This is a genomic window from bacterium (genome assembly GCA_030646995.1).
Lineage (GTDB): Bacteria > Patescibacteriota > Minisyncoccia > UBA6257 > WO2-44-18 > JAUSKF01.
In genome coordinates, this window is the sequence record JAUSKF010000005.1 from 1 (window position 1) to 54,402 (window position 54,402).

66 protein-coding genes, 1 tRNA gene and 1 other RNA gene (1 of these 68 only partly in view) are annotated in these 54,402 nt (G+C 45.0%); 47 read left to right on the forward strand and 21 right to left on the reverse strand.

Going from position 1 to position 54,402, the window contains the following annotated elements; genetic code table 11:
* The 5 genes from Q7S83_02495 to Q7S83_02515 form a co-directional block, all read left to right on the forward strand.
* The coding region (locus tag Q7S83_02495) for an ATP-binding protein (GenBank protein ID MDO8466988.1) at positions 1 to 2,157 on the forward strand (2,157 nt) is incomplete at its 5' end.
* A gap of 70 nt (positions 2,158 to 2,227) precedes the next feature.
* A complete protein-coding gene (locus Q7S83_02500) occupies positions 2,228 to 2,764 on the forward strand; it encodes a hypothetical protein (GenBank protein ID MDO8466989.1) in 537 nt (178 codons plus the stop codon).
* A gap of 23 nt (positions 2,765 to 2,787) precedes the next feature.
* Entirely contained in the window at positions 2,788 to 3,435 is a 648-nt protein-coding gene (locus Q7S83_02505) for a hypothetical protein (GenBank protein ID MDO8466990.1), read from the forward strand.
* A complete protein-coding gene (locus Q7S83_02510) occupies positions 3,432 to 4,247 on the forward strand; it encodes a pilin (GenBank protein MDO8466991.1) in 816 nt (271 codons plus the stop codon). Before Q7S83_02505 ends, Q7S83_02510 begins: the two co-directional genes overlap by 4 nt.
* A 10-nt stretch (positions 4,248 to 4,257) precedes the next feature.
* A complete protein-coding gene (locus Q7S83_02515) occupies positions 4,258 to 5,352 on the forward strand; it encodes a hypothetical protein (protein MDO8466992.1) in 1,095 nt (364 codons plus the stop codon).
* Positions 5,353 to 5,489: 137 nt separating this feature from the next.
* Here the strand turns inward: Q7S83_02515 and Q7S83_02520 are convergent, their stop codons facing one another.
* From Q7S83_02520 to rpmH, 4 genes are all read right to left on the reverse strand, one after another.
* Positions 5,490 to 5,924 carry a R3H domain-containing nucleic acid-binding protein gene (locus Q7S83_02520; protein MDO8466993.1) on the reverse strand — a complete coding sequence of 145 codons (435 nt, stop codon included), beginning with the start codon at positions 5,922 to 5,924 and terminating at the stop codon, positions 5,490 to 5,492.
* A complete protein-coding gene (locus Q7S83_02525) occupies positions 5,869 to 6,618 on the reverse strand; it encodes a YidC/Oxa1 family membrane protein insertase (GenBank protein ID MDO8466994.1) in 750 nt (249 codons plus the stop codon). The genes Q7S83_02520 and Q7S83_02525 overlap by 56 nt, the downstream gene beginning before the upstream one ends.
* Before the next feature lie 61 nt (positions 6,619 to 6,679).
* Entirely contained in the window at positions 6,680 to 7,003 is a 324-nt protein-coding gene (locus Q7S83_02530) for a ribonuclease P protein component (GenBank protein MDO8466995.1), read from the reverse strand.
* A 92-nt stretch (positions 7,004 to 7,095) separates the two neighbouring features.
* A complete protein-coding gene (gene rpmH / locus Q7S83_02535; GenBank protein ID MDO8466996.1) occupies positions 7,096 to 7,230 on the reverse strand; it encodes a 50S ribosomal protein L34 in 135 nt (44 codons plus the stop codon).
* Positions 7,231 to 7,371: 141 nt separating this feature from the next.
* Here rpmH and dnaA point away from each other — a divergent pair, with 141 nt between their 5' ends.
* Together dnaA and dnaN are read left to right on the forward strand one after the other, a co-directional pair.
* Positions 7,372 to 8,736, forward strand: a complete 1,365-nt coding sequence (gene dnaA, locus Q7S83_02540) for a chromosomal replication initiator protein DnaA (GenBank protein MDO8466997.1) — start codon at positions 7,372 to 7,374, stop codon at positions 8,734 to 8,736.
* 134 nt (positions 8,737 to 8,870) lie between these two features.
* Complete coding sequence (gene dnaN / locus Q7S83_02545) at positions 8,871 to 9,986, forward strand: DNA polymerase III subunit beta (protein MDO8466998.1); 1,116 nt, start codon at positions 8,871 to 8,873, stop codon at positions 9,984 to 9,986.
* 119 nt (positions 9,987 to 10,105) lie between these two features.
* Here the strand turns inward: dnaN and Q7S83_02550 are convergent, their stop codons facing one another.
* The 6 genes from Q7S83_02550 to Q7S83_02575 form a co-directional block, all read right to left on the reverse strand.
* On the reverse strand, positions 10,106 to 12,535 hold the full coding sequence (locus tag Q7S83_02550) for a transglycosylase domain-containing protein (protein ID MDO8466999.1): 2,430 nt from the start codon (positions 12,533 to 12,535) through the stop codon (positions 10,106 to 10,108).
* Between the two features lie 73 nt (positions 12,536 to 12,608).
* Positions 12,609 to 12,812, reverse strand: coding sequence for a hypothetical protein (locus Q7S83_02555; protein MDO8467000.1), 204 nt, complete (start codon positions 12,810 to 12,812; stop codon positions 12,609 to 12,611).
* Positions 12,813 to 12,866: 54 nt separating this feature from the next.
* The gene (gene ruvC, locus Q7S83_02560) at positions 12,867 to 13,355 is read right to left on the reverse strand and encodes a crossover junction endodeoxyribonuclease RuvC (GenBank protein ID MDO8467001.1); all 489 of its coding nucleotides are present in this window, start codon (positions 13,353 to 13,355) and stop codon (positions 12,867 to 12,869) included.
* Positions 13,356 to 13,365: 10 nt separating this feature from the next.
* Positions 13,366 to 13,902, reverse strand: a complete 537-nt coding sequence (locus tag Q7S83_02565) for a YebC/PmpR family DNA-binding transcriptional regulator (GenBank protein MDO8467002.1) — start codon at positions 13,900 to 13,902, stop codon at positions 13,366 to 13,368.
* Positions 13,903 to 14,099: 197 nt separating this feature from the next.
* A complete protein-coding gene (locus Q7S83_02570; GenBank protein MDO8467003.1) occupies positions 14,100 to 14,606 on the reverse strand; it encodes a hypothetical protein in 507 nt (168 codons plus the stop codon).
* Positions 14,607 to 14,725: 119 nt separating this feature from the next.
* Positions 14,726 to 15,133: a hypothetical protein gene (locus Q7S83_02575; protein MDO8467004.1), complete on the reverse strand. Its 408-nt coding sequence runs from the start codon at positions 15,131 to 15,133 to the stop codon at positions 14,726 to 14,728.
* A gap of 143 nt (positions 15,134 to 15,276) precedes the next feature.
* On the opposite strand from Q7S83_02575, the gene Q7S83_02580 reads away from it, so the two are divergent.
* From Q7S83_02580 to Q7S83_02620, 9 genes are all read left to right on the forward strand, one after another.
* The gene (locus Q7S83_02580) at positions 15,277 to 16,950 is read left to right on the forward strand and encodes a GspE/PulE family protein (GenBank protein ID MDO8467005.1); all 1,674 of its coding nucleotides are present in this window, start codon (positions 15,277 to 15,279) and stop codon (positions 16,948 to 16,950) included.
* 306 nt (positions 16,951 to 17,256) lie between these two features.
* Positions 17,257 to 18,255, forward strand: coding sequence for a Holliday junction branch migration DNA helicase RuvB (ruvB, locus tag Q7S83_02585; protein MDO8467006.1), 999 nt, complete (start codon positions 17,257 to 17,259; stop codon positions 18,253 to 18,255).
* Positions 18,252 to 18,704, forward strand: coding sequence for a tRNA (adenosine(37)-N6)-threonylcarbamoyltransferase complex ATPase subunit type 1 TsaE (tsaE, locus tag Q7S83_02590; protein MDO8467007.1), 453 nt, complete (start codon positions 18,252 to 18,254; stop codon positions 18,702 to 18,704). The genes ruvB and tsaE overlap by 4 nt, the downstream gene beginning before the upstream one ends.
* 37 nt (positions 18,705 to 18,741) lie before the next feature.
* A complete protein-coding gene (locus tag Q7S83_02595; protein MDO8467008.1) occupies positions 18,742 to 19,155 on the forward strand; it encodes a hypothetical protein in 414 nt (137 codons plus the stop codon).
* Positions 19,156 to 19,196: 41 nt separating this feature from the next.
* Complete coding sequence (locus Q7S83_02600) at positions 19,197 to 20,063, forward strand: 5'-3' exonuclease H3TH domain-containing protein (protein ID MDO8467009.1); 867 nt, start codon at positions 19,197 to 19,199, stop codon at positions 20,061 to 20,063.
* Positions 20,060 to 21,406 (forward strand): DNA polymerase, encoded by a 1,347-nt coding sequence (locus tag Q7S83_02605; GenBank protein MDO8467010.1) that lies wholly within the window; start codon positions 20,060 to 20,062, stop codon positions 21,404 to 21,406. The genes Q7S83_02600 and Q7S83_02605 overlap by 4 nt, the downstream gene beginning before the upstream one ends.
* Before the next feature lie 9 nt (positions 21,407 to 21,415).
* A complete protein-coding gene (locus Q7S83_02610) occupies positions 21,416 to 22,285 on the forward strand; it encodes a hypothetical protein (protein MDO8467011.1) in 870 nt (289 codons plus the stop codon).
* Positions 22,286 to 22,288: 3 nt separating this feature from the next.
* Positions 22,289 to 23,200 (forward strand): DNA-formamidopyrimidine glycosylase, encoded by a 912-nt coding sequence (mutM, locus tag Q7S83_02615; GenBank protein MDO8467012.1) that lies wholly within the window; start codon positions 22,289 to 22,291, stop codon positions 23,198 to 23,200.
* Between the two features lies 1 nt (position 23,201).
* Positions 23,202 to 23,957, forward strand: a complete 756-nt coding sequence (locus tag Q7S83_02620) for a hypothetical protein (GenBank protein ID MDO8467013.1) — start codon at positions 23,202 to 23,204, stop codon at positions 23,955 to 23,957.
* Here the strand turns inward: Q7S83_02620 and rpsT are convergent.
* Entirely contained in the window at positions 23,940 to 24,182 is a 243-nt protein-coding gene (gene rpsT / locus Q7S83_02625) for a 30S ribosomal protein S20 (GenBank protein MDO8467014.1), read from the reverse strand. The two genes, Q7S83_02620 and rpsT, sit on opposite strands and share 18 nt — an antisense overlap.
* Before the next feature lie 63 nt (positions 24,183 to 24,245).
* A complete protein-coding gene (locus Q7S83_02630) occupies positions 24,246 to 24,866 on the reverse strand; it encodes a GtrA family protein (GenBank protein ID MDO8467015.1) in 621 nt (206 codons plus the stop codon).
* Positions 24,867 to 24,975: 109 nt separating this feature from the next.
* Between Q7S83_02630 and Q7S83_02635 the strand changes: the two genes are divergently transcribed.
* On the forward strand, positions 24,976 to 25,281 hold the full coding sequence (locus Q7S83_02635) for a hypothetical protein (GenBank protein ID MDO8467016.1): 306 nt from the start codon (positions 24,976 to 24,978) through the stop codon (positions 25,279 to 25,281).
* Positions 25,282 to 25,454: 173 nt separating this feature from the next.
* Entirely contained in the window at positions 25,455 to 25,847 is a 393-nt protein-coding gene (locus Q7S83_02640) for a hypothetical protein (GenBank protein MDO8467017.1), read from the forward strand.
* A 337-nt stretch (positions 25,848 to 26,184) separates the two neighbouring features.
* Here the strand turns inward: Q7S83_02640 and uvrB are convergent, their stop codons facing one another.
* Both uvrB and Q7S83_02650 read right to left on the reverse strand, forming a co-directional pair.
* Positions 26,185 to 27,984, reverse strand: a complete 1,800-nt coding sequence (gene uvrB, locus Q7S83_02645; protein ID MDO8467018.1) for an excinuclease ABC subunit UvrB — start codon at positions 27,982 to 27,984, stop codon at positions 26,185 to 26,187.
* A gap of 17 nt (positions 27,985 to 28,001) precedes the next feature.
* Positions 28,002 to 28,394, reverse strand: a complete 393-nt coding sequence (locus tag Q7S83_02650) for a four helix bundle protein (GenBank protein ID MDO8467019.1) — start codon at positions 28,392 to 28,394, stop codon at positions 28,002 to 28,004.
* A 52-nt stretch (positions 28,395 to 28,446) separates the two neighbouring features.
* Here Q7S83_02650 and ruvA point away from each other — a divergent pair, with 52 nt between their 5' ends.
* The 23 genes from ruvA to Q7S83_02765 all read left to right on the forward strand — a co-directional run bounded on the left by ruvA (position 28,447) and on the right by Q7S83_02765 (position 45,425).
* Complete coding sequence (gene ruvA / locus Q7S83_02655) at positions 28,447 to 29,034, forward strand: Holliday junction branch migration protein RuvA (GenBank protein MDO8467020.1); 588 nt, start codon at positions 28,447 to 28,449, stop codon at positions 29,032 to 29,034.
* Complete coding sequence (gene murE, locus Q7S83_02660) at positions 29,031 to 30,251, forward strand: UDP-N-acetylmuramyl-tripeptide synthetase (GenBank protein ID MDO8467021.1); 1,221 nt, start codon at positions 29,031 to 29,033, stop codon at positions 30,249 to 30,251. Before ruvA ends, murE begins: the two co-directional genes overlap by 4 nt.
* A gap of 106 nt (positions 30,252 to 30,357) precedes the next feature.
* A complete protein-coding gene (locus tag Q7S83_02665) occupies positions 30,358 to 30,618 on the forward strand; it encodes a hypothetical protein (protein ID MDO8467022.1) in 261 nt (86 codons plus the stop codon).
* 104 nt (positions 30,619 to 30,722) lie between these two features.
* Complete coding sequence (locus Q7S83_02670) at positions 30,723 to 31,280, forward strand: class I SAM-dependent methyltransferase (GenBank protein ID MDO8467023.1); 558 nt, start codon at positions 30,723 to 30,725, stop codon at positions 31,278 to 31,280.
* Positions 31,277 to 32,626 (forward strand): MBL fold metallo-hydrolase, encoded by a 1,350-nt coding sequence (locus Q7S83_02675; GenBank protein MDO8467024.1) that lies wholly within the window; start codon positions 31,277 to 31,279, stop codon positions 32,624 to 32,626. Before Q7S83_02670 ends, Q7S83_02675 begins: the two co-directional genes overlap by 4 nt.
* A 12-nt stretch (positions 32,627 to 32,638) precedes the next feature.
* Positions 32,639 to 33,226 carry an LOG family protein gene (locus Q7S83_02680; GenBank protein ID MDO8467025.1) on the forward strand — a complete coding sequence of 196 codons (588 nt, stop codon included), beginning with the start codon at positions 32,639 to 32,641 and terminating at the stop codon, positions 33,224 to 33,226.
* Positions 33,227 to 33,228: 2 nt separating this feature from the next.
* Entirely contained in the window at positions 33,229 to 33,543 is a 315-nt protein-coding gene (locus tag Q7S83_02685) for a translation elongation factor-like protein (GenBank protein MDO8467026.1), read from the forward strand.
* Complete coding sequence (locus Q7S83_02690; GenBank protein MDO8467027.1) at positions 33,543 to 34,025, forward strand: MgtC/SapB family protein; 483 nt, start codon at positions 33,543 to 33,545, stop codon at positions 34,023 to 34,025. The genes Q7S83_02685 and Q7S83_02690 overlap by 1 nt, the downstream gene beginning before the upstream one ends.
* Positions 34,006 to 35,106 carry a hypothetical protein gene (locus Q7S83_02695; GenBank protein ID MDO8467028.1) on the forward strand — a complete coding sequence of 367 codons (1,101 nt, stop codon included), beginning with the start codon at positions 34,006 to 34,008 and terminating at the stop codon, positions 35,104 to 35,106. The genes Q7S83_02690 and Q7S83_02695 overlap by 20 nt, the downstream gene beginning before the upstream one ends.
* Positions 35,107 to 35,108: 2 nt before the next feature.
* A complete protein-coding gene (locus tag Q7S83_02700; GenBank protein ID MDO8467029.1) occupies positions 35,109 to 35,627 on the forward strand; it encodes a hypothetical protein in 519 nt (172 codons plus the stop codon).
* The gene (locus tag Q7S83_02705; GenBank protein ID MDO8467030.1) at positions 35,578 to 37,020 is read left to right on the forward strand and encodes an O-antigen ligase family protein; all 1,443 of its coding nucleotides are present in this window, start codon (positions 35,578 to 35,580) and stop codon (positions 37,018 to 37,020) included. Before Q7S83_02700 ends, Q7S83_02705 begins: the two co-directional genes overlap by 50 nt.
* A tRNA-Arg gene (locus Q7S83_02710) sits at positions 37,011 to 37,082 on the forward strand. The genes Q7S83_02705 and Q7S83_02710 overlap by 10 nt, the downstream gene beginning before the upstream one ends.
* A 43-nt stretch (positions 37,083 to 37,125) precedes the next feature.
* Positions 37,126 to 37,500 (forward strand): hypothetical protein, encoded by a 375-nt coding sequence (locus tag Q7S83_02715; protein MDO8467031.1) that lies wholly within the window; start codon positions 37,126 to 37,128, stop codon positions 37,498 to 37,500.
* Between the two features lie 144 nt (positions 37,501 to 37,644).
* On the forward strand, positions 37,645 to 38,211 hold the full coding sequence (locus Q7S83_02720; protein MDO8467032.1) for a cation transporter: 567 nt from the start codon (positions 37,645 to 37,647) through the stop codon (positions 38,209 to 38,211).
* 55 nt (positions 38,212 to 38,266) lie between these two features.
* Complete coding sequence (locus Q7S83_02725; protein ID MDO8467033.1) at positions 38,267 to 38,896, forward strand: uracil-DNA glycosylase; 630 nt, start codon at positions 38,267 to 38,269, stop codon at positions 38,894 to 38,896.
* Positions 38,897 to 38,945: 49 nt separating this feature from the next.
* The gene (locus tag Q7S83_02730) at positions 38,946 to 39,863 is read left to right on the forward strand and encodes a polyphenol oxidase family protein (GenBank protein ID MDO8467034.1); all 918 of its coding nucleotides are present in this window, start codon (positions 38,946 to 38,948) and stop codon (positions 39,861 to 39,863) included.
* 69 nt (positions 39,864 to 39,932) lie between these two features.
* Positions 39,933 to 40,406 carry a hypothetical protein gene (locus Q7S83_02735; GenBank protein MDO8467035.1) on the forward strand — a complete coding sequence of 158 codons (474 nt, stop codon included), beginning with the start codon at positions 39,933 to 39,935 and terminating at the stop codon, positions 40,404 to 40,406.
* A 64-nt stretch (positions 40,407 to 40,470) separates the two neighbouring features.
* Entirely contained in the window at positions 40,471 to 40,818 is a 348-nt protein-coding gene (locus Q7S83_02740; protein ID MDO8467036.1) for a hypothetical protein, read from the forward strand.
* Complete coding sequence (locus tag Q7S83_02745) at positions 40,818 to 43,325, forward strand: ATP-dependent Clp protease ATP-binding subunit (GenBank protein ID MDO8467037.1); 2,508 nt, start codon at positions 40,818 to 40,820, stop codon at positions 43,323 to 43,325. Before Q7S83_02740 ends, Q7S83_02745 begins: the two co-directional genes overlap by 1 nt.
* A 13-nt stretch (positions 43,326 to 43,338) precedes the next feature.
* Positions 43,339 to 43,971, forward strand: coding sequence for an MFS transporter (locus Q7S83_02750; GenBank protein MDO8467038.1), 633 nt, complete (start codon positions 43,339 to 43,341; stop codon positions 43,969 to 43,971).
* Positions 43,958 to 44,602 carry a DedA family protein gene (locus Q7S83_02755; GenBank protein ID MDO8467039.1) on the forward strand — a complete coding sequence of 215 codons (645 nt, stop codon included), beginning with the start codon at positions 43,958 to 43,960 and terminating at the stop codon, positions 44,600 to 44,602. Before Q7S83_02750 ends, Q7S83_02755 begins: the two co-directional genes overlap by 14 nt.
* Complete coding sequence (locus Q7S83_02760) at positions 44,574 to 45,107, forward strand: NUDIX domain-containing protein (protein ID MDO8467040.1); 534 nt, start codon at positions 44,574 to 44,576, stop codon at positions 45,105 to 45,107. The genes Q7S83_02755 and Q7S83_02760 overlap by 29 nt, the downstream gene beginning before the upstream one ends.
* 36 nt (positions 45,108 to 45,143) lie before the next feature.
* The gene (locus Q7S83_02765) at positions 45,144 to 45,425 is read left to right on the forward strand and encodes a hypothetical protein (GenBank protein ID MDO8467041.1); all 282 of its coding nucleotides are present in this window, start codon (positions 45,144 to 45,146) and stop codon (positions 45,423 to 45,425) included.
* Between the two features lie 54 nt (positions 45,426 to 45,479).
* Here the strand turns inward: Q7S83_02765 and rplT are convergent, their stop codons facing one another.
* The 3 genes from rplT to infC are packed head-to-tail and all read right to left on the reverse strand — an operon-like array spanning position 45,480 to position 46,768.
* Positions 45,480 to 45,824, reverse strand: coding sequence for a 50S ribosomal protein L20 (gene rplT, locus Q7S83_02770; protein MDO8467042.1), 345 nt, complete (start codon positions 45,822 to 45,824; stop codon positions 45,480 to 45,482).
* A 36-nt stretch (positions 45,825 to 45,860) separates the two neighbouring features.
* Entirely contained in the window at positions 45,861 to 46,031 is a 171-nt protein-coding gene (locus Q7S83_02775) for a 50S ribosomal protein L35 (protein ID MDO8467043.1), read from the reverse strand.
* A gap of 8 nt (positions 46,032 to 46,039) precedes the next feature.
* Positions 46,040 to 46,768 carry a translation initiation factor IF-3 gene (gene infC, locus Q7S83_02780; protein MDO8467044.1) on the reverse strand — a complete coding sequence of 243 codons (729 nt, stop codon included), beginning with the start codon at positions 46,766 to 46,768 and terminating at the stop codon, positions 46,040 to 46,042.
* Between the two features lie 28 nt (positions 46,769 to 46,796).
* Here infC and Q7S83_02785 point away from each other — a divergent pair, with 28 nt between their 5' ends.
* The gene (locus Q7S83_02785) at positions 46,797 to 47,477 is read left to right on the forward strand and encodes a histidine phosphatase family protein (GenBank protein MDO8467045.1); all 681 of its coding nucleotides are present in this window, start codon (positions 46,797 to 46,799) and stop codon (positions 47,475 to 47,477) included.
* Between the two features lie 166 nt (positions 47,478 to 47,643).
* Here the strand turns inward: Q7S83_02785 and arfB are convergent, their stop codons facing one another.
* Entirely contained in the window at positions 47,644 to 48,048 is a 405-nt protein-coding gene (arfB, locus tag Q7S83_02790) for an alternative ribosome rescue aminoacyl-tRNA hydrolase ArfB (GenBank protein ID MDO8467046.1), read from the reverse strand.
* Positions 48,049 to 48,162: 114 nt separating this feature from the next.
* Between arfB and ssrA the strand changes: the two genes are divergently transcribed.
* Together ssrA and Q7S83_02800 are read left to right on the forward strand one after the other, a co-directional pair.
* Positions 48,163 to 48,478: a transfer-messenger RNA gene (gene ssrA, locus Q7S83_02795) on the forward strand.
* Between the two features lie 232 nt (positions 48,479 to 48,710).
* Entirely contained in the window at positions 48,711 to 49,784 is a 1,074-nt protein-coding gene (locus tag Q7S83_02800; GenBank protein MDO8467047.1) for a HindVP family restriction endonuclease, read from the forward strand.
* 5 nt (positions 49,785 to 49,789) lie between these two features.
* On the opposite strand, the gene Q7S83_02805 is transcribed toward Q7S83_02800, so the two are convergent.
* A complete protein-coding gene (locus tag Q7S83_02805) occupies positions 49,790 to 50,758 on the reverse strand; it encodes a DNA cytosine methyltransferase (protein ID MDO8467048.1) in 969 nt (322 codons plus the stop codon).
* 22 nt (positions 50,759 to 50,780) lie between these two features.
* Positions 50,781 to 51,416, reverse strand: coding sequence for a S24 family peptidase (locus tag Q7S83_02810; GenBank protein MDO8467049.1), 636 nt, complete (start codon positions 51,414 to 51,416; stop codon positions 50,781 to 50,783).
* A gap of 350 nt (positions 51,417 to 51,766) precedes the next feature.
* On the opposite strand from Q7S83_02810, the gene Q7S83_02815 reads away from it, so the two are divergent.
* Positions 51,767 to 52,003, forward strand: coding sequence for a DUF2188 domain-containing protein (locus tag Q7S83_02815; GenBank protein ID MDO8467050.1), 237 nt, complete (start codon positions 51,767 to 51,769; stop codon positions 52,001 to 52,003).
* Positions 52,004 to 52,053: 50 nt separating this feature from the next.
* Here the strand turns inward: Q7S83_02815 and smpB are convergent, their stop codons facing one another.
* Entirely contained in the window at positions 52,054 to 52,497 is a 444-nt protein-coding gene (smpB, locus tag Q7S83_02820; GenBank protein MDO8467051.1) for an SsrA-binding protein SmpB, read from the reverse strand.
* Between the two features lie 47 nt (positions 52,498 to 52,544).
* On the opposite strand from smpB, the gene argS reads away from it, so the two are divergent.
* Together argS and Q7S83_02830 are read left to right on the forward strand one after the other, a co-directional pair.
* A complete protein-coding gene (argS, locus tag Q7S83_02825; GenBank protein ID MDO8467052.1) occupies positions 52,545 to 54,143 on the forward strand; it encodes an arginine--tRNA ligase in 1,599 nt (532 codons plus the stop codon).
* Between the two features lie 33 nt (positions 54,144 to 54,176).
* Positions 54,177 to 54,402, forward strand: partial view of a hypothetical protein gene (locus Q7S83_02830; GenBank protein MDO8467053.1) — the 5' portion only. It continues 59 nt past the right edge of the window; the window shows 226 of its 285 coding nt (coding positions 1–226); the start codon lies at positions 54,177 to 54,179; the stop codon falls past the right edge of the window.

Below are 54,402 nucleotides of genomic sequence, written 5' to 3' on the forward strand. Positions count from 1 at the left end.
CTGAATATCGAAGCCTACCTTCAACGCCTCCAAGAAAGAGAGGAGAAGGAGGAGTCTAATGAACTCTTAAAAGCCCAGCTAGCTGGCTACCGTGAATTCATCCATTCTTTCGTGAGCCAAAATCCGATCATGAACAAAACGTTTTTCATGGTGGTTTCTTTCGACCCCGCTCCGGTACAAATTGGTGGCGCCTCCGGGTTAATAGAAAAGATTTTGAGCCCTTTCAAAAAAAAGAAGTTGGATCAAGAAGCGCTTCAAGCCGAAGATATAGAAAAAAACTTCCAGCACAATCTCGACCAACTCAACCAAAGAGTGGAGCGGGTAGCCGGAGGATTAAGCTCTATAGGGTTGCAGACTTTGACTTTGGACAATGAAGCCCTAATTGAGCTCTTCTATAATTTATATAATCCCGAATCTTTTGAAAAAAGAACTCTAGAAATTGCTAAGACTGAATTCAGCGGAAAAACTATCGCTGACGTGATCGCCCCCGCGGCAGCCGAAGTTAATAGTAACTATGTAAAAATTGGAGGGAAATTCGCAAAAACCCTTTTCATTTTTACTTATCCAAGATTCTTGGCGACCGGTTGGTTCGCTCCGATTATTAATATGCCCGACTTGCTGGATATTTCTATCTTCGTACACCCCGTAGACACCGCCCTCGCTTTAAAAAATCTACGCAAAAAAACGGCCCAAATCCAAGCCGAGCTTCAGGAGCAGGAATCCAAAGGAATGGTGCGCAACCCGATGCTGGAAACTGCCTTCCAAGACATTGAATCCTTGCGCGACTCCCTCCAACAAGGCCAAGAACACCTCTTTAATGTAGGCGTGTATATGACTCTTTATGGCGACACCATTGAAGACTTGAATAAACTTGAGTCTAAAATCAGCTATCAACTTGAAAGTAAGCTTATTTATGCCAAACCGGCGACTTTCCAGCAGATTGACGGCATCACCTCTACCTTCCCGCTCGGCACCGACCATCTTCTAATCCACACACCCTTAAACTCCGGGCCAGTTTCTTCATTTTTCCCGTTTGTATCCGCGAACCTGACTTCAGATGAAGGTCTGCTTTACGGCGTGAACCGGAACAATAATACGCTAATTATCTTCGACCGCTTCTCTTTGGAAAACGCCAACCTAGTGGTCTTCGCTAAGTCCGGCGCCGGCAAATCTTATGCCACCAAACTTGAGGCTTTGCGTCTACTGATGACCGGCACCGATGTATTGATTATCGACCCCGAAAACGAGTATGAATCCATGGCAAAAACAGTGGGCGGAAGCTTCTTTAAAATTTCCCTTGCTTCCGACAACCACATCAATCCTTTTGACATCCCGATTGTGCCGGAAGGAGAAAACCCAGCTGATGTATTAAAATCCCACATCGTGAATTTGGCGGGTCTTTTGAAAATTATGTTGGGTGAGATAAATACCGAAGAAGAATCCCTACTCGACCAAGCAATCTCTGAAACCTATGCCGCTTTTGATATCGTAGCCGGAAAAGATTTCTCCAAAGCCACCCCGCCACTTTTGGAAAACCTGCAAACGGTTCTCGAAAATATGCAGGGTGGGCGGAAAATAGCCGAAAGACTGTATCGCTTCACGAAAGGAAGCTACGCCGGCTTTACCAACCACGCCACCAACATTGATATCCGCAACCGATTGATTGTCTTCTCTATCCGCGATTTAGAAGATGAGCTCCGGCCAATTGCTATCTATATTATTTTAAATTTCATCTGGAACCTTATCAGAGCTGAATTAAAGAAGCGGGTAATGATTATTGATGAGGCGTGGTGGATGATGAAATACAAAGATGGCGCGTCATTCTTATTCGGCTTGGTAAAACGCGCCCGTAAATATTTCCTGGGCATCACCACTATTACTCAAGACGTGGAAGATTTCGTGAATTCTCCTTATGGCCGCCCGATTGTGACCAACTCTTCGCTCCAGCTTCTGCTTAAGCAATCTCCCGCTATGATTGACTTGGTCGCCAAAACCTTCAGCCTCACCGAAACCGAAAAGAGCCTCCTTCTGGAAGCCAATGTCGGCCAAGGATTGTTCTTCGCTGGGCCGAATCATGTCGCCATTCAGATTATCGCCTCCTACACCGAAGACCAAGTCATCACCACCAAGCCGGAACAGCTCTTGGAGCAGAGGTAAAAAAGCGACTAGCGACTAGAGTTTAGCGACTAGTTGAAAACAGGCAAAACAGAAATGGTAAAATACAGGGATGGAACATGAGCCCAAAATATCTCTCGCGGAAGCCTTCCTGCTGGTTGCTTACATTGGCCTAACCGACATTATCGGAATAATATTGGTTTTCTTTGCATTAGACGATTTTTTCATTCTGGATATCTTAACGTTTCCTGTTACCCAGATTTACTTTAGAATTAAAGGGGTATCTAAGGCCGGGTATGACATAGCAATGAATATGGCCGAGTTGATACCCTACGTCGGGGCGCTTCCCTTGAGAACAATCGGGGTGCTAATGGTAATCTCGGCCGACCGAAATCCCAGCGGCGCGACGGCTCAAATTACCAATGTTGCTTCGAAAATTAACATCAGAAATCCGAAAGGGTCTCTATCAGGCGCGGCGGTTGCAGGCAAATCAACCTCAACGATTCCGATGGCCCAATTCCCGAAGGGGCAGACAGGAATCCCGATGGCTGAAGTCCGGCCGGGGGCGGAGGAGGCGGTCCCAATGGCTCGCTTTCCGAAGGACTCAAAAGACGTTCCGATGGCTTCCGATCCGAATGCCGCACGATAGAGCAAATGAACAAATTTTTTAAAATGTCGAAATACCCTCTAGTGCTGTTGGCTTTGGGCTATGCTTTATTGGCTATTCCCGGAGCTGCTCAAATCGTCCCTGAATTCATCGTCACTTGGAGGGCTGATAGTTATGTGCCTCCCCAATATCTAGGCAAGGCCTTACCTGGTAACGAAACGAATATCGATTTGGCATTAGAGATTCTTGATGGTGGCCGGCTGGCTAATTTATCCGACAAAGAAATTCGCTGGCTCATCAACGGCGACGCTTTAAAATCGGGAACAGGGCTAAAAAATATTTCATTCATCGCCGAGGGCGTAATGGGGGACCAGGAGGTTGAAGTGACTGTTATCGGATATAAAGGCGGTGAGCCAATCGCCAAGTCACTGATTATTCCAATGACAGACCCGGAGGCGGCTATCTACAGTGGCGAAAATACTTTCCGCGCCCTTCTATATTTTTTCAACATCAAAAACCTCCAACAAGCCCTTATCAATTGGTCTGCTAACGGCTTAGCGCCCGAACAATCCAACCCCGCTCAACCCGACATTCTCAATTTAGATACCTCCGGCTTCCCTGTGGGAGAAGATATTGAAATCCAATTACAAGCTACTAACAGCAAAGATCCCCTAGAAACAGCCGGCGCCTCCATTACCGTAACGAAAAAATGAACAAAGGAATTTTAATTACCTTCTTGATCTTTATCGCATTAACCGGCGTTGTTTTTGCGGAAGAAGACCAACCATACCGCCTAATCGTACCTTTCGACGGCACATCCAACCAAGAGGTGGCCAATCCGGTCGAATACATATTCGCATTTTATAATTTTGCCTTAGGCGCAGGTGGGTTAGCGGCAGTGGCTATTATCGTTTTTGCCGGATTGAAATGGACTACCTCCGCAGGTAACGTCTCCGCTCAAAGCGAAGCCAAAGATATGATTTTAAATGCAATTCTTGGAATAGTGATGCTTTTGGGATCAATTTTGATATTACGGACGATCGACCCGAAGCTGACAACTTTGGAATTAGAAACGCTTAAGCCGGTTCTGGATCCTGCATTTAACTTCTCTGCTTACAACGAAGATATGCGAAAAGCTTGGACCGCGGCTAACCAAAGCAAGACCATACAAAACGCGGAGCGGGACCGGCTTGCAGAAGAATGTAAGAATGGATGCCCGATAGACAAACAAATTGCTCTCTATCGGGCGATAGTCGCCGGCCAAAAAGATGTGGTCACTAAGGCCGCCATAGACGTGCAAGCGGAGGAGCGGGCGGTAGCTGATAAACAAAAGGCCTACGACAAACAAATAGGGAGTTTTTACAACCCCTACAGTCAGGGCGATGTTGATGCCAAAAATAATTTAGAATATGAAAAACAACAACTCGCTGCGGCTCGGGCGAAATTAACATATGAACAAAACGCCCTCTCCGGTTATCAGGCCCAATTAGCTGCTCTCGAAAAACAAAAGGCAACTGCGAAATAACATAACAGGAATGAATAAGAAATTAAAAATAACACTCGTGGCGGCAATAGCTCTTACAATGATAATCGGCGCTTATTTTGCCTGGCAATATTTCGCCTCCGACTCTTTCGCTCCTCTGCCTCCCAGTCCAGCCGACAGCGGGTCAGAGGAACCAAGTAAGCCAGCCGCCCCGATTGCCGTTTCTAAAAATGAAGTTTTTGATTTTTGGATCAATAAACTGACCTCCGAGATTTATTACATCAATCCTCAAGGCCAAATATTCAAAATCGGCAGCGATGGAATTGAGCAGCAAATTACACCCCAATCTTTCAGTGATCTGGCCTATATCAAACCTTCTTTTGATGGCTCCGCGGTATTGATTGCCATAGGGCACTCTAAAAACCCGACCTTCTCCATCTTTAAAAGTGGCACTAAATCTTTTTCGCCACTCCCGTCGGGCACAACGGCCGCCGCCTGGGATCCAAGTTCAAATAATCGAATTGTTTACCTGAAGAATAGCGGCGCGAACAGCAGATTAAACATCTTTACTCTTAATGGGCAGAAGTCCGTTGAGATATTAAAGATTGCGCAATATGACCTTGATTTGGACTGGGTTAGGCAGGACGTTGTGTATCTAAAAACTCGCCCTTCTAATCAATATGCGGGATTTATTTTGTCATACAACATTAAGAGTGGGGCTGTGAAAAACATTGCCACTGGAGACGGTTTGCTGGTCCGTTGGTTCCCGGAATATAAGGTTGGAATTGAATGGCTCGGCAAACAGCTAAGCGTGGTGGATCTGGACAATAAAACCCTGGCCACAATTAATCTAAAAACCATCCCTTCTAAGTGCGCGTTTGAGCAACCACTTTTATTCTGCGCCGCAGTAAAAAATCAAAACTCGCTACCTCTCCGCTTTTTACCGGATAATTTCCTTAAAAAATCTCTGCGTCGCGATGAGGAAGTCTATGCTCTTTTATCTACGGATTTAGAAACTCGGCAGCGCCTCGATATTTTCAGTAAACTGCCGGCCGACAACTTCTTAGCCGATCGACTAACCATCCATGGAAACGAATTGCTGTTCTTGAATGACCTCGACCACAAACTCTACTCCCTCCCCCTCTAAACAAAACCCCGCCGTTGGCGGGGAGGTTCTTTATTCGCAATATTACCTCTTTAATTCGTTCCGGCTTTGCCGAGAATCCTCGATGAAATCGGGGCGTTATTCCCTCCCATTACTAGTCGCTAGTGGCTAATCACTATTTATATCGGCCTTACGACCACGAATCTCTCTTTTCCTTCGCCACTACTTTCGCTTTTCACGTCCGGACGGGTAGCGAGCTCCATATGGATAAGCCTGCGCTCATAAGAGTTCATCGCCGGCAACTTAACCTCCGCCTTGGTGATGAGAACCTTCCTCGCGGCTGCCTTAGCCAACTCCACAATCAGGTTTTCCCGCTCTTTGCGGTAGTTGTTGATATCCACAAACAAGTTCTCCACAATGCCGTGCTTTTTCGCGAGCAAATTAGCCAATCGCTCAAAATCGGCAACTAAGTACGGGAGGTGCTCTTTAATCCACTCACCCTCATTTACAAACACAATAACCTTGCGAGCCTCCGCGTTGAAGTCTACGCTCGGCTCTTTAAGCCCGAGCAGATCCAGAATTGTTTTTATTTTCGTTTTGAATTCTTCCGTCATTTTTTCTTAAAGATTTATTAATTAATAACTGCTGAAATATAGAGAAAGCGGAAGAGGTCAGCCAATAAAGGCCGATGGCCGATGGCAGACTACTTAAGATAACTATCGAAAGCACCGGCCCAATGAAAATCATATTCCGCGACATTCTCGCCATCGGCGAGTCGTCGTTGCCGGACTTCTTTGGCAGGCTCAACTTCCCTTGGAAATACTGTAAAACGGCGGCTAAAACTACAATCAATATACTTCGGCTCTTCAAATCAATCAAGCCCAAAGAGATGTTATGTATGGTGTCCGGGGCGGAAATGAATGAGTAGAGGTTAGAAAAGGACTCGGGGGACAAACCGGCTAGAAATAGCCGATAAAGCACTATCAATATCGGCAACTGGACCAATATCAGGAAAAATCCCGAAAAAGGGTTAACTTGGTGCTGTTTATAGAGAGCCATCAAGGCCTGCGCTTGTTTTTCCCTATCATTTTTGTGGTCGTGTTGAATTCTCTGAATATCCGGCTGAATCTTCTGCATCAGCGTCTGATTTTTGAAGCTATGATAGAAGAGAGGATAAAGGACGCCACGAATCAGAACAGTCAGTAAAATAATCGCCACTCCAAGATCTTCGAAAGCTACATACTTATAAAGAAAAACCAGCGCGTTAAACATCGGCTGGTATAAAATTATATTGAAGAAATTACCCATAGAACTTCAAGTATTAAGTATATAGTAGTCGGTATTAAGTATGGAACAGCTGGGTCGGCTACTACTCTGAGGCTACATTTAAGAGCCGTTTGAGCTCTTCCACGAAAGCGCCATTCGCCAACCCAACGGCTGGAGCAAGAATGGTGATCCAATAATCGGCGACGGGTAAATCCTTTCCATGAATCCGAAAGTCATTAAAGAGGGTACGTTTGAGCAAGTTGCGTTTAGCCGCTTTGGGGGCGGTTTTGGCGCTAATAGTAACCCCAAACCGGCTGAAGGGCAGGTCTGCGGGAAACACCTTAAGAGTGAAATTAGGGCTTTTAAACAACTTTCCCCGTTTACCGGGGAAAAGTTGTATAGGAAGCTTGAATTTCTTAGCAATCATTGCTCAAAAATAGTATTAAGTATTATGTGTTCAGTATTCTGTATAAAATCCTATACTGACTACTTAATACTAGATACTTAATACTGGCTAACCTAAACGGTTAGCCTCTTGCGGCCCTTTCTGCGTCTAGCTTGAAGAGTTCGGCGGCCTCCATGAGTGCGGCTCCGCTTTCGGAAACCGTGCGTACGCGCTCGCTTTCTCTTTTTGGGTTGATACGTTCTCGACATAGTTCACTTATTTAATCTCAAAAGGAGAAAAAAAGCAAGTTTTTAAAAAATCGTTGTATAAAAATAGTTATCCACATATAATTAACATATTACTAAATCAATCGCTTTCTTCTTTATTAAAAATTTCTCTAAACTGTAATCATGGAACTAGAAGAACTCTGGAAGTCAGCGTTAGGAGAAATAGAAGTTCAACTTTCTAAACCAAATTTTCTTACCTGGTTTAAAAATAGCCGCTTGATAGATAAAAAAGACGGAGCCGCTTTAGTTGGTCTCCAAAGTAACTTCGCCAAAGACTGGGTGCAGGATAAATATTACAAAATCGTCTTGGGAGCCTTGCGCAATATCGACGACAGCACTAAAAAAATAGATTTTATAGTCCACAACAACCTCGAGGCCGCGGTTAAGATAGCTGAGTCCAAAGCCAAGTCCTCCAACCAGAACAACCAGCAAATATTCAATGAATTAAGAATCGATCCCGAGACAAATCTTAATCCTAAGTATTCTCTAAACTCTTTCGTAGTTGGATCATCAAACGAAATGGCTTATGCGGCCGCGCAGGCGATTATTAAAGACGTGGGAAGAAAATATAATCCTTTATTTATACACGGCGGCGTTGGCGTGGGGAAAACCCATTTAATTCAAGCCATCGGCAACGAAGCAAAAAGCACCTACCAAAATAAAATAAAAGTGAAATACGTGCCGTCTGAAAAATTCACCAACGAAGTGATTTGGGCGATGCGCAACAAGCGGATGGAAACGATTAAAGAAAAATATCGGTTGATTGATATTTTAATTATCGACGACATTCAGTTTATCGGCGGCAAAACCCGGACCGAGGAGGAGTTCTTCCACACATTCAATGCTTTATATGAAAACAACAAGCAAATAATCATCTCCTCCGACCGCCCCCCAAGCTTCATTCCGACCCTAGAAGAGCGCCTACGCTCGCGTTTTGAGGGCGGAATGATTATTGATATCGGCCAACCTGATTATGAGCTTAGGGTGGCAGTTTTGAAGGCAAAAGCTCAAGAAAAAGGGATTAACGTGTCTCCGGAGGTTCTTGATTTGATCGCCAATAAGGTAAAAAAGAATCTTCGAGAGTTGGAGGGTGTATTAAATCGGATCCTTTTCTATCAACAAACAAAGAATCAGGACATCACTTTGAAAATTGCCGAGCAAATTGTGAGTGAAAACGTGCAATCTCCCATCCAACAAAATCTGAATCCTGCTCAAGTTATAAAAGTCGTCGCTGAATTCTTCGACGTGCCGACAGCCGACCTGATAGGGCGCGGCCGGAAGAAAGAAATCGTGGAACCACGGCAAATTGCAATGTACTTACTGCGTGACGTTTTAGATCTTTCGTTTCCTTTTATTGGGGAGAAGGTGGGGAAAAGAGACCATACTACAGCGATGTACGCTTTCGAGAAAATCTCACAAGATGTGAATAAAAATCAAAATTTAAACCATAAAATCATGATGATTAAAGAGAAGTTAACAAAGGGTTAAGAGAATATTGGCAGTTAATCCACAGTCGGTTTCGAAAAGAGAAAGTTAAAGTGTCAGGTTCCATCGGCTAAAAATTCAAATAAAGAAAAGTTGTACACAAATCCACAGTCCCTATTACTACTACTAATTATCTTATGAAAATAATAATACTAAAAGAAAACTTGAAAGAATCACTGTCGGCAGTGGAGAAGGCTGTATCAGAAAATAGTAGTTTGCCGATATTGAAAAATGTATTGTTAAAAACTTACAATAATCGAATTAAAATTGCCGCCACTAATCTTAATTTAGCGATTACTAAAATGACTTCCGGGAAAATAATAGAAGAAGGAGGTTTAACTGTGCCTTTTTCAACTTTTTATAGCCTTGTGAATAATAGTGATAATGAAAGAATTACTCTAGAAACTGAAGGGAATAATTTAATTTTTAAAACCGATAATTACAGCGCTAAGATTCAAGGGGTTAATCAGGAAGAATTTCCGATAATTCCTAAAATGGAGAATGAGGATAGTTTTATTGAGATTGATAACACTTTCTTTAAAGATTCTATATATAAAGTTTTAAATGCCGCTCAAATATCAGAAATTCGTCCGGAGATTAGCGGGGTTTTGATGGATTTTCAGATAACACAAATAAAATTAGTGGCAACAGATGCTTTTCGGTTAGCTCAAAAAGTGATTAATAATAATCAATTTAAAACTAATTTTAACCAAGGGTTTAAAGTTACTGTTCCTTTAAAGACTATCAGCGAGGTAATCAAGATATTTCCGGAAAATCAACCGATTAAAATATATGTAGACTCTAATCAAATACTTTTCCGGAATGAAGATATTGAATTGATTTCCAGAGTGATTGATGGGGAATACCCGGACTATGAGCAAATCATTCCTAAGTCTATTGATAACGAAATTACTATTAATAAAGATCAATTAGTGAATGCGGTGAAGTTGGCCAGTAATTTTTCCGGTAAGACAAACGATGTGAAACTAAAAATTAATGAAAATAAGAAAGTTCTGGAAGTCTATTCCGCTAGTCAATATTTAGGGGAGAATAATTATATGATTCCGGTTAAGTTAAAAGGAGTAGGGTTCGATGAGATATCTTTTAACTGGCGTTATTTCTTGGATGGTTTGAAAACTATCGACAACGAGAATTTGGTTTTCGGTGTTAATGACACTAATAAACCGTCAGTAATAAAACCGGTTGAGGATGCATCTTATTTCTATATTTTGATGCCCATCAAGACGGTATAGATAAAGTAGAAAGTAGACAGTAGTAAGCAAGGAAAAAAGAAATAAAAAAATCGGGTTGTAAGGCCCGGTTTTTTGTTCTTATGTTTTTCTACTTACTACTTACTACCGGCTACTCGCTACTACTTGTACAGTATTAATTCCCGGGAGGTTTTATTGTTGAGATCATCGGTAATGGTCAATTTAAAGAAATTTTGAAGCTCTATGTCGGATAAATTTAAGTTTTTTACGTAAACAAATTCTTTTCCTTGGCTGACTTGTTGGTCTATTAATTTATCGTTGAAGAATACTTCTACCTTTTTTATATTATTGGCGGATTTAATATTCGCCACGATATTTAAAGGATTTCTGATAAAGCTGCCGTTTAATGGGGTTACGAGGTCTAAAGTAAGATTACTTTCTGATTCGCTTTTAATATAAGCTCCGGCAGGAATCGGTTTGTTGTATATCTGATCAAAATTAGGAATATTAATTTTTGCCCAAGCGATAGTTGGGTCTTCCCAGTTTAAGAATTGGGCATCGTTTTCCGGTTCGCTCGGATAAGGTCCGAGGGGATTATTTTTACTGACATAATATAAAATATCGTGGATTTGCGGAATCTTTTCACTGCCAAACCAATAATTGACAACATATTCTCCTTTTAAAATTGGTTTCTCCACATAAATAGGATCTGGTTGAGCGAAGGAATCAGTTGGCATTTCTCTTAAAGCCTCTCTCATAAAAGAACTCCACATCGGAATAGCGGCCAGAAGACTACTACCTCTTTTTTGCATCGGAGTATTATCGTTGTTGCCTGCCCAAACTCCGACTACGAGAGATTTTGTGTAGCCGATAGTCCAAGCGTCCCGATAGTCGTTGGTTGTGCCGGTTTTCAAAGCAACTTCTTGGTTAGGGAAAAGCGTCAAACCTAGGCTGTTTTGGAAAAGTACAGAGCGGCTTTCTATATCGGAGAGGATGTTGTTAATCATTCTAGCGTATTGCGCCTCGATGACATTTTCCGGTTGGTCAGAATATTCCTCCAAAATTCTCTCTTTGTCGGAAACCTTAAGAACTAGGCTTTGTGTATGTTTGATTCCATCTTGGGCGAAAACAGAATAGGCATTTACTAAGTCAATTAATTTAGCTTCGCCTCCTCCTAAAACCAGTGATAGTCCGTAACGACTTCTTTCGGTTAAAGTGGTGATTCCGAAAGCCTTAGTCAGTTTTAAAAAATTATCTATTCCGGCCAGGTATAAGGTTTTGATAGATGGAATGTTTATAGATTGGCTTAATCCCTGGCGTAAAGTTACCGGGCCGCGGAATATTTCGTCAAAGTTTTGAGGTTTGTAGCTTTTCTCCGGGTTTCCGGTGTTGTCGAATTCCGTTTCTACGTCAAAAACGATCGTATCGGGCGTGTAGCCCTTTTTAAAAGCCGCTACGTAAGCGAAGGGTTTGATAGTAGAACCCGGCTGTCGCAAGCCCTGAGCCGCGACGTTGAAATTCCCCTGCGCCTTGGTATCAAAATAATTTCTCGAGCCTACCAAGGCCAGAATTTGGCCGGTGTTGGCATCCTGGGCAATCAAGGCTGCATTTTTTCCGGCGTACAACTCCTCATTCCTTTGTGCTCCCTCCTCGACGGCCTTTTCTGCCTGTTCCTGTAATTTCCAATCCAAAGAGGTAATCACTTCTAATCCGGCCGTTCGGACAAAGTCTTCACCATATTTATTATTCAGATAATCCTGGACCATAATCACGAAATGAGGAGCTTTGATTGTCGTGAAGTTTGGTGAAAATTTAAATTTGAATTTTTGGGCCTTTTCTTTTTCCTCCTCGGTGATGAATCCGGACTCGACCATTTTTTCCAGAACCGTATTTTTGCGCGCCAATAGTTCTTTTTCGTGGCTTCCATATGGAGAAAAATAAGAAGGCGCCTTCGGTAAACTCGCCAAAAGAGCCGCCTCTGCCAGGTTCAGATCTTTGGCGTTTTTATCAAAAAAAGCTTTACTAGCCGCTTCGATGCCATAGGCATTTGATCCATAAGGAATTTGATTTAAATAAAGACTTAAAATTTCATCTTTAGTGTATTCTTTCTCAAGTTTAATAGACAAAAAAAGCTCTTTTATTTTTCTAGTGACCGTGCGGTCGTCGGTTAAGAAGGCTTTTTTTACGAGCTGTTGGGTAATAGTGGAGCCGCCTTGGTCTATGCGCCCCTTGAGTAAATTTACCCCGAAGGCACGCAGGATTCCTTTCCAGTCTACTGCTCCGTGGTTGTAGAAGTTGTCATCCTCGATGGAGATGGCTGCCTGCTTTGCATAGGCGGGGATCTCTTCGAATGGAATGATGGTGCGCTTCTCTTCTCCGTGTATTTCATAAAGCAATGTTTCTCCGGTACGGTCATATATCTTCGTAGATTCAGAAACCTGACGGCTGACTAGAATGTCCGTATCGGGTAAGTCTTTTATAAGCAAAAAGAAATAAGCTAGGCCGACAAACAGCAGGCCGCCTATTACTGTCAATATATATCGGTAGTGTTTAAGAGGAAATTTGACTAAAAACTTTAAAAACTTCTTCATACTAGAGTATTTGAGCATTGCCTATATTATAACGTAAAACCCCCGAGTTCAACTCGAGGGCTTTACGTTAGGTTTAGAATTCGTCTTCTTTGGACAATTCTTCTTCCTTAAGCTTTTCCACACTTTCCGTTTTCTCTTCTCCTTCTTCGTCGTCATCAACTAACAAATCGTCTTTATCTCCATCGGCATCGGCATCCTCTTCTTCATCCATCGGGTCGAGATCGTCCCCGGCCATATTTAAAAGATATTTTTCCTCTTCCATTGTTGATTTTTTCATAGAGCGACCTTTGATATTTTTTTTACTAAATAATAAAAAAGATTATATATCGGTTTATTTTGCTGTCAACCCCCGCTCCAGCTTTTGATGACTGGCGGCAGTCAGGGCGATGGCGATAGCATCTACCGCATCATCATAGCCTTTTAGCTCCGGTATTTTTAATATACTTTTCACCATTTTAGCCACACCCTGTTTGTCTATGAGGCCATTGCCGGCGACATTTGATTTAACTTCAGTCGGGCCATACTCAACAATCGGGATGTTTTTTGCTATTAAAGCCGCCAGTAATACTCCACGGGCCTGCGCTACTGCCATAGCGGTTTTTTGATTTTTAGCAAAGAAGATTTTTTCAATCGCCGCCAATTCCGGATTTGAGTCTTTGAGTAGTTTTTCGAATTTTTTTGAAAAATTGGCTATTTTTTCTGTAAGAGTTTTTTCTCGGGCCTCGATTACTCCATAGTCAATCAGGCGAAGTCCGCCGGCCGTTTCGATCAAGCCGAACCCGATTCTGGAAGTTCCCGGGTCTATTCCTAATATGCGCATTAGTTTTTAACTATAGCTGTTCGTTGGTCATAACGTTTTGAACGTCGTTATGTTCTCCGAGCGCTTCTTTAATAGATAGCAGTTTTGTTTTTCCCTCCGGAGTCATGGCTTGGGTGAATTTCGCCTTCCATTCTCCGTTTCCGCCAGCTGGCGGATCAAACGACCACATCACGCTTCCTTGGGTAGCCATTTTCGCTCCCTTCTCGTCGAGTAGGTGGCGGATTTCTGAAACAGTTCGATTGCTGTTATCGGTAATCGCCTCGATGATTATTCCGACTCCTTCCGGACCATAAGCTTCAATTGTTACCTCGGTGAGATCTTTAGCCTCCGATGCTTTATTAATTGCTCTGTTGATATTGTCTAATGGCACATTTCCGGCTCTGGCTCGCTCAATAGCAGAACGAAGTTTGAGGTTGGTATCCGGATTCGGATCTAATTTAGCGTGCAGAGCAATCACTGCTAGCAGTTTAGAGTAGGAAAGACTTCTCTTCGCGTCTTGCTCCCCCTTTCTATCTTTTATCTGACTCCATTTATTATGGCCGGACATGTCTTGATTCTAAAGATTAGCAGCCCGTTGGGCAAGGTTAAAGTAATCCTACGCTACGCCCGGTGCCAAAATATTTTGGCACCGGGCTACGCTCAGGATTGCTACTGCTAACCAAATTTTCTGCTTCTTTGAATTGAAAATTTGGAGCAGTAGGTAAAAAAAGCCCCACGCTTTCGCGTGGGGGGCTGTGTTTTCTGTTAGGTCGGGATCGGCCCTTCGGAGCGTACCCTCGGAACGCTCGAGGCCCTGGTAGGCAGAGCAGTGGGAGCGATTGGTATCTCCACTAGTTCTGCAATCAGCACTCCCAAGCTCTGTTGGGCCTGAACGTCTGGCTGACGTACCGCCGGTGGCCGGGTGGCGAACTTCGACGTCTCTCGCTCGCCGGGTTTCTTCGAATCGGACTCGGAGATTTTCTTTGGCTCGAACTTCTGACTCGGCCGTTCGATGTGACTCCCCACGAAAGAAAAGGCAATCGTGATGGTCACATCTACCCGAGATTTTTCCGGGTTGTAGCACTGACTCTGTGCGAGGGAGAGGATCCGGAATCCATCCTTTTTCGTGACCTCGCCGGCCATGAACTGTTCCATAGCGTCCTGAATCGTACCAGAGAGCTGACTCTTCACGATACTCGCTCCCTTTCCGGAAATGGCCAACTCCGAGATGCCGACCAACGTGACGATGTCGTGAACGATGACGTCTTGCATAAGCTACTCCTTGACTGGGGGGGGGTGTTTTTTCCGGAAGCGTTGTGCTTCCGGAAGATGGCCGAGGTGGGAGTTGAACTTGCTTACCGCAGGCAGGCCCACAAAGGCTTAAGTCTCCGTCATTTTCTTGCCTGCAAGTCGCGGGTATTAATCACCCACGTCTCACAGTCCGCCTGGTATTTTTCCAGAGAGAATGAAGATTCGGTCACACCGATCATTTTGTCGTCGACGTCGTACGCCTTAACGACCGCACAGTATTCTTTCCGGTTATCCGAAAAATTGCGGGCACTGAAGGAAAAATCCTGTCCCGGAAGCACGTAGACATAATCTCCAGCTTCATTCTTTCTGTTGATGATTTTTCCGTTCAACAGAATGACGAAGCGGGCGTCTGCCGTGTTGTTCACGACGGTCCAATTGGTGGCCGTCGCCGAGAAGATTGACCATCCACCAATCTTTCCGGTGATGGTTCCACAGCCACACAAAAAGTAGGGCACAATCATCAGTAGAACCGAGAGAATCTTTCCCACGTGACACCTCTTAAAATTGGGTTGTTTTTGCCTCTTTTTCAAAGACCTAATAACTGCGTTAATATAGCATATATTAACCGGCATGTCAATAAGGGCAGAACCCCTAGTTTACAGGGACTTATTTTGAGAATATTCTGAAATTAATGGTGGAGGCGTTAAAAACTTTGGATGAACAGCTTTTAAAAATACGGCGGGAAGCCGAAGAAAGAGACGCGCAAAATCGGGCCTCATCTGTGGGGTTGCCATATCTTAATTTAGCCACCGCTCCCGTACAAATAGACGCCCTTAAAATAGTTAAAGAAGAAGAGGCGCGCCGCTTATTAGTGGCCCCTTTTCAATTAAAAGAGGGAGAGGTGGCTTTGGCGGTTTTTGACCCGAAGGCGGCAGGAGTGGCGGATTTATTAAAAAGACTGGAGGATGCCGGCAGGAAGGCGAAGCTGTTTTTGGCATCAGCGAGCGGGTTGAATCACGTTTGGAGTTTTTATAAATTTCTTCCTCCGGAAACTGATGAAATTACCGGCAAAGTTGCTATTGAGGCGAGTAGGGTTGCCGAACTGAAGCAGAAATTGACCGACCTTGAAAAGATTAAAACAGAGATTGCGACTTTTGATTTTAAAACTTTTCCGACCGGGCTCATTTTGGAAGTAGTGCTCGCCGGAGCTCTAAATAACCGAGTCTCTGATATTCACTTTGAGTCCGAAGAGAAGGGGGTGCGCCTCCGTTTCCGAATCGACGGACTTTTGCATGATGTCATCCCGGATCTCCCCACCAGCATTTACAAATTTTTAGTTTCCCGAATTAAACTGCTTTCCAATTTAAAACTTAACGTGACGAATACTCCGCAAGACGGCCGCTTTACTATCGGGTTAGAAAGCGTGGATGTTGAAATGCGTGTTTCCATTATTCCTTCAGAATTTGGCGAAACGATTGTAATGCGTATTTTAGACCCTTCGGCCATCAGGCTTACGCTCGCTCAATTGGGTTTGCGTAAAGATGATTTGGTAATCATTCAGGAAGAGTTAAAGAAACCCAATGGAATGGTGCTTAATACCGGACCGACCGGTTCAGGCAAAACCACGACTCTCTACGCCTTCTTGCTTAGCAAGCTTTCCAGCGGGACAAAGATGATTACTATCGAAGATCCTATCGAATACCACCTGCAGGGAGTGGAACAGACCCAAGTGGACGCGGACGCCGGTTATGACTTCGCCTCCGGCTTGCGCTCCATTATGCGCCAAGACCCGGACGTCATTTTAGTTGGTGAGGTGCGCGACAAAGAAACCGGTGACATTGCCGTCCAAGCCGCTCTGACCGGTCACTTAGTTTTCTCGACTCTGCATGCCAACTCTGCCGCCGGCGCCATCCCTCGGTTTCTAGATCTTGGCGTAAAAACAGCCAGCTTAGGCCCTGCTCTGTCCTTAGTAATCGCTCAACGGTTAGTCCGGCAGCTTTGTGAGTTCTGTAAGATAGCGGAAAAACCATCTGCCGAAATAGAGAGCAAACTAAAGCACTTTTTTACGTCCTTGCCGAAAAGAGTAGATAGGAAGGACTACGAAAAAATAAAGATATTTAAACCGAAAGGCTGCCTGAAGTGTGTAGGAATCGGCTATAAAGGCCGCGTGGCGGTCATGGAGTTGCTTTTGGTGGACGAGGGCTTGGAGGAAATAATCAATCCGGAGATCGGCGAGGCCGCAATCCAGCATTACGCAATCAAACAGGGAATGGTAACAATGCAACAGGATGGAGTTCTAAAAACTATCTCTGGAATCACGACTTTCGATGAAGTGGAGGGTGTTACCGGACCGATTAAGTGGTAGCGCGCATATTAACAAAAACCAGCGGCTATTCCGCTGGTTAATGAGTTGAAGACATTGATCTGTGGGCAAATCCCGAGGTAAGTCGGGAGATATATAAAGGCTTTTCTGAATAAATTCAGGAAAGGTTAGAATCCTCTCGAGGAGAAGTTCAGCCGAAGCCAAACCATCCAATATGCTAAAGAAAATTCCCGCCCACAGATCAATATTTTCAACTCCAGCCATTCTAGCACAAAGAAATCCGTTTGTCAATGGCTTAGTAGCGTACAGGGAGAAATAGTATAATATAGTAGAAATTGGTCAAGCCCTATGGAAAACAAATTGCCGACTGAAGAATTTACAGTTGATTCTATTTTACGCCCGACCAGCTGGGGGGATTATGTTGGGCAGGAAAAAACGAAGCAAAACTTAAGAATTATCCTTGAGGCCGCTAAAAAACGCGACGAAGCCTGCGACCACCTTCTTTTTTATGGGCAGGCCGGACTAGGGAAAACCACGCTGGCGCATCTGGTTGCGAAAGAGTTGGGAGCGAATATAAAAATCACCTCCGGGCCGGCTTTGGAGAAAATGGGAGACTTGGCGGCCGTGCTTACTAACCTCGAAAGGAACGATGTTCTATTTATCGATGAAGCGCATCGGCTGAATAAATCTATTGAGGAGGTTTTGTATCCGGCGATGGAGGCCCGCAAGCTTCATTTAATAGTCGGTAAAGGGCCGGCCGCGAGGATGCTTAGTTTGGACCTTCCTCCGTTCACTTTGATTGCCGCTACCACCAGACCTAGTCTGCTTTCGGGGCCTCTCCGCTCCCGTTTCGGCGCGTCCTTCAAGTTGGACTATTACGAAATGCCGGATATAGAAGAAATTATTAAACGTTCGGCAAAGGTTCTGAATTTGAATATCGATGCGGAGGCGGTTCGGATGATTGCCGTTGCTTCTCGTTTCACCCCACGCGTAGCCAATCGGTTATTGAAGCGTGTCCGGGATTATTCCGAAGTGCACTCCGTGCCGGTGATCGATAAGGAGGTAGCAAAGAAAACTTTAAATATGCTGGAGATTGATGAACTGGGCTTGGAGCCGCAAGACCGCCGTCTTTTGGAAACAATTATCAAAAAATTCAATGGCGGTCCCGTTGGCGCGGCAACTTTGGCGGCGGCTCTTAATGATGACCGCGGCAACGTAGAAGATGTTTACGAGCCTTACTTAATGAGTGTGGGATTATTGGCGCGCACTCCCGCTGGCCGCGTAGTCACCGCCGAGGCCTATAAGCATTTGGGTATTTCTGTGCCGGCTTCTTTACTTGAGTCATGAGAATTGTTTCTAAAAAATTATCCGACACTCATCAGCTGGCCGAGAAGATTGCTAAGGATATATTGAAATCTGGCCCGCACAAAGACCATGCTCGCGTGGTGGCATTAGTTGGAGATTTGGGCGCGGGTAAGACGGCCTTCGCGCAGGGATTTGCTAAGGCGCTCGGTATCAAACGGCGCTTACCTAGTCCGACGTTTTTAATTTTCCGGAAATACCCGTTAGAAGTTGTTGGTTATAAGTTTCTATATCACGTTGATGTTTACCGATTGTCTGACGCAGGAGAGTTGGATGTATTGGATTTCGATAAGATTTTAGCCGACCCGACTAATATTGTGTTGGTGGAGTGGGCCGACAAGATAAAAAATATCTTGCCGAGAGATTCCGTTTGGGTTTATTTCGTTCACGGCAAGAAAGAGAACGAAAGAACGATTGCAATAAGAAATAAATAGTTATAACCTCGAATTAGTTCTAGTGAGCGCGACTCCTATGCTAGCCATCGTCGTCCTTGGGCTAGCGCTGATCGCGCTATGCCTAGTACTCATCTTTTTGACGTTCGTTGGTGGAAGCTCCCGAGTGCTTTTTGAGGGGGTGCTGGACTTCGTTGAGACAGAGGACCTTTTTGGAAAGAATCCGCGGACCCGTTACTTTTTTTCGACGTATTTTGCCGAACCTTTGCGTAGTGATGGGCGGCTACTGGCGGCAACGTACTCCTGTGTCCTGCCCCTGGGGATTCAGAACGACTCCGGCGCTTACATTCCGAGAGAAGGCCATAATATCAAGATCTTGGTTCGTTGGAATATTTTTGGGGAGCCGACGAGTTTTAAAATAGAACGGTTGCCGGATCTCAACCCGGACGATTTGTATCAGCTATCGCAATCGATAGATGCCGGCCTTGATTAAAGGTCGGCATTTCTTTGTGTTTTCGGTTATAATTTAACCAAATGAAAACCCTTCTTCTTATTGATTCCAACGCGCTCATACATCGATTTTTTCACGCCCTCCCGCCGTTCACCGCACCGGACGGTTCACCGACTAATGCAGTCTATGGCTTGTCTAATACTCTTTTCAAAATTATCACCGAGCAGAAGCCGGATTATATCGCCGCATCTCTAGATACCCCAGAGCCGACTTTCCGCGATAAGGAGTATGCCGAATACAAAGCCGGGCGAGCCGAGACTTCTTCTGATTTAATCCCGCAGTTAAAAAAGGCGCCCTTGGTTTATGAAGTTTTTGGCGTCCGCTCTTTTGCCATCCCCGGTTTTGAGGCCGACGACTTAATCGGTTCGTTTGTAGAAATGTTTAAAGACGAGCCCGATTTAAAAATTGTGATTCTTTCCGGCGATCGTGACGTGCTTCAGCTGGTGGAAGGCGAGAAAGTTGTTGGTCAGCTTTTCAAAACAGGAATTACCGAAACCGTTATCTACGACGAAAAAGCGGTCATAGAAAAATTCGGTATCGGACCCAAGCAGTTGCCGGACTATAAGGGATTTGTGGGGGATCAATCCGATAATATCAAAGGCGTCGCGGGAGTGGGCCCGAAGACAGCGGAAATTTTGTTGAAAGAATTTAAAACCATTGAAGAGGTTTATGAAAACATTTCTATTATCACTCCTAAAATCGCAAAAAAAATTGAAGGCAAAAAAGAGGAAGCCATATTCTCCCGCCGCCTAGCGACTATCCGTCGCGACGCCCCTGTTGGCGTGAGCGACTTGGAATCTTTAAAAGTTCCCGCTTTGGATAAAGTAAAGCTAAAAACCTTTTTCCAGTCACTTGGGTTTAAAAGTCTTATTGAGAAGCTAGAAAAATGATTAACGAAGCGAAAAAAATTGAATTAGCCCAATGGTTGCTGGATCCCGACAAGCATCAGGCTTTGCCGGATAATTTGATTCAACTTGAGCAGAGATTAGAAAATGCCGGTTTGGATATAATCTATCGGAATATTGAATTACCGTTGGTGGAAATTTTGGGAAAAATGCACGAGGTGGGTATTAAGTTGGATTTAGAGTATTTAAAAAAGCTCGACGAAGAAATTGAGGGCGAACTTTCCGGCTCGGTAAAGAAGATTTTCAAAGAGGCCGGCGGCGAGTTTAATATCAACTCCCCTAAGCAGTTGTCGGAAATTTTATTCGGGAAATTAAAAATTAATCCCGCCGGCGTTCCCAAAAGAAAAACTGGCGCTTATTCCACCGACGCGGAGACTTTGAATAAACTTTCAAAAGAGCACGCGATTGTGGATTCGATTTTGAAATATCGAGAGTTGTACAAACTGCAATCAACATACGTAAGGCCGCTTCAGGAATTAGCGGATAAAAACGGGCGAGTGCACACGACTTTCGTGCAAACAGCCGCCAGCACCGGCCGTTTGAGCTCGCATGAGCCGAATCTGCAGAATATTCCCGTAGTTTCCGAATGGGGGAAGAGGATTCGCCAAGGGTTTATCGCGGATAAAGGAAAAAGTTTTTTGGCTTTGGATTATTCCCAAATTGAGTTGCGAGTTTTAGCGGCGGTATCCGGCGATGAAAGTATGATTGATGCTTTCAAAAAGAATTGGGACATTCACAAGCTCACCGCTTCGAAAGTTTATGACGTGCCGCTGGAGAAAGTTACTCCGGAAATGCGCACGGTGGCAAAGACGATGAACTTCGGCGTGATTTACGGAATGGGCCCGCAGGCTTTCTCGCAGTTGAGCGGCCTGCCTTTTTTGGAAGCCAAGAGATTTATTGATGAATACTTCGCTGATTTCAAAGCCGTGAAAATCTGGCAGGAGAAAACAATCATTGAGGCGCGGAAAACTGGATTTGTGGAAAACTTAAATGGCAGGAAAAGATTTTTGCCAGGAATTAATCATCCCAATAAGCGCTTCTCTTCTGAAGCTGAACGCGCGGCAATTAATATGCCGATTCAGGGATTGGCTGCAGACATTATCAAGTTGGCGATGATTAGGGCGGATAAATTAATTAGTTCCAAAAAACTCGGAGAGCGGGTCCGGATGCTTTTAACTATTCATGACGAGTTGATATTTGAAGTTGATGATAAAGATATAAAGGAAGTAGAAAGCCTGATTAAAAAAGAAATGGAGGAGGCTTATGATTTAAAATCGGTGAGCTTGAAGGTGGACAGCGCTTCGGGTAAAAATTGGGCGGAACTATAAAATATTTTTATGCCTGAAAAATTTGAGATGCCTCATGCGGATAAGTTAGTCGGAGTACCCACCGAGCACGTGGATAAGCAGGAGATGGCTGAACGGAACTTTACTAAATATTTTGAACAGCCAGGTGACAGGGAGAAGCCGTTCGAGTTAGAAAAAACCGCTAAAGACGTTGAGATAATTAACTTTTGCGACGAGTCGGTATGGAAGTATATGCAGCAATACGGCAGGGAGAAAAATATTAAACTGCCTATGCAAAACGTGCACGTGCTAGAAGAGGGCGGCGTTGAGGTGGCGACAGGGGGAAGGTTTGGAGTAGGCACACACTCTATGCTGCGCGGCAAGATAGCCGTAGATCGCGACCCATCGGATACCCAATTTTCTCTTGTTACTTTTCACGAGCTTTTTCATGCCAAAGCTTATCAAGCAGGGCAGATAAAGACTAAAGAAGGAAATTTTGGGTTCGATAAATATCGCAACGGCTTTATCGTGACTTCGCGTGATGGCAAGAAAACTTATTTTGATGGTGTAGAAGAGGCGGTTGTAGGCCATATGACCCAAAGATTTTTTAATGAAGTTTTATCCAAAGACCCCAAGTTTATCCCTGAGATTGAGGAGCGGAAAAAGAATGGGCAGCCTTTTGATATTTCTCGGCAAGACGAGCAAGCGGCCGGGAAGAAAATAGTTGAGGATCTTTTTATTAAGAATCCCGGAAAGTTTGATAGCAAAGAAGAAATAATGGAAATGTTTATCAAGGCCCAAGTTACCGGAAATATTTTGCCGGTGGCTCGGCTTTTCGAAAAGACTTATGGCAAGGGAAGCTTCCGAAAATTAGGCGAAGAGACCGGTATGGTAGAAAAAGTTGAAGAAAAAGACAAGTAATTTATGCCAGAGCTACCGGAAGTCCAAACGGTTGTTAATGACCTGAATAAGAAAATTGTGGGCCGGAAAATTACCGGTGTCTGGTTTGACTGGCCGAAGATGATTAAAGACCCGCTGGATCAATCGAGGACCAAAGTTGCCCACAAACACGTGGCGGTTTTTGAGGGTTTTGTGAAAGGTGAAAAATTTGTGGAAGTTCGCCGCCGCGCGAAAAATATTTTGATTTATCTTACTCACGGGAAAATGCTTTTGGCTCATCTGAAAATGACCGGGCATCTCCTTGTTGGTAAGTGGCGAGTCGTTAGTCGTAAAGTCGTGCCGTTATGGCCCAAGGCCATCGTAGAGGATCCGTACAACAAATATATTCATCTGATTTTTTATTTAGATAACGGCCAGATGCTCGGCTTTTCCGATTTGCGGAAATTCGCCAAAATTATTGCCGGGCCAATAGAAGTTATAGAAAATCTTCCGGAATTAGTTCGGCTTGGCCCAGAGCCGCTAGAAAAAAGTTTTACTTATGAAAAGATGGTAGAGGTAATCAAACCAGAGCATCGAAAAATCAAGCAGGTTCTACTGGATCCGGAAGTCATCGCCGGGATTGGAAATATTTATTCCGACGACATTTTATGGAAAGCAAAAATTAATCCTTTCCGGCCGGCAAATAAATTAAAAGAACCGGAATTAAAGAATATTTATAAAGCGATTAAAGAAGTGCTGACAAAAGCCGTGAAATTGCGTGGCACTTCTACCAGCGATTTTCGCGACACTGCCGGCCTAGAAGGAGGTTATACTGAATATAGAAGTGTTTATGGGCGAGAAGACGAACCCTGCCCAAGGTGCGGCACTGGGATTGTGCGCAAGAAGATTGGTGGTCGCTCAGCGCATTTTTGCCCTAAGTGCCAAACTATGAAATAAAATGCTTATTTATCTTTATGGGCCCGATGCTTATCGGCGCCAGCAAAAATTAAAGGAAATTACCGAAAAGTTTACCGATAAACACGGTAATTCCGGTTTGGAGCGTTTTGATTTAAGTATGAAGGGAGAGGTTGAGCGGCTGAAGGATTTTTCTACTACTCAATCTTTATTTGATAGTTCTAAATTTGGAATAGTCTATGAAGCAGATGAGGCCGAGCCGAAAGAAGTGAATAATCTTTTGAAAATCGCCGATGGCTCAAAGACCATCAGTTTGGCGGTGGTAGCCGACAAAGCTCTGCCGAAGACTTTTAAAATTCTTTCCGGAGCGGAAGTCATCAGTCAGGAGTTTGATAATTTGGAGTCGGCACAGGTTTCTGCCTTCGCCAAAGCCGAAGCGCAAAGGCGAGATTTTAAATTGAGCGACTCTCTTTTGCAGGGCCTGATTTGGAAATACGCCAAAGACACTTGGGGTTTAGTAAATGAAATCGAGAGGTTGGCCTTGGGGGGCAATCCTGAAACGGTTTTGCGTGAGCAGGATTTCTTTTCGGCAATCAGCCAATTGGAATATGGAAAGACGGCGAGTGTGAAGTTGCCGATTTTGGAGCGATTGATGCACTCAGAAGATTTACCTAAGATTTTTAATATTTTAGCCGCTATGGCGCGCAATAAAAACAAAATGGCCGATTATGATCTGGCCATTAAATCCGGGAAGCTGGAATACGAAGAGGTTCTTACCGATTTAGCTCTTAGCAGTTAATTTAGCCGATAGTCGGGACTTTAAGCGAGAAGCGGTGTTCTTTTTTAAAACGTTTACCTTGGCGGCTTTATCCAGTTGTTGGAATACAACGGAAAGGAGTTCAGCAGAAGGAGTTTTTTTGTAAGCCTTAACAGCCTCTTTCAAGGTTTTCTTTTGGGAGACATTCCGCGTTCTGCGGCTCTGACTCTGCCTCCAAGCTTTTTTGGCTGAACGGGTGATTGGCATGGGAAATGTTTAAATATTTAAACGTTTAAATATAATAGACAAAAACGGGAAGTTTTGCAATAGCTATGGCTTAAAGATAATGAATTTATATCCTACAAAATTCCACATCACATTCGGGACGATGGCGGTGAATTTGGAGATGTTTTCCCATAATGGCTCACCCATTCCTTCGGGGGCTCCAATCACAGAAGTCATTAAATAGACGATTCCTGTGTTTAACAGTAATCCGGTGAAGGTTACACAGATGAACCGAGAATATTCTTTCAAATTTGGCCGCTCGCCCTCTTTCTTGAAAGCCCATAAGCGGTTCCAAAAGTAGGCGTTGGTGGTGGCGATTAAAAACCCGACGGAATTAAAAAGAATAATCAGCGGGCCGGAATAAACTTTAAAAATAAGGCTGAAAATATTCAAAATACCCAAGTCGATAAACGCGCTTAAGGCTCCCGCTGCTCCGTATTTGGCGAACTGGAACATCGTCGGAGACCGCAAACCAATCAGTCCGGCAATCCACATTGAAAAATTAGCGAACAAGAAAAATCCAATAATAGTTACCGCGCCGCTGGCCAAGGTTAGTTCCCATTGAGGTGGCTGCAGGTTTTCTAGAATTGGCAGGGCGAAAGCTCCGAAGAGTAAGCCGATGATCGATACCAGATAGTAGTCTTTTTTTGTGGCGACTCCAGTCATAAAGTTAACCTTACCGCTTATTGACTGGGACTGCAAAATCGGCTATACTGTATCCCAGTAAATGGCATCGCGCCATTTAAACAAAACCCCATTTTGGAAGGAGGCCAGCATGGCGAGCTACGATCGTTCGGCTCAGCGCAACGAGAAGAAGGGCAAGAAGAAGGGCGGAGGCGGGCAGCAGCCGGCGCGGAAGCGTAAGTATTACTCGATTTTCATTCCGGTTCGGAAGGTGGTGAGGATGCTGAAGTCCTGCAGTGCCGAGTTCGTCGGCAAGCTGGCCTGCAAGGAGCGGCAGGAGGCCAAGCCCGATGAGATTCAGGGAGCGCTTCATGCTCTCGCGGACGACGGTGCTTCGGGAGAGTACGGCGAGCGAGTTCAGGAGTTGGCAAAAGAGGCGCTCGAGTATGTGAAGTGATTGTTCCCGCACCGAAAGGTGCGGGTTTTTTATTCCCCTATCCCCCATTGACAAATGTAGAGCTGGTATGGTATAATACACCTGTCAAGTGACCTTAACAATTTAGTTCCCCAAACAAGGAGATAGCCATGATTGAGTGCCAACAGCCCAAGAAGTGGATCGGTGCGGCCAGTGTGAAGGATGTCTTGACGATAATCCTTCAGTTGCAGTTCGAGTGCGCCGGGCGGTTCCTCTATTTTCTCAGCGAGAGCGAGGATGAGGATGGGACCCTGGTGGCCTGTCTGGAAGTCGGAGAAGTGGGTGCTGGCGGGAAGTGGTGCAAAGAGATGTACTTCACCGGCTTCGGACATGACGCCCGGCTGTTGAAGGCCTTCTACAATCAGTTCCTGCCGGCGCGGGATGGCGACCATTTGAAAGTGGCGGCCATGCTCCGAGCTGGTATCTGCGATCCGGAAGACATTTATGCCGGACTGCAGATTCAAGATGCCGATGCTCTGATGACTGCCATTGAGGCAGCCCAGAAGCACGGATTCGGACTTCATCTTTTCGTTCACCTCAAAGACTAGGAGGCTGTGGATGTCAGGCAACGTAACGCCCTTCCATGGCCCCCTATTCCCACATGATCTCCGCAGCGATGCGGAGATTTTTTATTTAGTACGAGGCTTCGAGGACGCAGGTGTAGACTCTACTCCCAGTCCGAGAAACGAACCTGCCTGCCGGTAGGCAGGGTAATAAATAATAAAATCCCGCATCCCGAAGGGTTGTGGTTAAAATTCTTTATTTCTATGTCGTCGAATATCTGACATAGAGTCTATGCCTTATTATTCTCCTCCTCGAAATAAAGAATTTTTCCTCACAACGCTGCTAGAGCTTATGTGGGAATAGGGGGCTGGGGGCGTTTTTTTATACCTCCATCGCGTTCTTGGCCAGTTCTTCTTCCACGATTGGTTTGTTTATGGCCATCGGGTGTAGCCCCATTTTTTTATTAAATTTTTCCTGTACTTTCCGGCGACGCAAGGTTTCCAACATTGTTTTTTTAATAGAGTCAGTAAGAAAATCAGCGTAGAAAATAACTTTTCCGTTAATTGAGCGGGCGGCACGACCGGCCATTTGAATCAGGCCACGGTAGTTACGTAAAAACCCCTCTCGGTCGGCATCAAGGATCGCCACCAAGCTAACTTCGGGCAAATCCAAGCCTTCGCGCAACAAATTAATTCCCACCACTACATCAATATCGCCGCGGCGTAACGCTTGCAATACTTTCGGGCGTTCTAAGGTTTTAATTTCTGAATGAAGATATTGCGTTTTAATTCCTTGCTCCAAAAGATATTCAGTAAGATCTTCAGCGGAGCGCTTGGTAAGAGTCAGAGCCAACACGCGCTCATTTTTCGCTATGCGCTTTCTGATTTCCCCAACAAGATGTAGAACTTGATTCTTTGCCGGGCGGATTTGAATTTCCGGATCTAAAATTCCTGTTGGCCTCAATAGCTGCTCAACAGCCGGACCCATTTGTAATTCATATGGCCCAGGAGTGGCAGAGACGTAAATCGTCTGGTTGATTTTTGCGTTGAATTCCGCGAAAGTCAGCGGCCGGTTATCCAGCGCCGAAGGAAGTCGGAAACCGTAGTTGATTAGATTCATCTTCCGGCGGCGATCACTTTCTTGCATAGCATTTAATTGAGGAACGGCGATATGTGATTCATCAATGAAAAGTAAAAATGGCTTCGGGAAATAATCCAGCAAAGTTGTGGGTGGCTCGCCCGGCTCGCGGAAGCTCAAGTGGCGGGAATAATTCTCCACGCCGTTCACGTAGCCCTTCTTTTTGAGCATATCCATATCAAAATTTGTTTTCTTTTCTAGACGGGTGGCCTCTTCAAATTTATTCGCCGATTGTAGCTGTTCCACTCGGTCATCAAGTTCGTTTTTAATGTTTTCGAGAGCGAGATTGAGCTTGTGTTGAGGGGTTACCCAGAATTTCGCCGGGTAGATAGACATGCCGACTAATGACTGCTGACTAATGACTGATGACTTGGGATCAATTTTTTTAATGGAGATTATTTTTCTTTTTTCAAAGGCGATTTCAAAGATTTCGTCGGTTACCAAGTGGATGCGGGCGATGTTTTTCTCAAACGAGAACTGGCCCAGCAGTGGCGAGGCATTATTTTTTTCATACTGCAAAAGATTTAGGTGGCGGGTCAGGTCTTTTGGGTCAATAATCTGGCCGGTCTTCAGTTCCAGCCGGGCGTTTTGATATTCATTGGGGTCGCCGACACCATAAATACAGGAAACAGAAGCGATAACGATGGCGTCTTTGCGGGCGAGTACCGCCTGAATGGCCGAGTGGCGTAGTTTGTCTATCTCCGCGTTGATGCGCGCATCTTTTTGGATATAAGTTTTCGTTTGCGGCATAAAGGCCTCGGGTTGATAGTAGTCGTAGTAAGAAACGAAATAATGGACGGCGTGATTAGGGAAAAATTGTTTGAACTCCTGATAAAGTTGAGCGGCCAATATTTTGTTGGGCGAGATGATAATAGTAGGCAGGCCGGTTTTTTCTATAACTGAAGCCATCGTGAAGGTCTTGCCGGAACCCGTCACGCCCAAAAGAGTCTGGTGTTTTGCGCCAGATTCCAGGCCGCGGGTCAGCTTCTCAATGGCCTGCATTTGGTCCCCTTTCGGCGAAAAATTAGATATTAGCTTAAACATTCTTTGGGGTAATTAAGTTATTTAGAAGTTGAGTCATTTAGTTGGGCTTTCTTTATGCTATTTACATACCCGTTAATTAAAAGACGAACTTCGTCACAGTTATTTAGGAGATTATTGCATTCGTCCATTGGGGCATACTTCAAGTCTCGGATGGCAATAATGTGGTTAACGGTTTCTTCCAGAGAGCCGCGTGCTTGGCGACAAAACTGTATATTCTCCTGGTAATGATACCTACCAAAGCCTTCCGCGATATTTGCAGAAGCTGATGCGGCAGAGCGTCTGATTTGGGAGGTTATGTTAAATTTTTCCTCTTTTGGCATAAGGTTTGTTAGGCTATAAATTTTTAGCATAAGACTATGCGCTTTTTGCCAGACGATCAGGTCTGTGAATTTGTTGATAGTTTTAGCCATATTTACTTAATTTCTTAATGACTTAATGACCGCTCCAGTTTATACTGGAGCTATGTTGCACAGCTTAAGCGGTAAACTAGTCGGACGGAAGGATAATTTCGCAATTATCGAGGCGGCCGGCATCGGATTCAAAGTTTTGTTTGCCGCTAAAACCGCCCAAAGTTTGCCACAAAATGGTTCAGATATCAAGATTTTTTGCTCTCTTTATAGCAAAGAGAATGCCCCGTTTGAATTGTTCGGATTTTTAAACGAACAAGAGTTGTATTTGTTTGAAAAATTAAACACAGTAGGCGGCATCGGACCCAAAACTGCTCTATCGGTGATGGGAGTCGCTCAAATTGATCAATTAATAGCGGCGATTAATGCAGGCAAGACGGAACTTTTGACCAAGGCCTCCGGCATCGGGAAGAAGACGGCCGAGCGGGTGATTTTAGATTTGAAAGGCAAATTAGACGGCGGCAGTAAAGAAACTTCAGAGCAGAATTTGAATTTAATGGAATCTGACGTAGAACTCGAAGAAACTTTAATTAGTCTTGGTTATACTCGTCCGCAGGCTAAGGCATCTCTTTCTAAAATAAACCCCGAGACCAAGGGTTTTAAAGAGCGGCTGAAAGAGGCGTTAAAAAAGGCCAAGTTATGAGATTTTTTAAAAGTTTTTATCACTATCTACTAGCATGGGCTGGCGCCCTGATTTACGGCTTCCCCTCGAGGAAGATTTTCGTTTTGGGAGTCACGGGCACTAAGGGTAAGTCCACCACGCTTGAGTTAATAAATTCCATTTTAGAATCGGCCGGCAAAAAGACCGCGTTGGTTTCTTCTATTCGTTTTAAAGTAGACGGCGAAACAATAAAAAATACTTCCGGCATGTCTATGCCGGGCCGTTTTGCTTTGCAGAGAGTTCTTTGGAGGGCGGTGCGCGCCGGATGCCAGTATGCTTTGGTGGAGGTCACTTCGCAGGGAATTCTTCAGCATCGTCATAGATTTATTGATTTTGATGCGGCACTGTTTACCAATCTTCAGCCGGAGCATATTGAGGCGCATGGTTCGTTTGAGAAATATCGGGACGCGAAGGTGAGTTTTTTTGAAGATGTGGCGGAATATTCAAAAAAATCGGAGAAGCATTTTTTTATCAACGAAGGTGATAAATCCGCCGAGTATTTCGCTGCTTGCGCAGATGAAAATTCGGAGGTGGTCTATTTTAGCAGGGAAGCGTTCATTCGAAGGGAGTTGGGGGGTGGGCACGAATCTATCGGAGATTGGCTTTCCGGAAATTTTAATCTGGAAAATGCCGCCGCCGCCACAGCTTTCGTTTCTTCCCGAGGAATAGGATGGGATGAAACAAAAAAAGTATTCCAGAATTTTAGCGGCGTGCCTGGGCGGCTGGAGTACGTGCAAAAAGCCCCCTTCTCGGTAGTGATTGATTACGCGCACACTCCCGATAGTTTAGCGAAGGTCTATGAGAGTTTATCCGTAGGGTTGAGCAGTAGAAATAAAATGATTTGCGTTTTGGGAGCGGCGGGCGGCGGGCGGGATAAATGGAAACGGCCGGCAATGGGCAAGATTGCTTCCGAATACTGCGGCGTAGTAGTGCTGACTAATGAAGATCCTTATGATGAAAACCCGGAATCAATCATCAATGAGATAGCAGGGGGTTTTTCCCGCGCCGATTTCGACAAAAAAGAATTTTTGAAGATTTTAGATCGCCGCGAGGCAATCGCTAAAGCAATTTCTTTTGCTAAGAAGGGTGATGTGGTCGTGATGACCGGAAAGGGAAGTGAGGATTGGATACACGTAGCGCGTGGGAAGAAGATTCCGTGGAGTGAAAAGAAGGTAGTTGAGGAAATTTTGCGGGGCTAGCCCCGAGACCACGAGATTACTAAGTTATTCTTCGTGGTTTTTCGTGGTTGATTTTTATTAAAGTTTGTATTATTGTTCCACTCGGTCCGACTTAGGAGATAGAGGAATGTGTCATCGATGTGTTGAGGCTCGGGAGTCAAAGCGTGCCGCAAAGATCCGGGCGAAAAAAGAGAACCCTGGCAAGCTGAAGCTACTGCGAGAGACGTTTGCCTACTTAGTTCACCTTGCGGAGTTGAACAGGCGCGATATTGATGATCTGTTGCTGGTGGCGGGGAAGATTCGTACTCACAAGGATTTCGTGAAGCAGCTGGCCTCCATGACGATTGATCCGGAAAAGCACCACCATAGCAAAACTTCTGGCTTTTAGCCCCTTCGGGGGCTTTTTGTTATATGTACCAGACTTATAGAACTTTTATAGAATGGTACGCGTACCAGACTTATAGAAATTTTGTGGAATGGTATAATCAGGCAATGATTAGCCAATTTCTTGACGGTTTAGTATTTAAAATTCAGCAGAAGCGAATTCGTAAATATTTGAATGAGCAAAAATTAACTTCCGCATCAGTGTTGGATTTGGGCTGCGGTTATGGTTGGTATTCCCAATTGTTTGACGGACATTACACGGGGATTGATAATGACGCTGATCGGTTAGCGGTGGCACGGAAGAAGTATGCGGATAAGAACTTTTTGGAGATGTCGGCTGACACCTTGGCGTTTCCTGGCCAGAGTTTTGATTTGGTTGTTAGTTTTCTGGTTCTGCATCATCTAACGAGCGATCAGCTTGAGAAAGCCATCAAAGAAGTAAAAAGGGTTTTGAGGCCCGGCGGAAGGTTTTTGGTGCTTGATCTAGTGGTTCCAGATAGATTATCGGCTTTGGTCCGACCACTGATGTGGTTGGATAACGCGGAGCGTAGAAAATCTTCGCAGTTAGCTGATCTTTTCCAAAAGTCAGGATTTCAAATCACCGAACAGAGCGAGAAGAGCCGCGGAATTTTCTCCACCGCATTTTTTGCTACAATAAAATCATGAAACTTACTTTCCACGGCGCGACCAAGCAGGTTACCGGCTCCAATTTTTTATTAGAATCTGATGGCCAGAAAATTTTAATTGATTGCGGTTTGAATCAAGGAGATAGCTTTGTTGAAAAACATAACTTCGAGCCATTTCCATACAATGCGAAAGAAATTTCTGCTGTCTTGGTGACCCATCCGCACGTTGATCACGTTGGTCGGTTACCGAAGCTTTATAAAGATGGTTTTCGCGGGAAGGTTTATTCCACGCCGCCTTGCCGTGATGCCGCCCAGATACTACTCACCGACTCCGAGCATATTTTGATTCAGGAAGCCGAACGTTTTAAGCAGCCGGTAATTTATGGCATTCGCGAAATTGAAGAGTTGATGACGCATTGGGAAGGAATTGAATATCATCAGCAGATTACTGTGGGTAATTTTAAAGCCACTTTTTATAACGCTGGTCACATTTTGGGCTCCAGTTTTATTTTAGTAGAGGCAGAGGGGAAGAGAATGATTTTTTCAGGAGACTTAGGGAACTCTCCGGCTCCGATGATCGGCAGGCGTGAGGATCCTCCGGCCGGCGTAGATTATTGTTTAGTTGAAGGGACTTATGGCAATCGGATCCATCCGCCGATGAGCGTTCGGAAAGGAATTCTAGAAGATATGATTGAAGACACAGTGAAGTCAGGTGGCGTCTTGATGATTCCGGCTTTCGCAATGGAGCGCACGCAAGAGTTGCTTTTTGAACTCAACGATTTAGTTGAGAGCGGCCGGATACCGAGCTTGCCGATTTTTGTGGATAGCCCGCTCGCTATTAAACTTACAGAGGTTTATAAAAAGCATTATAAATATTTTGATGAAGATACTCAGAAAAAATTTCATTCCGGGGACGGTATATTTAATTTCCCGGGTTTGAAAATGACTTTAACTGTGGATGAATCGAAGGGGATTAACAAAGTTCCGGCACCGAAAGTGATTATCGCCGGGGCGGGCATGTCTAATGCCGGAAGAATTTTGCATCATGAAAAACTCTATCTTTCCGATCCGAACAGCACCATATTTATGGTTGGCTATCAGGCGGCGGGCTCATTAGGCCGAAAGATATTGGATGGTGAGAAAAAAGTGAAAGTTTTGGGAGAAGTAGTAAATGTGCGATGCAGGGTTGTGGTAGCAACTGCTTATTCTGCTCATGCCGACCAGCCCCAGCTTCTGGAGTGGCTCACACCTATGCGGGGAAAAATAAAAAAGGTTTTCGTGATTCACTCCGAAGAGGAATCAGGCAAGGAATTAGTGCAAAAAATGAGAGATGAGTTGGCTATAGACGGAGAAGTGCCAGAGCCGAATTCTTCTGTTGAATTGTGATAATATTACCGTATGGTCAGCCGTTTAAACCCTCGCCGGCATCTCAAATATAAAATTTGCGTCTCGGGAGCCGCCGAGACCGGGCATTGTGCTATTGATGCTTTAGAAAAGGCCGAGCAGATTGGTCGCGAGATTGCTAATGCCGGAATGGTTTTGGTGACCGGCGCGACCACCGGTATTCCATATTGGTCCGCCAAAGGTGCCAAAGAAGCGGGGGGGATAGTTATTGGGCTTTCTCCTGCCTCTTCCGAAGCCGCGCATATTAAATCCTACAAGCTTCCCACTGATTATCATGATGTGATTGTGTATACCGGATTTGATTATTCAGGGCGCAATCTTTTATTGACCCGGTCTGCAGATGCGGTGATTACGATTTGCGGTCGCTTGGGAACGTTAAATGAATTCACAATCGCCTTTGAAGACCATAAGCCGATTGGCGTCTTGACGGGTACGGGTGGCATGGCGGATATGATTAAAGATATAGTGGATAAGTCGCATCGGGGGCCGGGAAAGGTAATTTATGACCCCGACCCCAAGAGTTTAGTGGAGAAGCTTATCAAGATGATAGAAAAAGAGAAAGAAAATAATAAAAAAATATAAATATGAAAAAGAAAGCTGTGAAGAAATCTAAAAAAGTAGTAAAAAAACCGGCTAAGGCGGTAAAAAAGATTAAAGCAGCCAAGTCAATCGGTGTGGTCACGCATTTTTACGGGGGCATAAAGGTGGCTATTGTTAAATTTAAAAAGCCGATGAAACAGGGCTCGGTAATCAAAATTAAAGGAGCCACTACTGATTTCGAACAGACGATAAAATCTATGCAGTATGATCATAAAGATATTGCCGTGGCCAAAAAAGGGCAGGAAGTCGGAATGAAAGTGAATAAAAAAGTGCGCGATGGAGACGAAATCTTTGAGTAATGATCGAGCAATTACTATCTTCTGAATATTTAGAGATCTTCGGCCAGATCGCCTTGGCGACCCTGCTGGGGGCGCTGATTGGAGTTGAGCGGGAACTAGCCAAGAAAAACGCCGGTATGCGCACTTTTGCTTTAGTGGCTTCTGGCTCCGCTATGTTTAGTATTATTTCCCAATTAGCTTTTGAGAATTTTGTCGGCTCCAGCTTCGACCCTTCTCGTATCGCCTCTCAAGTAGTGGTGGGCATCGGCTTCATCGGCGCCGGTTCAATTCTTTCTTCTCAAAACAAAGTTCGCGGTCTGACTACTGCCGCCGGTCTATGGGTTTCGGCCGCTATCGGTATGGCAGTAGCCTACAAGCTTTATTCGGTCGCGATTTTCGGTACCTTTGTGACGATTTTTATCTTAGTTTTCCTTTGGACTATCGAGCAGAAATTAATTAAGAAAATGGGAAGTTTGGCCGCGCATGACGTGGACGAGGATTAAGCAATTCTTTTTGCCGTTCGGCATATTGGCCGGCACGATTATCGGAGCCGGAGTTTTTTCCTTGCCTTATATTTTCCGGTTTTCCGGCATCAGCCTCGGGCTGATCTATCTAGTGATCGGGTCGGCGGCCTATATCGTGGTCTATCGGATGTACGCGGATATTGTGCGTGAAACCCCCGGCGACCACCGGTTCGTCGGATATAGCAGGATCTATCTGGGGAACCGGATTGGCTGGCTGGCCATACTGATGACGATTATTGAAAGTATCCTGGTACTTACTATCTATCTGGTTTTGTCGGAAAGTTTTGCCCATCTGCTTGTCCGCGCCGGCGCCGGAGTGGAGAAGATAATTATTTTCTGGTTTTTGGCGTCCGCGGCCATTTTATTGGGACTCAAAAAGATAGCGAAAATAGAACTGGCTATCACGTCCGGGATACTCGCCATTTTCGCCATTGTTTTTTTCTTCGGCGCTAAAAATATCGGGGCGCTTTCCGTTGTTGATATTGTTCCGGTTTGGGGAAATCTGTTCTGGCCATTGTCCGCGGTGCTATTCTCACTTTCCGGAAGGGTGGCCATCCCGGCAGTGGTTAAATTGGGTGGGCCAACGAACAAAGTAATTTTTTGGGGAGTTGCCGTTCCCGCTTTGGTTTACGGATTGTTCGCATTTAGCGTAATCGCTATTTCTCCAATCGTCACCGAAGACGCGGTCACCGGTTTGCGGGCGGGGATCCCTTACGCAGTTTCCTGGCTGGTAGGCGTGTTGGGAATTTTATCGCTGATCAGTTCTTACATTACGGTCGGGTATGATGTGGAAAAGAGTCTGGAATATGATCTCCGGACCCCTTATACTCTGCGCTTCGCGATGGTGATGTTTGGGCCCATTCTGCTTTATTTCGGAGGCCTGAAGGATTTTTTGTATCTGGTTGGTCTGACGGGAGGAATTTTCATAGCCCTGGAAAGTATTTTTATCGTTTGGATGTGGTTGAAAATGAAAGGCAGGAGAATGTCGGTGGGGGCGGCCGCTTTGATAGTTTTGTTTGCCGTGGCGCTTGGCTATGAGATACTTAAAGGACTACTTTAGGTATGAAAAACTATAACAACATCAAAGCCTCTCTTTCCCGAAGGGCCACTGAAGAATTTAAGGCTGTTGCCGGAGTAGTTTTGTGTAAAACTTGCGGAGCGGCGTATCACAAAAAATCTTGGAGGCACGGAATTGAGAAATTTAATAAAGCGGAAACCGAGAGTATTTCGTCCGGGAAAAAAGATGTTCCTGTAAAATTTGCGCTTTGCCCAGCCTGTCAGATGATTAAAAATAGGCAGTACGAAGGGCGGATTACCATTAAAAATCTTCCTCAAGACTCAGAGCAATCACTGAAGGAATTGGTTGGGGGATTTGGGAAGCGCGCCTACGAACAGGACCCGATGCATCGCCTGATTGAGATGAAGAAAGATGGTAGTAATTGGGTTATTACTACCACCGAAAACGAGATGGCCAATAAAATGGCTCACAAAATAAAGACTTCTTTCAGCCACGTAAAGTCCCGTACGCATTTTGCCGGCGATCCGAGCGATGTGGCAGAAATTACTATCGAATTTTCCTAAGTATTCATTTTATATATTCCTAGCCTCGATTCCATTTGGGGCGAGGGTTTTAGTCTATCAATTCACGACGGGTTTTGATGAATATGAAACAATCTTCGTTTATTTGAGCGATATTTTAATGGTTTTGTTCCTGGTTGTCGCGGCGCAACATTCTAACATTCTGCAGAATGTTAGAATGTGGGCCGGGGAGAACAAAGCTCTTGGCGTATTTTTATTTTTCGTATTCTTGTCGGTATTCTGGGCGCTATCCCGCGAGATAGCACTTTATAATTTTGTTCGATTGGTTCTGCTCGCGACCACAGCATTGGTTACGGCAAAGCTATTGTACGCCGGAGGCGGATCATTCTCCGAAGGAAAAACCAGAATAGTGAAATTTGAGGGGATTCTAGCGGTATTAGCCGCGTCGTCAGTCGTCCAGTCGTTAGTTGGGATTATCCAGTTCATTAAGCAGGAAGGTCTGGGTCTGGCGCGTCTGGGTGAGCCGCTGATCGGGCCGAATGTCGGAGGGGCGGCAAAAATTATCGCTGAAGGCGGGAAGATCCTGCGGGCTTATGGCACACTTCCTCATCCAAACGTGCTGGCGGCCTTTTTAGTAATCGGGTTGCTGGCAATATATTATTTCTGGCTTTGTCGGCCGAGCGAACTGGCCCCGTTAGAGGCCGCGCCCGCGCTTGCGCGCCCGAAGGGCCTTAGGGGCGGGCTGCCTCTAACGGGGTGGAATACTTTAGTTAGTGATGTTTTCTTTGGAGTAGGAATTTTTATAATTATTTTAGGACTCACCCTCGCTTTCTCCCGCGCGGCTTGGATTGTAGCCGACCTCGCTACGCTGGCGGTTTTGCTCCACGCTTTTATCTCTAGGAAGAATTGGATTCAGGCGGTCCGGCTGACTATTTTGTTGGCGGCAATTACGGTTATTTTATTTTCAGGATTCAAAAATTTTATTTTACCCCGTGCCCAGATTAGCCCCAACGAACCGGCGGTCACACAGAGAATCGGCTACAACGATATTGCCCGAGGCCTGATAAAAGATAATTTGTTGGGAGTAGGCGTCGGCAATCAGGTTTTGTATTCAGTGAAAAATAATATATATCAGCAGGCTGGCATGAATCAGGCGTGGCAATGGCAGCCAATCCATAATATTTATTTATTAATGGCTTCGGAGATTGGAATTTTGGGGTTAATTGCCTTTTTATTGTTTACCGGCAAACTTCTGATTTCTGTTGCCCCAGTCGTCAGTCGTCAGTCGTCAGTCGTCCCGTTTATAATGCTTTGCTCTTTGCTGGCGCTGGGTTTATTTGACCACTTCCTCTGGACTCTCCAGCCGGGGAGGTTAATGTTGTGGTTGACGATTGGGCTGGTGATGGGTTTGAATATCACAAGTAAGCGCTCATAGCTCAATGGTTAGAGCACGGGCCTCCGAAGCTCGGGATTGTGGTTCGATTCCACATGAGCGCACAATTTGTTATGTTGTTAGCAGTTCTTTCGAAGGAGGATTGCCGTGGCCACCACAGAAATTCTAAAGGGTGTCGTGGATCAATGGTATGAAACCGGCTCGGAGGGGGTTTGTTGGGTTTTTTACAAAGACGGAAAGAAATCTTGGGGGAAGGCGGTCGAGTTTCTTGAAGGAGGAGACCGACTGAAGATTTTCGGCGAGGACGGGAAGGCTGTTGTTTTTGATGGGAAAATCGTTCCGAACTATCGGATTGGCTGGAAGAAGTATCCGATGAACCCAAAACATGGTCAGCCATGCGCCTTGGGCTATTGGATACATTGGACGCAAAAAGGCTGGAAGCCCGACGACTGGGCAAGATTGTTCATCAGGACTCAAAACCAGAAACCGTTCCGCGCGGAGTTAATTAAAAAAGCGACATAAGCCCCGCCACAACGGGGCTTTTTTATTCGGCGGGTTTTGTGATATAAAGTAAGCGTTCTTTAAAGGAGGTAAGAATTGACCGACCATCTCCCGAGGGGCGACCTCCGAGAGTATAGGAGTGAGTCGCGGCGCAAGTGGCTAATCTTGTGGATTATGTTGGCGGTCTTCGCGATGGAGTTGCTTGGCGGCTATTTTTCCCACAGCCTATCGCTACTCTCTGACTCTTGGCACGTTCTTTTGGATGGCTTGGCGGTCTTGGTGGCGATTTGGATAGATTGGAAAGTTTCAAATAACCACGCAGCCGAAGATCGCTGGAGGACTCGCGGAGTGCGGGCGCAAGGATTTCTTTTGCTGATTATTGCCGGCTGGATTGCCATTGAGGCTTGGCGACGGATGTCAGGTCAAGAATCAATCGCCTCCACCATGATGATTGTCGTAGCCTCCATCGGAATGATTGCAAATTATTTTCAGCACCGCATCCTCACGAAAGGGAAGGAAAATTCCACCCGCACAAGCTTAGACGTCCACATTCTTTTTGATCTGGGCCAGAGCGCGGCGGTTGTGGTTGGCGGCATCCTGATTGCCATCAGCGGAATTCTGGCAATTGATTTGATTGTTTCCGGAATTCTGGCGACTATCATGATTATTTCCGGCCTGTTGATGTTTTTCATACCAAAACTGTTTGGCCATAACCATAAACATCATCATTAAAACTACTCGGTTGAGTAGTTTTTTTATTTTTCAGGAGATAGACTAAGATAATTCAATGAACAAGGCAGATCGGCTTAGAGATCTAGAAAAAGAAATTGCGGCGGACAAATCCCTGCCTCTGCAAGGGGCCAATTTGGTTTTCGGCGAAGGCAATATTAATTGCGCGGTTTTGTTTATCGGGGAAGCTCCGGGGGCCAAAGAAGATGAGTTAAAAAGACCATTTGTCGGGCGCTCGGGCCAGTTGTTGGATAAAAATTTGGAAAAAATCGGCTGGAAGCGGGCGGATGTGTATATCACTAATATTGTAAAACGCCGCCCGCCGGAGAATCGCGACCCATCCCCCAAGGAAATTGCCGCCTACAAACCATATTTAACCAAGCAGATCAAAATTATTCAGCCGAAAATTATTGTGACCTTGGGGCGGTTCTCAATGAATTATTTTTTACCGGAAGGGAAGATTAGCCGCGATCAAGGGAAAATTTTTTCCGCCGGAGGTTTACCCGCCTATGGCGGCGCCAAAGGCGACCAGGGCGGATCCTCCTTTGGAGGAGAAGAGTATTTGTTGATGCCCATGTTTCATCCCGCGGCGGCTATGCGCGGCACCAGAGTAATGAAGGAATTTGAGAAAACGTTTCGGAGATTGCCGAAGTTAGTTAGGAAGGCGGCCGAGTTACCGAAGAAGTAAGGGCACTTTAGATATTCGTGAGAGGAAAAGATTTGTTATAATTTACATTATGGAAAATCCGACACCAAAAACTCCAGAACAACAGATGGATGGGAAAGAAAAGATTGAGAGCGGGATTTGGCAGGCTGGGGTATTTCAAAAGTTTTCAGGCGAGGTTCGATACGGTGGATCAACTAATCTTTTCAAAGAAGATTTAGGTATGGATCCGAAGGCGGTTGATCTCAAGCTTTTCGGCAAGACGGATCGGCTTGATCAGGCAATGAAAGAAAAGCGCCGGCCAGCAAGGTTTTTGATAGAACTTCTCGAGAGGGTTGATCCCGATGCCGATTCCCATGATATTGTAAAAACCCAACTTCAACACACCAACAAAATTGTCGCGGTTGATGAAGATTTTTTGAAACTTAATCCCAAAGAGAGGATCCAGCATACGTTAGCGACGGATGGCCTAATTACCAATATTGAACATCAGCCTTTGTACATATCGGCTGCTGACTGTACCCCAGTGGCTATATATGACCCCGAGAATCGAGCGGTGGGACTTTTCCATTCAGGCTGGAAGGGTACGGCCGCTTTGATATCAGTGGAGGGCATAAAACAGATGAGCGAAAAATACGGCACCAAGCCGGAGAGTTTGGCGGTATCCATTGGCCCGTCAATCGCCCCCGAAGATTTTGAGGTAGATAAGCCGGTATATGATAAATTTTCCGAACATTATTCTCCTGAGGAGATGGGGCAGTTATTCCAATCTCATTCGGATGGGAAGTATCTGTTAGATGTTCCGAAGGCGATTAAGATTCAATTGGTTAGGGCCGGCGTAAAAGAAGAGAATATTGAAGTTTCAGAATATTCTACCTCTAGAAATAATGATATTTTCCCATCTGCTAGGAAAACTGGGGGTGTTCAAAATATTGATGCCGCCATATTTCTTATGAGTCTATCAGGGCGGATTTCTTCGGAGACGAAGTAGGAGAGCCTTAACTGTTGCTTTTTGTCGGGAAAGGATTATAAATAAGCAGGAACTTTCGGAGCGATAATCATGAAGGTCAGCCTCTCGGAAAAAGGCGGAATGCCGAACGGCGTTCGCAATTTCATGCAGGCCGTTCTGTTCGTTGCCGGTGGCGCCTGCGCTCAAGCCGGATATTGGTGGTGGTTTGTGACGTTGATGATGGCAGGCACCGCGCTGTTCGGCGTGAACGTGGTTCATTATTTCAAGGATAATTATTTGCGTGGCTATCAGGATGGTCACGAAGAAGGTCTGTTGGCGCGAGGATTGCCCGCTCCGGAGGCTAATATGATTGAGGGTGCATATCGGGTATTGGCTAGCACGCAACTCGGCGATTCTTGGATGGTTCTACTTGAGGATGCACATTTAGAGGGCCGAGAGCCGCGTCTCTATAAAATGAAAGTACTGCCTCCTAGTACTTTCCGGAAGGAAAGATGGGCAGATCCCAACAATGCTGATCCCGGAGCATTTGTTCCCGGATATGCGCAGATGAAGGAAACGGTATGAATGAGCAAAGTCCCCCCAAGGGGGCTTTTTTATTTGTATTCAGAAAAGACTTATACTATAAGTAATGTCTTTTTCGCTTGTTTATCTCGCTCATCAATTTTTATATCGGATATACGAATTTCTAAGGCACTGGTATGTCGGTGGTTTTTTAACAATCACCCACCGGACTTTGGCAGTCTTGGAGAATCTGGACCAGACCCTAGCTCTTTGGGTTACCTTCAAATATATTTTCCGGCCTCTCTATCAGGACTATAGCGTCATCGGATATGTTCTCGGTTTTATTTTCCGGATTACCCGCTTGTTTATGGGTGGCTTGGTTTATTTGATAATTGTCGCAGTTGCCATGGTAATTTATCTGGCCTGGGCGGGTTTGCCAATATACATAGCAGCTAAAGGACTTTCTTTAATTTAATGAGAAACCGTGAAGTAGAAATATATTTTGATGAGCCGAGGCTGAAGATGACTTTGGCCGGCCGGTTGTTCGTTCGAGTCTGTGTTTACGCCGGTAATGCCGTTCTGATAGTGGCAGCAGCTTTGTTTCTGTCGGAAGATGTGCCGGAATTAAAAGCCGCCGGAGCATTACTGACTTTGTTTCTACTCGATCGTTTTCGCACCTTCAATCATGCCGAGAGATTTTTGACCCGCTTACCCGTAGGGCGAATCAATGCGGCTCGCTATATCCCGCCGTCTTCCTATGCCGCGATAGAATGGGCCGCTGATCGGTCCATTTTTGCCGGAGGCAATGTTTATCTCTATTTGCTGAAGAAGCTCGCCTCCCGTAAAGAGATTGCGGAGGGTTTACTGCGGATGGATATAGCTGTTGTTGATTTGGAATCTCAAATTGAAAAGATTGCGTCCGCCTCCGGAAATATTAAAGAAACCAAGGACGTGATTTTGGGAAAGATCGGGATTTTGGTCGGGAAGGCTTTTGATGAGGCGATGCAGACCTCCAGCGCCGAGATAGAGCCGAAAGATTTTTTTGCCGCATTAGATAATTTAGGCGATCCGGATCTTGATAAGATATTTCAATTCTTTGATGTGGACAAGGGTGATTTGGAGAGCGCTTTACTGGCCAGCCGGTTCCGCTCTTCGTTTTCTGGGTTGACCAGAATGCCCGCTAGCTTAGTTGGTCTTATGAGCCGTCCGCATCGCTCCCGTCATCGGATAATGAACCGCGCTTGGACTGCCCGACCTACCCCATTTTTGGACCAATTTTCCAGAGATCTCACCGACTTAGCCCGTTCCGAGCAGGTTGGGTTCCTGATTGGCCATGCTAACGAATACGATCGCTTAGTGGACGTGCTGGCGCGCCCCGGTCGGCCAAATGCTTTGTTGATAGGTGAGGCGGGCTCCGGAAAATCCACTTTGGTGGCGCATTTAGCATTTGAGATGATTAAAGACAGGGTTCCGGCGCCGCTTTTTGATAAGCGGCTGGTGGAGTTAGAGATTGGAAGTCTGGTTTCCGGAGCGGCCGATGAAGAATTACAGAACCGAGTGAATCGGATAATTAATGAAATTGTGCTGGCGGGAAACATTATTTTATATATTCCTGATATGCATAATCTGGCACGTACTTCCGGGCAGGGCAAAATGAATGCGGCAGATATTTTACTCCCCGCCATAAAAGGCGACGCCTTTTCGGTGATTGGCGCAACCTCTCCTCGGGAGTTCAAGCAATATTTGGAAGCGAGTAGTGATTTGGTCAGCGGTTTCGAAAATATTAAAGTTCAGGAAATAAGCGAGGCTGAGGCCGTGCAGTTTCTGGTTTATGAAAGCTTGATTTTGGAGCGAGAATTTAAAACAGTAATCAGCTTTTCCGCCTTGAAGGAAGCGACTAAGCTGGCGCATCAATATTTCCGGGATAAAATGCTTCCTGCGAGCGCCGAAGATTTATTGAAAGAATCATTGGCCGATTCGGTGAGTAAAAAGAAGAAAATTCTTACGGCAGAGGATGTGGTGGCAGTGGCAGAAAAGAAGGTGAACGTGCCGATCCACAAAGCGGGCAAGGCGGAAGCGGAGCAGTTGTTGAATTTGGAAGAGCTTATTCATGAGCGGATGGTGGATCAGGTAGAAGCAGTGGGGGCGGTGGCGCGCTCATTGCGGGAGTATCGTAGCGGGTTGAGCCGAAAAGGAGGCCCGATTGCCACCTTTTTGTTCGTTGGCCCGACTGGTGTGGGCAAGACCGAACTTTCGAAAATTTTAGCTAAAGTTCAATTTGGCTCAAAAGAAGAGATGATACGTCTGGATATGTCTGAATATCAGGAAAAATCCAGCATTTCCCGGTTGATTGGTTCCGCTGACGGTGGCGTTTCCGGAGTTTTGACCGGAGCCATTGCGGAAAAGCCGTACTCTTTGATTCTTTTGGATGAGTTTGAGAAGGCGCACCCTGATATTTTAAATTTGTTCTTGCAGGTTTTTGATGATGGTCGTTTAACTGATAGCGTAGGCCGCACTATGGATTTTCAAAATACGATTATTATTGCCACCAGCAATGCCAATTCGGAATTTATAAAGACGCAGATTGAAGCGGGGGTGGCAGTAAAAGAAATCTCGGAACAATTGAAAAAGAAACTGACGGAGCACTTTAAGCCGGAGTTGCTCAACCGCTTTTCAGGCATTGTTGTTTTCAAACCGCTCTCACCGGAAGACATTGCGGCAATCACCGTGATTCAATTAGGAGACCTAGCCGCCACCTTGAGAGAGAATCAGGGTATCGATTTATCGTTTGATTCGGCAGTAATTTCGGAAATTGCTCGATTGGGCTATGATCCGGTTTTTGGAGCCCGCCCGTTGAGGGGGGTGATCTCCGAGAAATTAAAGGGAGTCTTATCGGAGAAGATATTGAAAGGAGAGGTTAAAAAAGGAGATAATATAAAGATAGATTTCAAATCCGAAAGATTTGAAATAGTTAAAAGTTAAAGGCTATAAAGTTATGTTCAAGAATATAAATCCTGTAGTAAAAATTTTCGTTATTGCCGATTTCTTTTACAACGCGGCCTTTGCCTCGTTTGCTCCCGTATTCGCTATCTTCATTACCGGGCAGATTGCCGGTGGATCGGCGAGTGTGGCTGGATTCGCTACTGCATCGTTTTGGGTAGTGAAATCCATTTTTCAGCTACCAGTAGCCAGATTCTTGGATCGCACCGACGGTGAGCGGGATGATTTTTGGGCGATGTGGGCGGGATATTTTTTTACAGGCTTTATACCGATAGCTTATATTTTCGCGACCGAGCCGTGGCATCTGTATCTTATTCAGGGTGTGTATGGATTCTTGATGGCTTGGCTGGTGCCGGCTTGGTATTCAATTTTCACCCGCCACGTCGATAAATGGAGAATCAGTTTTGAGTGGAGTTTGGAAAGCGTTTTTTCTGTAGGAATGGCTACGGCGGCTGCGGCAGCGCTTGGTGGGTATTTGGTAGATACATTCAGTTTCCAGTTTGTATTCCTGGCCTCCGGTCTTACCGCAATACTTTCATCTTTTATGATTTTGCTGGTTCGGCGTCATCTCTTGCCTCAAGGTCATCAAGAAAGAATTTTCCCGGAGAAGCATCATGGAACCCGTTAGCGGATTTTTTGGTTTTGTAACTGAATATGGCTACCTAGCCGTTTTTTTATTGGTCTTTATCCAAGAGCTGGGAATTCCGACCGTTCCGAATGAGTTAATTTTAATTTTCGCCGGAGCCCTGACTACTATTGGCGAATTAGATTTTTGGGCGATGTTCTGGATAACAGTAGCGGCCGATGTGATTGGCACCAGCATTCTTTATTTCATCTTTTACTTTTTTGAGAAGAAGATTATGGAGAGAATCCCCAAATGGCTTCCCATCAATCATTATCTCGACAAAATAAAAGCGAAAATAGAGAAACATGATAAATGGGCGATATTTATCGGTAGGATGTTGCCTTATGGCCGCGGCTACGTTTCTGCCGCTGCCGGTATCCTGAATATTTCTTATCGGACATTTTTGCCGATGGTCGTACTGTCGGCGATTATCTGGACAGGAGGTTATGTAACACTTGGGCATTTCTTGGGCTACCAATGGAAGCACGTGGCGGATTTTGTGGCGGGCTATCAGTGGGTAGTGGTAGTCGCTTTCCTCATAGTTGTAATCGGGTGGGTTTATTGGAGCCATCGAAAAAAGAAGGCGGCTGATGTAAAATTAAACAATGGATCACAAGCCAACGACCCCAAGTAGGGATAACTCAAAAAAGATTATTTCGGCTGGGATAATTATTTTCCGGAAAACCGGCGAGGGGTACAAATTTTTGTTGCTTTATCACGGCCGGAATTATTGGAATTTTGCCAAGGGAAAGCTGGAGGCCTCCGAGCGGAGTTGGCAGGCGGCTTTGCGGGAAGTGCGGGAAGAGACCGGCTTGAAAGCGACCGAGTTGAAATTCGTGGAAAACTTCAAAGCTTATGAACGGTTCTTCTTAAGCAGGGGGAAAGAGAAAATACTCAAGATTGTTATTTTATATCTGGCGGAGACTCGCCAACCCAACGTGACCGTGTCGTTTGAGCATGAGGGATATGCGTGGTTCACTTTCAGTGAAGCAAAAAAAGTGATGGCTCGTTATCCGGATAACATTAAAATTCTTACCACTGCTTACGATTTTTTAAAGAAAAACCAATTATCCCACGCTAAAGCGAACAGTACCTTACCCGCAGCTTCAGTTATTAAGCCGCCAGAGCATAAGAAATAAGCTATAATTTCATTAGTCCTTAGGAAGGGGGTTCCAGTGATCATTCGTATAGTGTTCACCAAGCCCCTGCATCGGATGGATCTGGGGGATGTGATATTGTCCGGTTTGACGCCCGATGACGCTTCTCTTTTTCCCGACAAGTACTTGGTTGCAGGTCTTGAAGGAGAGACTGCGCTGGTCTTGGTCGAAGGATTCAATATGAGCGAAGTAGAAAAAGCTTTGGTCTTTAATAAGGATAAGGCTTTTGGTACTTCGGTGAGTAAGATGATGATAGATCACGTAGAAGATCTTAAGACAGAAACACGGTTATATCCATAAACAAAAAAACCGCCTAATGGCGGTCTTTTTTCTATTTATAGCGAGCTAGCCGAGTTATTTTACCTTCTCTATGATTTGCGCAAAGATCTTCGGTTCGTTTTCGGCAAGATCAGCCATAATCTTTCTATCAAGTTTCACGTTGGCCTTTTTCAGAGCGGCGATCAGCTGGCTGTATTTAATTCCCAGCGGGCGGGAAGCGGCGCCGATTTTTACATTCCAAAGAGTGCGGAAATCGCGCTTCTTTTGTTTGCGGCCTTGGAAGGCGTGCGTCCAAGCATGTAGAAGAGCTTCTTTAGCCGCCGCTTCTTTAGCTTTTCGGCCCCACATAAACCCCTTAGTGTATTTAAGAAGGGCTTTTCTTTTTTTGTGGGCAATTGTACCGCGCTTAACTCTTGTCATATTGTTAGTAGTTAGTTCTTAGTAATTAGTTGTTAGTTAAAGGTATTTCTTAAACATCTTTAAGTCAACCGAGCTGACTTGGCTGTCGGTTTTGCGGCGTAGCTGTCTGGAGCTCTTTTTCGCTTTGAAATGGTTAAGACCCATCCGGCGCTTTATAAGCTTTCCGGTTCCGGTGACTTTAATTCTTTCTCGTACGCTATGTCTCATATTTTTGTTTATTTTTTTGCTACTTGCATATAGATTCCTCGTCCTCCATCTTTCGCCGAAGTAATCACTTTATGTTCAGGTTCGATCATTTTCACGAAGCCGGCCAGTTTTTCTCGGGCAAAATCCTTGTTGGCCTTTTCTCTGCCGCGAAGCACCATCACAATCTCTACCTGATGACCTTCTTCCATGAATTTATTCACGCGGCCTGCCTTCATTTCCAAATCGTGTGGCGCCTCTTTTGGGCTAATCTGCACCTGCTTCAGCTCTTGGGATTTCTGTTGAGCTTTTTGCTTCTTGAGCTTCTTTTCCTGCTGGTAGCGGAACTTATCATAGCTCATTATCCGGGCTACCGGAGGCTTGGCATTGGGGGCAATCTCAATGAGGTCGAGTTTCTTCTCAAGAGAGAGCTTTAGGGCGTCGGTCGTCTTCATTTTGCCCAACGGCTTTCCCTCCTCGTCGATTACCATCAACTCAGAAGCTTTTATTTGGTTGTTTATGCGTGAACTTTGGATAGGTAGAAATATAGCAGAAAAACGGTTATTAGGCAATAGTCTCGGGCGCATTGCTTCTCGGACACAGAATAACCCCGCTCCAACGGCGGGGTTTTCTTCTCTCTCGGTGGTTGTTCGTTCGTAAAACAGACAACGAACGAGCCAAGCCCAACCGCCTCCGAGATGTTCCTTAAAGCAACGCGCCCTCATTTTTTTCTTGCGAAAATAAGAATACCGTTTTATCATGGCGGGAGTTGTTTGAGAGGGTAAGGTAATGGGTTGGCCTAGGAAGTTGGTATTGGTGCGGCATGCGCAATCTACCGGGAATTTACTTACAGTAGAACAGCGAGCGGATTTGCCGGAGCCGGCTCATGAATACGAGCTTACGGAGTTAGGGTGCCAGCAGGCAGAAATTACCGGGTTGTATCTGAAAAAGAGATTTTGCGAGTTTGACGCTTGTTTTTCCTCTCACTATCTTCGAGCGCGCCAGACTTTGGCGATTGCCATGCCTAATGCTAAGGCGATCGAAGATTCCCGGTTAGCGGAAGCTCAGCGAGGCATCTGGCATCGGATGAATAAAGAGAAAGTTTGCCAACTTTACCCAGGAGAGGTTGAACGAAGAGAGCAGGAAGACCTCTATCAGTATCGCCCGATTGGCGGGGAAAACTGGCCAGATATCGAAATGCGAATCCATAGCTTCCGTCAGTCGCTTTTCTTGGAGCATGACGATGAAAAGGTTTTGGCTATCGTGCATGGCAATTGGTTTAATCTTTTCCAGAAAGTGAACGATGGCCTAACCGCAGAGGAAGTGTTGCATCGTTATAAATTGGATAATCACGGAGTAGTCGACAACGCTTCGGTTACGATTTATCGGGGGAAGTCCGTTAACGGAAAGCCCCGATTGGTACTTGAAGAAGAAAATATCGTTCCCTGGCGAGTGCTGGAAGAAATTTAAAACCGGGCTCAAATAGCCCGGATTTTTTTACCTGTTGCTCAAAATTTTCAATTCGCAGAAGCAGAAAATTTTGCGTGCAACAGCAATCCTGAGCGCAGCCCGGTGCCAAAATATTTTGGCACCGGGCGTAGCGTAGGATTACCTTGATGTGCGGCGAAGCTAGTAATTATTCAGAATATTTTACTCTCCGGTTTTGGCGCTTCTCGCTGGTTTTTCGTTTGGAGGTGAGGCGCCTTTCTTTGGAACTCTTCGTTGGTTTGGTGGGTTTGCGTTTTTTCTTGATGATTAGAGCTGCGGCGACTAGCTCCTGCAATTTTTCCATCGCGAGTGAGCGGTTTTGCTCTTGCGAGCGTTTTTTCTGGGCGACCACAATCAACTCACCATCTTGGCTGATTTTATTTTTTAATACTTTTTGAATACGAGATTTTTCTTCATCAGTAAAAGCCGCCGAGCTTTGAGGCCGCCAGCGCACCTCTACTTTTGTTTCTACTTTGTTTACGTTCTGCCCGCCCGGCCCGCCGGAGCGCGCGAAGCTTTCTGTAATTTCTTTTTCTGGAACTTTTGAACTCATGTAGTTATATTATCAGAAACAAAAAATCCCCGGTAAGAATTTTGACAATAGAGTTTTTTGGTGCTATTATTCTTTTGCCTAGTGGCTAAACCCTAGTCGCTATTGGCTATCTTAGGGGATGACGGGCTTCGATAGAAATCTTTCTTCTTCAATTGCAAGTCGAGCTGAACCATCTCGTAAAACTGGTTCAAAACTTAACTGCTAATCAAAATTTAGCTTTAGCCTACGCTTAACTGCGTTAGCTCATCGGCGGCTTAATGTCTCGTAGGGCCAATGCCGGTGTTATATTCGAGGATAAGAAATCGGACTTGAGGCCGGTTCCGATTTACGAAAATTAATGGTCTCGTCGTTCTAATTTATTAGATCTAAACTTGTAGAAGTTGCTGAAGAAAATTTTTAGATGTGAGTTCAACTCTCACCATCTCCACAAAAAGTAGACCGCCCTTCTTGGGCGGTTTTACTTTTTCTGAGAGTTGAACAGCCGCACCCCGTGTTGGAAGGATTCGGAAACCAGAAGGTGTCCGAAGCGGGGGTCGGGGTGCGGCGAAGATGTTCAAGGCTGAGCGGAGCGAATGCCCCTGCTCTCACCCATAAATTGACTCTAGAAATAAATCGTTCTATTGTTCTTCATAGGAGAACTGATATGAAAATCCTTAAAAAATATGTTAGATCACAACGATAAACCGGGGCTTTACGGGATTGTAAACTCAAACAAAGACTTCACTAACGAGGCCTCTTGGGGCAAGAACCAATTCAATAATACTTTTCCGGCGGCCTTAGCGAGCTACATGGCGGCCAAAAATTTGACCCTTCCGTATATTAAGCTGGATAAGGATTTTTCTATATATCACGATTCCATTTCGGTTAAGCAACTATTCGGAATTGATCCTGCGTCGCCGGAAATATTTTTTTCCTTTGAGTCAGAGTATGAGCCATATAGAGACTTAGTAGAGCAATGGCTGCCGAGAGTGGATTTGGTTATAAAAAGAGGATCCAGCGGGCAGCTTGCCGCGCTAAAACCACTCGAGGTAAAGCTAACGGCCCTCCCGGATGACCAAACCTCGTCTTTTGGCGAAGAAGATTACGGTAGCGAACTAGTTGTAAGGCCTGACACAATCGTTTATCTTGCCCTAAGCATGGCTCATGCCGCGCGAAATAAGAAAGACATATTTGCAAAGGCCCTCCGGTCTGTATGTGATCAAAAAATTGATTGGACCAAAGAAGCCAAAGTGGAGCCCTTGATACCGAGACTAATCAAGGGGATAGATAAAATCTTGTTAGAAAATCCAGACTTAGAATCACCGCTCATGATACAACCCATTTGGAAAACCAAGGGGAAGTCGGTGGCTCTCACGGAAAACTGCCTAGATATATTTGTTTGGAGTAATTTTGCACTAACAAGATTATTTATAAATCAGACATCGGACAATGGATCGATAACTAGGCCAGAGCGAACGATAGTGTGGTTGGCGAAAATGCTCCATCAATTTTCCATTAAAGGAAAGATTGACCACCAATTTATCATAGACTCTTACACTTACGGAACGAAGAATGACAAAGCATTTGCTATTGGCGGTCTCAGAACAAGAGAATATATGCGATCCCCAGAGATAATGAAACCGCGCATTACAAGATCTGAAATTAAAAACATTATTCTTGGTGGCGGAGAAAGACTTCTAAGTCCCGAACGACGATTCGATGGCATTGTGCAGAACGCCGTCGACCTATTTTCATAGACGGACTAGGCGAAAACCGCAATCTTCCTTTTATTAATAGGGGTAGCTGATGCAGCTTCGGGCGTGCCATTTTGAATAAACTCTTTCAGTACCCCAGCGATAAATCTTGCTAAATTTACAGGAACTGCATTGCCGATTTGCTGCTCAACTTCTGTTCTCGATCCTTCAAATACAAACTTTTTTGGAAAGGTTTGAACTCTTGCTCTTTCGTGTGTCGTAAGAGGACGAACTTTACTTAGATCTTTTACGTAATCAAGAGAATGCCCCGGGTATCCTTTTGCCACGGGCCGATTTACGCCCCTTATCGTGGGGCTCGGCTCATCGATACTGAAAACCGCACGACGATTATAATTTCTTGGATGGCGATAATAATACTCAATACCTAGTTCATTGCCAAAATACTCCCGCATCGTCATTGATTGCTCGCTCATTCTCGCTTCTATGATCGGCAAAGCGAAGCCATCTTTGGCATTAAGCGCCCCAATCATAAAAAATCTTTTGCGTTTTTGTGGTACTCCGCAGAAACTTGCGTCAAGAATCTTTTCGGTTAAACCGTATCCGGCCTTTTTAAAAATAGCACGCGCCTCTACAAGTTTTCCTGATTTGGTAATTTGATCTACGTTCTCCATTAGAAACCATTTTGGTTTTATTCCAGCAATAATTTTCGCATAGGACACGGAAAGGCCAGCTCTCCCCCCGTCCTCATCCCTTTTCCCGGCATGCGAAAAATCTTGGCAGGGTGGTCCACCAACTATTAAATCTGGCTTCATCTCTTTTAACGCACCTACACTTTTAGGAACGTTTGCCAAATCTAGGTCGAAAATTTCATGGTCGGTAAAATTCTTCCGATAAGTTGCTACGGCGGGCTCCCAATTATCCACTGCTCCAACTAAAGTAAACCCAGCCTGTTTAAAGCCTAGAGAGAGCCCCCCGCATCCAGCAAATAAGTCGATTGTTCTGATTTGTTTTTTCATATATTACTATGAGTTCATTATATCAATCCCGCGCCTTCTTAATTACATCTATGACCATTCCGCTGATTTGATAGTCATCGTCCTCATGAATAAATATCGGGAAAAATTGCTGAGTTGATTCTGACTCTAGAACTATCCTCTTGTTTAGTTTGTCTACTAAAAACTTTTTTATATTAGCCATTCCATCAATGACTGATACAACATATTCTCCTGAGTTAGGGTTTGCACTGCTTCCGTCAACGACAACGAAATCCCCATCTTCTATATTCTTTTTAAATCGGCCTACTTTCGCTTTATTCATAGAGACCCCATTTGCCTGCAAAACAAACAAACGGCTTCCTATTGGGATAAACTTTTTAGAAACCCTTAAATAACCGACTACGTTGGGATCGGCAAAAATTGTTGCCGGACCGCAGTTGGCCGATCCGACTATCGGCAAAGAAACCAAGTCACCCTCTTTAGATACGCTTGGCGAAATGCGAATTGATCGGCTGTGTGAGTCATATGAGATAAAACCTTTCTTGGCCAACTGAGAGAGGTGATGTTTGATCTTTTGTGCTGACTTCTCGCCAATCAAATCCCCGATGCCTCGGAGGGTAAAACCAGAAAGATCCTTTTCTTGTATAAATTTTAATAGCTTTTCCTGAGTTTCATGCATGAAGTTAGTATATCATATCGTCAAAAGTTATCAACATATAATCAACACTTTATTAAACGTTGATAGAGTTGACAAAGATAACCTAATAGCCGAAAATTAATCTTGAGAACAGTCTCCTGCCGACTCGCCACGAAGTCGGGTAGCGCTGGCGGCGATCGACTGCCTGATGAATTAATAAAGTGGCGAGGGATTATGAAGTTCGAAGAACGACAAATGCCCCGGCGAGGGGGCACTTGGATTGAATGCCTGCTTATATTTTTACTCTTCAAGAATAGCCCTGAATGGTTGAGAGGGTCAAGGTGATCCTTCTCCACAGTCGTCTTCGTTATAAGTAATTCCTCTTAGTTTATATGCGGACCATAATTCACGTAGTTCCCCACAGAGGTGGTTTAACCATCCGTTGGGGAGTGAAGTACGCTAACGGCCTAACCTATTTGCATATTAATGCAGACAAAGTTGCGGCTGTAGCATACGCGTTGTCTTTGGCAAAGAATCTCCGACCTTCACAGGTTAAAATCCATCGTCATGATGGAGTAATCCAGGAAGAAAGGACTTTCGGCCAAGATCCGGAAAGGTATCTAGGTTAATATTGGTGAGCAGGCAACCGCCCCCATCGTCGGGGGCGGTTTTAGTTTATTTAGTTCTTCGCTCTCCGCATTTCTCGGCCGACTTCGCGTTTCTTTATTGTTTCCCGTTTTTCGTATTGCTTCTTGCCGCGGGCGAGGCCCAGTTCAACTTTTACCAGATTTTTTTTCGTATACATTTTCAGCGGCAGAAGAGTCAGCCGTTCGGACTGCATCTTGGTAATAAGATAAAGGATCTCTTTCTTATTCAGCAATAAGCGGCGCGGGCGGGTGTGGTTGTAGCCCTCGGGGGTGTTGGCGGATTGATAAGGAGGGATGTCGGCATTCGTCAGCCAGATTTCTCCTCCGCGGATGGTCGCAAAAACTCCCACCAGATTAGCGTGGCCGGCTTTTATCGATTTCACCTCAAAACCCAGAAGCTCAATTCCAGCCTCAAAAGTCTCGAGAATCTCGTAATTGAAGAAGGCTTTTTTGTTTTCCGCTAACGCCTGCGCCATTTTTTGATTATACTATGATAAGAATAAGTAATAAGGAATAGAGAGATATGATTGAGCAAATCTACAAGCTTATAAAAGGAATAGTCGGCGAAGGCCCGAAGTTTAACGTAACGCCTTCCGAAAAGCCGGAATTCGGTCATTATGCGACCAACGTGGCTTTTATGGTCAAAGAAGACCCAGCGGTTTTGGTTGAAAAGTTGTTAGTCGTTGGTCGTGGGTTATTTTCCAAAGTTTCTGCCACGGGAAAGTTTATAAATTTTTGGATATCGCCCGAAGCTTTCCGCTTAGAGTTGAAAAATATTTTAAGCCAAGGGAAAAGCTATGGAGATTCAAAGATGGGCGGCGGTAAGCGAGTTCAGCTGGAATTTATTTCCGCTAACCCGACCGGCCCGCTCACGATGGCGAACGGCCGCGGTGGATTTTTAGGTGACGCGCTCGCTAATGTGCTGGAAAAATCGGGATACAGCGTGGAAAAAGAATATTATGTGAACGACGCCGGCAATCAGGTGCGTTTGCTTGGCGAAAGCATTTTGGCGATCGCCGGGAAAGTTGAGCCGGCGGAAAACCACTATAAGGGGGCCTACGTGAAAGATCTGGCGAAAGATTTGGATAAGGAAGTGCAAAAAGGAATCAATTCTGCCGATCTTGGGCGTTTAGCGGCAAACGTTTTGCTTCAGGGTGTTAAACAATCTGTTAAACAAGCCGGAATAAATTTTGATCATTGGTTCTCGGAATATGAAAATCTGCACCAGAAAGGAGAATTGAAAAAGACTTTGGAGTTTTTGGAGAAGGGCGGATTGGTTTTAGAACATGATGGAGCCAAATGGTTGAAGGGTGGCACCGAGGAAGAGCAAAAAGACCGCGTGCTAGTGAAGTCCGACGGCCAGCCGACTTATTTTCTAGCTGACTTGGCTTATCACTATGATAAATTCATCCGCCGGAAATTTGAGGAGGCGATTGTGATTTGGGGCGCCGATCATCATGGATATGTGGCTCGCTTAAAATCGGGTGTGGCGGCTTTGGGAGTGGACCCGAAAAATTTAAAAGTAATTCTCGCCCAGTTGGTGAGGCTTATTGAAGATGGCAAAGAAGTGAAGATGTCTAAGCGCTCGGGCGAGTTTATTACCCTAGACGAATTGCTGGCGGAGGTAGGGAAAGATGCTGCCCGATTCTTTTTCTTGATGCACAATCCGGAAACGCATATGGATTTTGATATGACGCTTGCCAAAGAACGGTCACAGAAAAATCCGGTTTACTATGCGCAATATGCGGCAGTCCGGTGCGCGAGTATTTTAGGGAAAGTCAGTATTGCGCACCGAGTATTAAGTATTTTGTATAAAGTATTCAGTATATCGAAGGGAGACAATTTATCTTTATTGAAAGCGGAGAGTGAAATGAATCTAATGAAAGAGCTGGCGAAATTTCCGGACTTGGTTTTGCAGACCGCCAAAGATTATCAGGTCAGCCGCTTGGCGCGATATTCTTTGGAAGTCGCCCGGGCGCTGAATAATTTTTATGAAAAAGAGCATGTGCTGGTTGCCGATAGAGGATTGATGCGCGCGCGCCTGGCTTTAGTGAAGGCAACGCGAATAGTTTTGGAAAATACTTTAGGCTTACTCGGAGTTTCCATTCCGGCGAAGATGTAGTAATTTGTTAACAGAACTTTTGAGGAGTCTCCAATGATTTTTCTGATGGTGATTCTTGTGTGGGGCCTTTTCGGTTTTCTGGCCTACGGACTTGATAAGGGTAAGTACCGAGATCAGCTTCGCCGCGCAGAAATGAAAGCTTCTAATTATGGGCAAGCTGGCCGAGATGAAATCCGGCATTGGATAGTCGGACTAATGGGGCCGATTTGGTTGGCGGCGTTGATGATCAGTTTGGTTGAATTGTGTTTTTTACAGAAGG

Excerpts from the sequence above, each read along its gene's own strand:
- Q7S83_02500 (MDO8466989.1), top strand. The coding sequence starts at position 2,228 with ATGGAACATGAGCCCAAAATATCTCTCGCGGAAGCCTTCCTGCTGGTT.
- Q7S83_02505 (MDO8466990.1), top strand. The coding sequence starts at position 2,788 with ATGTCGAAATACCCTCTAGTGCTGTTGGCTTTGGGCTATGCTTTATTG.
- Q7S83_02510 (MDO8466991.1), top strand. The coding sequence starts at position 3,432 with ATGAACAAAGGAATTTTAATTACCTTCTTGATCTTTATCGCATTAACC.
- Q7S83_02515 (MDO8466992.1), top strand. The coding sequence starts at position 4,258 with ATGAATAAGAAATTAAAAATAACACTCGTGGCGGCAATAGCTCTTACA.
- Q7S83_02520 (MDO8466993.1), bottom strand. The coding sequence starts at position 5,924 with ATGACGGAAGAATTCAAAACGAAAATAAAAACAATTCTGGATCTGCTC.
- Q7S83_02525 (MDO8466994.1), bottom strand. The coding sequence starts at position 6,618 with ATGGGTAATTTCTTCAATATAATTTTATACCAGCCGATGTTTAACGCG.
- Q7S83_02530 (MDO8466995.1), bottom strand. The coding sequence starts at position 7,003 with ATGATTGCTAAGAAATTCAAGCTTCCTATACAACTTTTCCCCGGTAAA.
- rpmH (MDO8466996.1), bottom strand. The coding sequence starts at position 7,230 with ATGTCGAGAACGTATCAACCCAAAAAGAGAAAGCGAGCGCGTACGCAC.
- dnaA (MDO8466997.1), top strand. The coding sequence starts at position 7,372 with ATGGAACTAGAAGAACTCTGGAAGTCAGCGTTAGGAGAAATAGAAGTT.
- dnaN (MDO8466998.1), top strand. The coding sequence starts at position 8,871 with ATGAAAATAATAATACTAAAAGAAAACTTGAAAGAATCACTGTCGGCA.
- Q7S83_02550 (MDO8466999.1), bottom strand. The coding sequence starts at position 12,535 with ATGAAGAAGTTTTTAAAGTTTTTAGTCAAATTTCCTCTTAAACACTAC.
- Q7S83_02555 (MDO8467000.1), bottom strand. The coding sequence starts at position 12,812 with ATGAAAAAATCAACAATGGAAGAGGAAAAATATCTTTTAAATATGGCC.
- ruvC (MDO8467001.1), bottom strand. The coding sequence starts at position 13,355 with ATGCGCATATTAGGAATAGACCCGGGAACTTCCAGAATCGGGTTCGGC.
- Q7S83_02565 (MDO8467002.1), bottom strand. The coding sequence starts at position 13,902 with ATGTCCGGCCATAATAAATGGAGTCAGATAAAAGATAGAAAGGGGGAG.
- Q7S83_02570 (MDO8467003.1), bottom strand. The coding sequence starts at position 14,606 with ATGCAAGACGTCATCGTTCACGACATCGTCACGTTGGTCGGCATCTCG.
- Q7S83_02580 (MDO8467005.1), top strand. The coding sequence starts at position 15,277 with ATGGTGGAGGCGTTAAAAACTTTGGATGAACAGCTTTTAAAAATACGG.
- ruvB (MDO8467006.1), top strand. The coding sequence starts at position 17,257 with ATGGAAAACAAATTGCCGACTGAAGAATTTACAGTTGATTCTATTTTA.
- tsaE (MDO8467007.1), top strand. The coding sequence starts at position 18,252 with ATGAGAATTGTTTCTAAAAAATTATCCGACACTCATCAGCTGGCCGAG.
- Q7S83_02595 (MDO8467008.1), top strand. The coding sequence starts at position 18,742 with ATGCTAGCCATCGTCGTCCTTGGGCTAGCGCTGATCGCGCTATGCCTA.
- Q7S83_02600 (MDO8467009.1), top strand. The coding sequence starts at position 19,197 with ATGAAAACCCTTCTTCTTATTGATTCCAACGCGCTCATACATCGATTT.
- Q7S83_02605 (MDO8467010.1), top strand. The coding sequence starts at position 20,060 with ATGATTAACGAAGCGAAAAAAATTGAATTAGCCCAATGGTTGCTGGAT.
- Q7S83_02610 (MDO8467011.1), top strand. The coding sequence starts at position 21,416 with ATGCCTGAAAAATTTGAGATGCCTCATGCGGATAAGTTAGTCGGAGTA.
- mutM (MDO8467012.1), top strand. The coding sequence starts at position 22,289 with ATGCCAGAGCTACCGGAAGTCCAAACGGTTGTTAATGACCTGAATAAG.
- Q7S83_02620 (MDO8467013.1), top strand. The coding sequence starts at position 23,202 with ATGCTTATTTATCTTTATGGGCCCGATGCTTATCGGCGCCAGCAAAAA.
- rpsT (MDO8467014.1), bottom strand. The coding sequence starts at position 24,182 with ATGCCAATCACCCGTTCAGCCAAAAAAGCTTGGAGGCAGAGTCAGAGC.
- Q7S83_02630 (MDO8467015.1), bottom strand. The coding sequence starts at position 24,866 with ATGACTGGAGTCGCCACAAAAAAAGACTACTATCTGGTATCGATCATC.
- Q7S83_02635 (MDO8467016.1), top strand. The coding sequence starts at position 24,976 with ATGGCGAGCTACGATCGTTCGGCTCAGCGCAACGAGAAGAAGGGCAAG.
- uvrB (MDO8467018.1), bottom strand. The coding sequence starts at position 27,984 with ATGTTTAAGCTAATATCTAATTTTTCGCCGAAAGGGGACCAAATGCAG.
- Q7S83_02650 (MDO8467019.1), bottom strand. The coding sequence starts at position 28,394 with ATGGCTAAAACTATCAACAAATTCACAGACCTGATCGTCTGGCAAAAA.
- ruvA (MDO8467020.1), top strand. The coding sequence starts at position 28,447 with ATGTTGCACAGCTTAAGCGGTAAACTAGTCGGACGGAAGGATAATTTC.
- murE (MDO8467021.1), top strand. The coding sequence starts at position 29,031 with ATGAGATTTTTTAAAAGTTTTTATCACTATCTACTAGCATGGGCTGGC.
- Q7S83_02665 (MDO8467022.1), top strand. The coding sequence starts at position 30,358 with ATGTGTCATCGATGTGTTGAGGCTCGGGAGTCAAAGCGTGCCGCAAAG.
- Q7S83_02670 (MDO8467023.1), top strand. The coding sequence starts at position 30,723 with ATGATTAGCCAATTTCTTGACGGTTTAGTATTTAAAATTCAGCAGAAG.
- Q7S83_02675 (MDO8467024.1), top strand. The coding sequence starts at position 31,277 with ATGAAACTTACTTTCCACGGCGCGACCAAGCAGGTTACCGGCTCCAAT.
- Q7S83_02680 (MDO8467025.1), top strand. The coding sequence starts at position 32,639 with ATGGTCAGCCGTTTAAACCCTCGCCGGCATCTCAAATATAAAATTTGC.
- Q7S83_02685 (MDO8467026.1), top strand. The coding sequence starts at position 33,229 with ATGAAAAAGAAAGCTGTGAAGAAATCTAAAAAAGTAGTAAAAAAACCG.
- Q7S83_02690 (MDO8467027.1), top strand. The coding sequence starts at position 33,543 with ATGATCGAGCAATTACTATCTTCTGAATATTTAGAGATCTTCGGCCAG.
- Q7S83_02695 (MDO8467028.1), top strand. The coding sequence starts at position 34,006 with ATGACGTGGACGAGGATTAAGCAATTCTTTTTGCCGTTCGGCATATTG.
- Q7S83_02700 (MDO8467029.1), top strand. The coding sequence starts at position 35,109 with ATGAAAAACTATAACAACATCAAAGCCTCTCTTTCCCGAAGGGCCACT.
- Q7S83_02725 (MDO8467033.1), top strand. The coding sequence starts at position 38,267 with ATGAACAAGGCAGATCGGCTTAGAGATCTAGAAAAAGAAATTGCGGCG.
- Q7S83_02730 (MDO8467034.1), top strand. The coding sequence starts at position 38,946 with ATGGAAAATCCGACACCAAAAACTCCAGAACAACAGATGGATGGGAAA.
- Q7S83_02735 (MDO8467035.1), top strand. The coding sequence starts at position 39,933 with ATGAAGGTCAGCCTCTCGGAAAAAGGCGGAATGCCGAACGGCGTTCGC.
- Q7S83_02740 (MDO8467036.1), top strand. The coding sequence starts at position 40,471 with ATGTCTTTTTCGCTTGTTTATCTCGCTCATCAATTTTTATATCGGATA.
- Q7S83_02745 (MDO8467037.1), top strand. The coding sequence starts at position 40,818 with ATGAGAAACCGTGAAGTAGAAATATATTTTGATGAGCCGAGGCTGAAG.
- Q7S83_02750 (MDO8467038.1), top strand. The coding sequence starts at position 43,339 with ATGTTCAAGAATATAAATCCTGTAGTAAAAATTTTCGTTATTGCCGAT.
- Q7S83_02755 (MDO8467039.1), top strand. The coding sequence starts at position 43,958 with ATGGAACCCGTTAGCGGATTTTTTGGTTTTGTAACTGAATATGGCTAC.
- Q7S83_02760 (MDO8467040.1), top strand. The coding sequence starts at position 44,574 with ATGGATCACAAGCCAACGACCCCAAGTAGGGATAACTCAAAAAAGATT.
- rplT (MDO8467042.1), bottom strand. The coding sequence starts at position 45,824 with ATGACAAGAGTTAAGCGCGGTACAATTGCCCACAAAAAAAGAAAAGCC.
- Q7S83_02775 (MDO8467043.1), bottom strand. The coding sequence starts at position 46,031 with ATGAGACATAGCGTACGAGAAAGAATTAAAGTCACCGGAACCGGAAAG.
- infC (MDO8467044.1), bottom strand. The coding sequence starts at position 46,768 with ATGATAAAACGGTATTCTTATTTTCGCAAGAAAAAAATGAGGGCGCGT.
- Q7S83_02785 (MDO8467045.1), top strand. The coding sequence starts at position 46,797 with ATGGGTTGGCCTAGGAAGTTGGTATTGGTGCGGCATGCGCAATCTACC.
- arfB (MDO8467046.1), bottom strand. The coding sequence starts at position 48,048 with ATGAGTTCAAAAGTTCCAGAAAAAGAAATTACAGAAAGCTTCGCGCGC.
- Q7S83_02800 (MDO8467047.1), top strand. The coding sequence starts at position 48,711 with ATGTTAGATCACAACGATAAACCGGGGCTTTACGGGATTGTAAACTCA.
- Q7S83_02805 (MDO8467048.1), bottom strand. The coding sequence starts at position 50,758 with ATGAAAAAACAAATCAGAACAATCGACTTATTTGCTGGATGCGGGGGG.
- Q7S83_02810 (MDO8467049.1), bottom strand. The coding sequence starts at position 51,416 with ATGCATGAAACTCAGGAAAAGCTATTAAAATTTATACAAGAAAAGGAT.
- Q7S83_02815 (MDO8467050.1), top strand. The coding sequence starts at position 51,767 with ATGCGGACCATAATTCACGTAGTTCCCCACAGAGGTGGTTTAACCATC.
- smpB (MDO8467051.1), bottom strand. The coding sequence starts at position 52,497 with ATGGCGCAGGCGTTAGCGGAAAACAAAAAAGCCTTCTTCAATTACGAG.
- argS (MDO8467052.1), top strand. The coding sequence starts at position 52,545 with ATGATTGAGCAAATCTACAAGCTTATAAAAGGAATAGTCGGCGAAGGC.